This is a genomic window from Agrobacterium tumefaciens, assembly GCF_013337285.1.
GTDB lineage: Bacteria > Pseudomonadota > Alphaproteobacteria > Rhizobiales > Rhizobiaceae > Agrobacterium > Agrobacterium burrii.
The window spans coordinates 173,015-229,166 of record NZ_SUPW01000007.1; the positions used below are offsets into that span (position 1 = coordinate 173,015).

The 56,152-nt window shown below is 59.9% G+C and carries 55 protein-coding genes, 1 tRNA gene and 2 pseudogenes (1 of these 58 only partly in view); 39 read left to right on the forward strand and 19 right to left on the reverse strand.

Annotation, left to right across the window (positions count from 1 at the left end; all coding sequences use genetic code 11):
- Positions 1 to 98: 98 nt before the first annotated feature.
- The 6 genes from FCH38_RS18575 to recX all read left to right on the forward strand — a co-directional run bounded on the left by FCH38_RS18575 (position 99) and on the right by recX (position 6,169).
- Positions 99 to 1,112 carry a substrate-binding domain-containing protein gene (locus FCH38_RS18575; protein ID WP_174374689.1) on the forward strand — a complete coding sequence of 338 codons (1,014 nt, stop codon included), beginning with the start codon at positions 99 to 101 and terminating at the stop codon, positions 1,110 to 1,112.
- Positions 1,113 to 1,207: 95 nt separating this feature from the next.
- Positions 1,208 to 2,671: an ATP-binding cassette domain-containing protein gene (locus FCH38_RS18580; RefSeq protein ID WP_174374690.1), complete on the forward strand. Its 1,464-nt coding sequence runs from the start codon at positions 1,208 to 1,210 to the stop codon at positions 2,669 to 2,671.
- On the forward strand, positions 2,668 to 3,609 hold the full coding sequence (locus tag FCH38_RS18585; RefSeq protein ID WP_153515699.1) for an ABC transporter permease: 942 nt from the start codon (positions 2,668 to 2,670) through the stop codon (positions 3,607 to 3,609). Before FCH38_RS18580 ends, FCH38_RS18585 begins: the two co-directional genes overlap by 4 nt.
- The gene (locus tag FCH38_RS18590; protein ID WP_174374691.1) at positions 3,606 to 4,553 is read left to right on the forward strand and encodes an ABC transporter permease; all 948 of its coding nucleotides are present in this window, start codon (positions 3,606 to 3,608) and stop codon (positions 4,551 to 4,553) included. The genes FCH38_RS18585 and FCH38_RS18590 overlap by 4 nt, the downstream gene beginning before the upstream one ends.
- Positions 4,554 to 4,587: 34 nt before the next feature.
- Positions 4,588 to 5,508 carry an SMP-30/gluconolactonase/LRE family protein gene (locus FCH38_RS18595; protein ID WP_174374692.1) on the forward strand — a complete coding sequence of 307 codons (921 nt, stop codon included), beginning with the start codon at positions 4,588 to 4,590 and terminating at the stop codon, positions 5,506 to 5,508.
- Between the two features lie 70 nt (positions 5,509 to 5,578).
- Positions 5,579 to 6,169 carry a recombination regulator RecX gene (recX, locus tag FCH38_RS18600; RefSeq protein WP_174374693.1) on the forward strand — a complete coding sequence of 197 codons (591 nt, stop codon included), beginning with the start codon at positions 5,579 to 5,581 and terminating at the stop codon, positions 6,167 to 6,169.
- A 3-nt stretch (positions 6,170 to 6,172) separates the two neighbouring features.
- Here recX and FCH38_RS18605 read toward each other — a convergent pair whose 3' ends face one another.
- The 6 genes and pseudogenes from FCH38_RS18605 to FCH38_RS23605 form a co-directional block, all read right to left on the reverse strand.
- A complete protein-coding gene (locus tag FCH38_RS18605; RefSeq protein ID WP_161991799.1) occupies positions 6,173 to 6,568 on the reverse strand; it encodes a c-type cytochrome in 396 nt (131 codons plus the stop codon).
- Positions 6,569 to 6,665: 97 nt separating this feature from the next.
- Complete coding sequence (locus tag FCH38_RS18610) at positions 6,666 to 7,193, reverse strand: DUF992 domain-containing protein (RefSeq protein WP_149901263.1); 528 nt, start codon at positions 7,191 to 7,193, stop codon at positions 6,666 to 6,668.
- Positions 7,194 to 7,441: 248 nt separating this feature from the next.
- The gene (locus FCH38_RS18615; protein ID WP_174374694.1) at positions 7,442 to 8,251 is read right to left on the reverse strand and encodes an ATP-binding cassette domain-containing protein; all 810 of its coding nucleotides are present in this window, start codon (positions 8,249 to 8,251) and stop codon (positions 7,442 to 7,444) included.
- Between the two features lie 30 nt (positions 8,252 to 8,281).
- Entirely contained in the window at positions 8,282 to 10,249 is a 1,968-nt protein-coding gene (fhuB, locus tag FCH38_RS18620; protein WP_174374695.1) for a Fe(3+)-hydroxamate ABC transporter permease FhuB, read from the reverse strand.
- Positions 10,246 to 11,148 carry an iron-siderophore ABC transporter substrate-binding protein gene (locus FCH38_RS18625; RefSeq protein WP_174374696.1) on the reverse strand — a complete coding sequence of 301 codons (903 nt, stop codon included), beginning with the start codon at positions 11,146 to 11,148 and terminating at the stop codon, positions 10,246 to 10,248. Before FCH38_RS18625 ends, fhuB begins: the two co-directional genes overlap by 4 nt.
- Positions 11,149 to 11,175: 27 nt before the next feature.
- Positions 11,176 to 11,430 (reverse strand): annotated as a pseudogene (locus tag FCH38_RS23605) (TonB-dependent siderophore receptor); the annotation flags it as partial.
- 171 nt (positions 11,431 to 11,601) lie between these two features.
- Here FCH38_RS23605 and FCH38_RS18630 point away from each other — a divergent pair.
- From FCH38_RS18630 to FCH38_RS18670, 9 genes are all read left to right on the forward strand, one after another.
- The gene (locus tag FCH38_RS18630) at positions 11,602 to 11,841 is read left to right on the forward strand and encodes a spike base protein, RCAP_Rcc01079 family (protein ID WP_236776650.1); all 240 of its coding nucleotides are present in this window, start codon (positions 11,602 to 11,604) and stop codon (positions 11,839 to 11,841) included.
- Between the two features lie 219 nt (positions 11,842 to 12,060).
- Entirely contained in the window at positions 12,061 to 13,716 is a 1,656-nt protein-coding gene (locus tag FCH38_RS18635) for a phosphoethanolamine transferase (protein ID WP_174374697.1), read from the forward strand.
- 66 nt (positions 13,717 to 13,782) lie between these two features.
- On the forward strand, positions 13,783 to 14,436 hold the full coding sequence (locus FCH38_RS18640; protein ID WP_149901268.1) for a response regulator: 654 nt from the start codon (positions 13,783 to 13,785) through the stop codon (positions 14,434 to 14,436).
- A 53-nt stretch (positions 14,437 to 14,489) separates the two neighbouring features.
- Positions 14,490 to 15,827, forward strand: coding sequence for a sensor histidine kinase (locus FCH38_RS18645; protein WP_153515690.1), 1,338 nt, complete (start codon positions 14,490 to 14,492; stop codon positions 15,825 to 15,827).
- Positions 15,828 to 15,997: 170 nt separating this feature from the next.
- Positions 15,998 to 17,113: an RHE_PE00001 family protein gene (locus tag FCH38_RS18650; protein WP_174374698.1), complete on the forward strand. Its 1,116-nt coding sequence runs from the start codon at positions 15,998 to 16,000 to the stop codon at positions 17,111 to 17,113.
- Between the two features lie 257 nt (positions 17,114 to 17,370).
- Positions 17,371 to 17,601 carry a helix-turn-helix domain-containing protein gene (locus tag FCH38_RS18655; protein WP_174374699.1) on the forward strand — a complete coding sequence of 77 codons (231 nt, stop codon included), beginning with the start codon at positions 17,371 to 17,373 and terminating at the stop codon, positions 17,599 to 17,601.
- A 222-nt stretch (positions 17,602 to 17,823) separates the two neighbouring features.
- A complete protein-coding gene (locus FCH38_RS18660) occupies positions 17,824 to 19,074 on the forward strand; it encodes an adenylate/guanylate cyclase domain-containing protein (protein ID WP_174374700.1) in 1,251 nt (416 codons plus the stop codon).
- A 231-nt stretch (positions 19,075 to 19,305) separates the two neighbouring features.
- Positions 19,306 to 20,298: an inositol 2-dehydrogenase gene (gene iolG / locus FCH38_RS18665; RefSeq protein WP_174374701.1), complete on the forward strand. Its 993-nt coding sequence runs from the start codon at positions 19,306 to 19,308 to the stop codon at positions 20,296 to 20,298.
- A gap of 245 nt (positions 20,299 to 20,543) precedes the next feature.
- Complete coding sequence (locus FCH38_RS18670; protein WP_174374702.1) at positions 20,544 to 21,428, forward strand: DMT family transporter; 885 nt, start codon at positions 20,544 to 20,546, stop codon at positions 21,426 to 21,428.
- 27 nt (positions 21,429 to 21,455) lie between these two features.
- Here FCH38_RS18670 and FCH38_RS18675 read toward each other — a convergent pair whose 3' ends face one another.
- Positions 21,456 to 22,511: an ornithine cyclodeaminase gene (locus FCH38_RS18675; protein WP_174374703.1), complete on the reverse strand. Its 1,056-nt coding sequence runs from the start codon at positions 22,509 to 22,511 to the stop codon at positions 21,456 to 21,458.
- Between the two features lie 13 nt (positions 22,512 to 22,524).
- A complete protein-coding gene (rocF, locus tag FCH38_RS18680) occupies positions 22,525 to 23,445 on the reverse strand; it encodes an arginase (protein WP_174374704.1) in 921 nt (306 codons plus the stop codon).
- Between the two features lie 130 nt (positions 23,446 to 23,575).
- On the opposite strand from rocF, the gene FCH38_RS18685 reads away from it, so the two are divergent.
- Both FCH38_RS18685 and FCH38_RS18690 read left to right on the forward strand, forming a co-directional pair.
- Positions 23,576 to 24,013 (forward strand): Lrp/AsnC family transcriptional regulator, encoded by a 438-nt coding sequence (locus FCH38_RS18685; RefSeq protein ID WP_065116260.1) that lies wholly within the window; start codon positions 23,576 to 23,578, stop codon positions 24,011 to 24,013.
- 123 nt (positions 24,014 to 24,136) lie between these two features.
- Positions 24,137 to 24,210, forward strand: a tRNA-Gln gene (locus FCH38_RS18690).
- A gap of 71 nt (positions 24,211 to 24,281) precedes the next feature.
- On the opposite strand, the gene FCH38_RS18695 is transcribed toward FCH38_RS18690, so the two are convergent.
- Genes FCH38_RS18695 through bioB form a run of 5 tightly spaced genes read right to left on the reverse strand, consistent with a single transcriptional unit; the run spans position 24,282 to position 29,360 of the window.
- Complete coding sequence (locus tag FCH38_RS18695; RefSeq protein ID WP_174374705.1) at positions 24,282 to 25,268, reverse strand: beta-ketoacyl-ACP synthase III; 987 nt, start codon at positions 25,266 to 25,268, stop codon at positions 24,282 to 24,284.
- Positions 25,269 to 25,313: 45 nt separating this feature from the next.
- Positions 25,314 to 26,576 (reverse strand): adenosylmethionine--8-amino-7-oxononanoate transaminase, encoded by a 1,263-nt coding sequence (locus FCH38_RS18700; protein WP_174374706.1) that lies wholly within the window; start codon positions 26,574 to 26,576, stop codon positions 25,314 to 25,316.
- Positions 26,573 to 27,211 (reverse strand): dethiobiotin synthase, encoded by a 639-nt coding sequence (gene bioD, locus FCH38_RS18705; protein ID WP_174374707.1) that lies wholly within the window; start codon positions 27,209 to 27,211, stop codon positions 26,573 to 26,575. The genes FCH38_RS18700 and bioD overlap by 4 nt, the downstream gene beginning before the upstream one ends.
- On the reverse strand, positions 27,208 to 28,353 hold the full coding sequence (locus FCH38_RS18710) for an aminotransferase class I/II-fold pyridoxal phosphate-dependent enzyme (RefSeq protein WP_174374708.1): 1,146 nt from the start codon (positions 28,351 to 28,353) through the stop codon (positions 27,208 to 27,210). Before FCH38_RS18710 ends, bioD begins: the two co-directional genes overlap by 4 nt.
- Positions 28,350 to 29,360 (reverse strand): biotin synthase BioB, encoded by a 1,011-nt coding sequence (gene bioB / locus FCH38_RS18715; RefSeq protein WP_423753174.1) that lies wholly within the window; start codon positions 29,358 to 29,360, stop codon positions 28,350 to 28,352. Before bioB ends, FCH38_RS18710 begins: the two co-directional genes overlap by 4 nt.
- Before the next feature lie 242 nt (positions 29,361 to 29,602).
- On the opposite strand from bioB, the gene FCH38_RS18720 reads away from it, so the two are divergent.
- From FCH38_RS18720 to FCH38_RS18730, 3 genes are all read left to right on the forward strand, one after another.
- Positions 29,603 to 30,049, forward strand: a complete 447-nt coding sequence (locus tag FCH38_RS18720; RefSeq protein ID WP_174374710.1) for an acetyltransferase — start codon at positions 29,603 to 29,605, stop codon at positions 30,047 to 30,049.
- Positions 30,050 to 30,148: 99 nt separating this feature from the next.
- Positions 30,149 to 31,048 (forward strand): helix-turn-helix domain-containing protein, encoded by a 900-nt coding sequence (locus tag FCH38_RS18725; RefSeq protein ID WP_174374711.1) that lies wholly within the window; start codon positions 30,149 to 30,151, stop codon positions 31,046 to 31,048.
- A 117-nt stretch (positions 31,049 to 31,165) separates the two neighbouring features.
- Positions 31,166 to 32,098, forward strand: a complete 933-nt coding sequence (locus FCH38_RS18730; protein ID WP_174374712.1) for a hypothetical protein — start codon at positions 31,166 to 31,168, stop codon at positions 32,096 to 32,098.
- Positions 32,099 to 32,152: 54 nt separating this feature from the next.
- On the opposite strand, the gene FCH38_RS18735 is transcribed toward FCH38_RS18730, so the two are convergent.
- On the reverse strand, positions 32,153 to 32,956 hold the full coding sequence (locus tag FCH38_RS18735) for a phosphatase PAP2 family protein (RefSeq protein WP_174374713.1): 804 nt from the start codon (positions 32,954 to 32,956) through the stop codon (positions 32,153 to 32,155).
- 171 nt (positions 32,957 to 33,127) lie between these two features.
- On the opposite strand from FCH38_RS18735, the gene FCH38_RS18740 reads away from it, so the two are divergent.
- The 9 genes from FCH38_RS18740 to FCH38_RS18780 all read left to right on the forward strand — a co-directional run bounded on the left by FCH38_RS18740 (position 33,128) and on the right by FCH38_RS18780 (position 40,560).
- Positions 33,128 to 33,826 carry a response regulator gene (locus FCH38_RS18740; protein WP_153515675.1) on the forward strand — a complete coding sequence of 233 codons (699 nt, stop codon included), beginning with the start codon at positions 33,128 to 33,130 and terminating at the stop codon, positions 33,824 to 33,826.
- Positions 33,823 to 34,980, forward strand: a complete 1,158-nt coding sequence (locus FCH38_RS18745; protein WP_174374714.1) for an ATP-binding protein — start codon at positions 33,823 to 33,825, stop codon at positions 34,978 to 34,980. The genes FCH38_RS18740 and FCH38_RS18745 overlap by 4 nt, the downstream gene beginning before the upstream one ends.
- A gap of 295 nt (positions 34,981 to 35,275) precedes the next feature.
- Positions 35,276 to 36,130 carry a DUF535 family protein gene (locus FCH38_RS18750; protein WP_236776651.1) on the forward strand — a complete coding sequence of 285 codons (855 nt, stop codon included), beginning with the start codon at positions 35,276 to 35,278 and terminating at the stop codon, positions 36,128 to 36,130.
- A gap of 104 nt (positions 36,131 to 36,234) precedes the next feature.
- A complete protein-coding gene (locus tag FCH38_RS18755) occupies positions 36,235 to 36,597 on the forward strand; it encodes a hypothetical protein (RefSeq protein ID WP_236776652.1) in 363 nt (120 codons plus the stop codon).
- A gap of 86 nt (positions 36,598 to 36,683) precedes the next feature.
- Positions 36,684 to 36,908, forward strand: coding sequence for a hypothetical protein (locus FCH38_RS18760; RefSeq protein ID WP_149901289.1), 225 nt, complete (start codon positions 36,684 to 36,686; stop codon positions 36,906 to 36,908).
- Positions 36,908 to 38,368, forward strand: coding sequence for a TolC family protein (locus tag FCH38_RS18765; RefSeq protein ID WP_174374716.1), 1,461 nt, complete (start codon positions 36,908 to 36,910; stop codon positions 38,366 to 38,368). Before FCH38_RS18760 ends, FCH38_RS18765 begins: the two co-directional genes overlap by 1 nt.
- A gap of 14 nt (positions 38,369 to 38,382) precedes the next feature.
- The gene (locus FCH38_RS18770) at positions 38,383 to 39,741 is read left to right on the forward strand and encodes a multicopper oxidase family protein (protein ID WP_174374717.1); all 1,359 of its coding nucleotides are present in this window, start codon (positions 38,383 to 38,385) and stop codon (positions 39,739 to 39,741) included.
- 34 nt (positions 39,742 to 39,775) lie between these two features.
- Positions 39,776 to 40,255, forward strand: a complete 480-nt coding sequence (locus FCH38_RS18775) for a cupredoxin domain-containing protein (protein WP_153515669.1) — start codon at positions 39,776 to 39,778, stop codon at positions 40,253 to 40,255.
- A 20-nt stretch (positions 40,256 to 40,275) separates the two neighbouring features.
- Positions 40,276 to 40,560: a copper-binding protein gene (locus tag FCH38_RS18780; RefSeq protein ID WP_149901293.1), complete on the forward strand. Its 285-nt coding sequence runs from the start codon at positions 40,276 to 40,278 to the stop codon at positions 40,558 to 40,560.
- An 80-nt stretch (positions 40,561 to 40,640) separates the two neighbouring features.
- Here FCH38_RS18780 and FCH38_RS18785 read toward each other — a convergent pair whose 3' ends face one another.
- A complete protein-coding gene (locus FCH38_RS18785; RefSeq protein WP_174374718.1) occupies positions 40,641 to 42,161 on the reverse strand; it encodes an MFS transporter in 1,521 nt (506 codons plus the stop codon).
- 133 nt (positions 42,162 to 42,294) lie between these two features.
- On the opposite strand from FCH38_RS18785, the gene FCH38_RS18790 reads away from it, so the two are divergent.
- From FCH38_RS18790 to FCH38_RS18810, 5 genes are all read left to right on the forward strand, one after another.
- Positions 42,295 to 43,149 (forward strand): LysR family transcriptional regulator, encoded by an 855-nt coding sequence (locus FCH38_RS18790; RefSeq protein ID WP_174374719.1) that lies wholly within the window; start codon positions 42,295 to 42,297, stop codon positions 43,147 to 43,149.
- 253 nt (positions 43,150 to 43,402) lie between these two features.
- Positions 43,403 to 44,941: an FAD-dependent monooxygenase gene (locus FCH38_RS18795; RefSeq protein ID WP_174374720.1), complete on the forward strand. Its 1,539-nt coding sequence runs from the start codon at positions 43,403 to 43,405 to the stop codon at positions 44,939 to 44,941.
- 92 nt (positions 44,942 to 45,033) lie between these two features.
- Complete coding sequence (locus tag FCH38_RS18800) at positions 45,034 to 46,146, forward strand: PspA/IM30 family protein (protein ID WP_174374721.1); 1,113 nt, start codon at positions 45,034 to 45,036, stop codon at positions 46,144 to 46,146.
- On the forward strand, positions 46,146 to 46,805 hold the full coding sequence (locus FCH38_RS18805) for an OB-fold-containig protein (RefSeq protein WP_174374722.1): 660 nt from the start codon (positions 46,146 to 46,148) through the stop codon (positions 46,803 to 46,805). Before FCH38_RS18800 ends, FCH38_RS18805 begins: the two co-directional genes overlap by 1 nt.
- Positions 46,806 to 46,811: 6 nt before the next feature.
- Positions 46,812 to 48,503, forward strand: a complete 1,692-nt coding sequence (locus FCH38_RS18810; RefSeq protein WP_149901299.1) for a flotillin family protein — start codon at positions 46,812 to 46,814, stop codon at positions 48,501 to 48,503.
- A 257-nt stretch (positions 48,504 to 48,760) separates the two neighbouring features.
- Here FCH38_RS18810 and FCH38_RS18815 read toward each other — a convergent pair whose 3' ends face one another.
- On the reverse strand, positions 48,761 to 49,045 hold the full coding sequence (locus FCH38_RS18815; protein ID WP_149901300.1) for a K+/H+ antiporter subunit F: 285 nt from the start codon (positions 49,043 to 49,045) through the stop codon (positions 48,761 to 48,763).
- A gap of 317 nt (positions 49,046 to 49,362) precedes the next feature.
- Here FCH38_RS18815 and FCH38_RS18820 point away from each other — a divergent pair, with 317 nt between their 5' ends.
- The 5 genes and pseudogenes from FCH38_RS18820 to FCH38_RS18840 all read left to right on the forward strand — a co-directional run bounded on the left by FCH38_RS18820 (position 49,363) and on the right by FCH38_RS18840 (position 53,135).
- Positions 49,363 to 50,514, forward strand: coding sequence for a calcium:proton antiporter (locus FCH38_RS18820; protein WP_174374723.1), 1,152 nt, complete (start codon positions 49,363 to 49,365; stop codon positions 50,512 to 50,514).
- Positions 50,515 to 50,568: 54 nt separating this feature from the next.
- Positions 50,569 to 50,892, forward strand: a complete 324-nt coding sequence (locus tag FCH38_RS18825; RefSeq protein WP_174374724.1) for a hypothetical protein — start codon at positions 50,569 to 50,571, stop codon at positions 50,890 to 50,892.
- Between the two features lie 98 nt (positions 50,893 to 50,990).
- Complete coding sequence (locus tag FCH38_RS18830) at positions 50,991 to 51,737, forward strand: F0F1 ATP synthase subunit A (protein WP_149901302.1); 747 nt, start codon at positions 50,991 to 50,993, stop codon at positions 51,735 to 51,737.
- Positions 51,738 to 52,038: 301 nt separating this feature from the next.
- Positions 52,039 to 52,347, forward strand: a pseudogene (locus FCH38_RS18835) (FCD domain-containing protein); the annotation flags it as partial.
- 5 nt (positions 52,348 to 52,352) lie between these two features.
- Positions 52,353 to 53,135: a pyrroline-5-carboxylate reductase gene (locus tag FCH38_RS18840; RefSeq protein ID WP_174374726.1), complete on the forward strand. Its 783-nt coding sequence runs from the start codon at positions 52,353 to 52,355 to the stop codon at positions 53,133 to 53,135.
- A gap of 80 nt (positions 53,136 to 53,215) precedes the next feature.
- On the opposite strand, the gene FCH38_RS18845 is transcribed toward FCH38_RS18840, so the two are convergent.
- The 3 genes in view from FCH38_RS18845 to FCH38_RS18855 are tightly spaced (each overlapping or abutting the next) and all read right to left on the reverse strand, a layout consistent with a single transcriptional unit that may run on beyond the window.
- A complete protein-coding gene (locus tag FCH38_RS18845) occupies positions 53,216 to 54,721 on the reverse strand; it encodes an HAL/PAL/TAL family ammonia-lyase (RefSeq protein ID WP_174374727.1) in 1,506 nt (501 codons plus the stop codon).
- Positions 54,714 to 55,544, reverse strand: coding sequence for a quaternary amine ABC transporter ATP-binding protein (locus tag FCH38_RS18850; protein ID WP_174374728.1), 831 nt, complete (start codon positions 55,542 to 55,544; stop codon positions 54,714 to 54,716). Before FCH38_RS18850 ends, FCH38_RS18845 begins: the two co-directional genes overlap by 8 nt.
- Positions 55,537 to 56,152 carry the 3' portion of an ABC transporter permease gene (locus FCH38_RS18855; protein ID WP_174374729.1) on the reverse strand. 242 nt of this gene lie beyond the right edge of the window, so the window shows 616 of its 858 coding nt (coding positions 243-858); its start codon lies off the right edge, out of view — the gene reads right to left on this strand; it ends in the stop codon at positions 55,537 to 55,539. The genes FCH38_RS18850 and FCH38_RS18855 overlap by 8 nt, the downstream gene beginning before the upstream one ends.

The window sequence follows — 56,152 nt, forward strand, 5'->3', positions numbered from 1 at the left end:
GGAGCTCCAGTGCAACGGGATTTCGTCTGTCGCCGAGGAGATTTGCGGCGGATGAGGGTTCCGGCCCCGAAAGGGCAAGCCACCAGGGAGGAAAATCAATGGCTTTCAGGAAGATGCTTCTGGCGTCGGCTGCTGTCGCGTGCGCAGCCTTGCCGATCACCGCTCATGCCGATACGTCGGCGAAAAAAATCGCGCTCTCGAACAATTACGCCGGCAATTCCTGGCGTCAGGCGATGCTGACGAGCTGGGACAAGATCACCAAACAGGCCGTCGCCGACAAGCAGGTCGCGGCCGCTGACGCCTTCACGACCGCCGAAAACCAAGCGACCGAACAGGCGGCGCAAATCCAGAACCTCATTTTGCAGGGTTATGACGCCATCGTCATCAACGCCGCTTCACCGACTGCCCTCAACGGCGCAGTGAAGGAGGCCTGTGATGCCGGCATTATCGTGGTCTCGTTTGACGGCGTCGTCACCGAGCCCTGCGCATGGCGCATCGCCGTCGATTTCAAGGCGATGGGCGAAAGCCAGATCGACTATCTCGCCAAGGCTATGCCGAAGGGCGGCAACCTGCTCGAAATCCGTGGTCTCGCCGGCGTTTCGGTGGATGACGAAATCCACGCCGGCATCGCCGCCGGTGTAGCAAAGAACCTGCAGTTCAAGATCGTCGGTTCGGTCAATGGCGACTGGGCGCAGGATGTCGCGCAGCGCGCCGTTGCCGGTATCCTGCCAAGCCTTCCCGAAGTCGCCGCCGTGGTAACGCAGGGTGGTGACGGTTACGGCGCGGCACAGGCATTTGCCGCCGCCAAGCGCCCGACGCCGACCATCGTGATGGGCAACCGCGAAGACGAGCTGCAATGGTGGAAACAGCAGAAGGATGCGGGCGGTTACGAGACCATGTCGGTCTCTATCGCCCCCGGCGTTTCGACGCTGGCTTTCTGGGTGGCGCAGCAAATCCTCGACGGCAAGGATGTGAAGAAGGATCTGACCGTTCCATTCCTGCGCATCGATCAGGCCAATCTTGAGGAAAACCTCAAGACCACCCAGAAGGGCGGCGTGGCGAATGTGGAATATTCGCAGGCGGACGCACAGAAGGCCATCGCTGCCAAATAGGCCGGACGATTTTAAGACATGAAAAATTGCGGCGCCTTGCGAGAGGCGCCGCAACCATCACGATATTCCATTTCAGATCACTGGCGTAATTGTTCATGAATGACACCATTCAGGCGGAAGAAGTCGTCGCCGCGCGCGGCGTGAAGGTCGTGTTCGGCGCGGTCAAGGCGCTGGACGGCGCTGACCTCATCATCCGTGCCGGGGAATGCCTTGGGCTTGTCGGCCACAATGGCGCTGGAAAATCCACCATCGTCAACGTCATCAATGGCGGGCTGACGCCGCATGAGGGTTCCATTTCCTATCGCGGCGATGAGAGCCGGCATGGCATCGCCGCGGCACGCGCCAGCGGCGTGCGTTGCGTGTTCCAGGAGCTATCTCTCTGCCCGAACCTCACGATCAGCGAAAACGTCCGTATCATGCATGCCGCAATCGGCGGCCGGAACTGGCGCGGCCGGGCGCTGACGACGATCCGGCAGACATTGGACGAGATTTTCCCCGGCCACGGCATCGATTGCGAGCTGACGATTGCCGAACTGTCCATCGCCGAACGGCAGATGGTGGAAATCGCCATCAATTTCTGCCGCACCCCGGAAGCTCCCAGACTGGTGATCCTCGACGAGCCGACCTCTTCGCTTGATGCCGGCCTTGCCGAGCAGTTGATGGATTATGTCCGCCGGTTCGTGCGCGAGGGTGGCTCCGTCCTGCTGATCTCACATATTCTCGGAGAGATTCTTTCGACCGCCACCCGCATCGTCGTCATGAAGGATGGCCGGGTGGTGGCCGACCGGAAGGCTGCGGAATTCACCACCCGCTCGCTCGTCGAAGCCATGGGCAGCGTCGTCAAGGAGCAGGACAGGCGGCGGGGCGAAAGCCGCAAGGCAGGCGATAAGGTGCTCTCCATGCCGGCGCGGCGCGGTGAAGGCCTCGCCTTTGAGGCCTTTCGCGGCGAGATCATCGGCCTTGCCGGCCTCGGCGGCCACGGCCAGACCGAAGCATTGCTCGATCTTTATCTCGCGCAGAACAGCAGCTGGCTGCCGCCGCGAAAGACCGATATTGCCTTCGTGGCGGGCGATCGCAGCCTGAATGGCACTTTCCCGCTCTGGAGCATCCTGAAGAACCTTTCCATCGCCTCGCTGCGGGATATTTCTTCGGCAGGCATGGTGGACAGGGGTAAGGAAACCGAGCTTGGCGCGAAATGGAAACAGCGCATCGAAATCCGCACACCTGATATGGGCAACAAGATCCTCTCTCTGTCCGGCGGCAACCAGCAGAAGGTGCTTTTCGCCCGCGCGCTTGCCACCACCGCCAGCACCGTTTTGATGGATGACCCCATGCGCGGCGTCGATATCGGCACCAAACAGGAGGTCTACGATATCTTGAGAACCGAAGCTTCCCACGGTCGCACCTTCATCTGGTATTCGACCGAGATGGATGAAATCCGCCTGTGCGACCGGGTCTATGTGTTCCGTGACGGCACCATTCAGGCGGAATTGGTGGGTGAGGAAATCACTGAGCAGAATGTGCTTGCCGCCTCCTTTTCGGGAGAGGAGCACGCATGAAACTCTCGGCAAACGCCCTTCGCCTCATCATTCCCGCCGCCTCGCTCGCCTTTCTCCTTGCCGCCGTGTTTTACATGCAGCCGCGCGCCATGAGCTATAACGGCATGAACCTGCTGTTCAATCTGGCGGTGCCGATCGCACTTGCCACCATTGCGCAGATGCTGATCATGTCCGTCAACGATCTCGACCTGTCGATGGGCACTTTCGTCAGTTTCTGCGCCTGTGTCACCGCCACCTTCCTGCAGACGACGCCGCTTCTCGGCATTGCGATTTTCGCCGGTGCAATTGCGGTGTATGCCGCAATGGGAGCAATCATTCATATCCGCGCCCTGCCCTCCATCGTGGTCACGCTTGGCATGAGCTTCGTCTGGGGTGGCCTTGCCGTCCTCATCCTGCCCTCGCCGGGTGGTCAGGCTCCCGCCTTCATCCGGGCGCTGATGACGGCGAAACCGCCGCTGGTGCCGATCGCCATCGTCGCCAGCATCCTGATCGCGGTCGTTGCCCATTACATCGTCATGCGCTCCTCCTTCGGCGTTTTGATGCGCGGTGTCGGCGGCAACTTCCGCTCCGTCGAGCGCTCCGGTTGGTCGGTCATCGGCATTCGCGCCGCCACCTTTGCGCTTGCCGGTTTCTTCGCGGTGCTGTCCGGCATCGCCCTTGTCGGGCTGACGACCGCGGCCGACGCCAATATTGCGCTGCGCTACACGCTGCTGTCGATTGCGGGTGTCATCCTGGGCGGCGGTGAATTCGTCGGTGGAAGGGTTTCGCCCATCGGCGCTGTCATCGGCGCGCTGACGCTGACGCTTGCCGGCTCTTTCCTGTCCTTCATGCGCATTTCGCCGGACTGGCAGATCGGCGCGCAGGGCGCGATCCTCATCATTGTGCTTGCCTTGCGCATCCTGCTCAACCGTCTCGAAAAGCGGGAGAAAAACCAATGAACGGGCTGTCATCCCTCACGAAAAAACCGTGGATCTGGTCGTTTGCCGCAACGGCTGCGGTGTGGACCGTCACCGTGCTCTTCACCGGCGGCGCAAGCTCCTTCGGCCTGTCGCATGCGGCACTGACCTTCGCAGCCTTTTCCGTGATTGTCGGCATCGGCCAGATGTTCGTCATCACGCTCGGGCCGGGCAATATCGACCTCTGCGTTCCCGCAACGATGACACTATCTGGCACGCTGGCGTTGAAATTCATGGATGTGTCCGATGGTCTCATTCTGCCCGGACTGCTGATCGCCATCCTGATCGGCATCGCCATCGGCATCGGCAATTATGCGCTGATCAAGCTCTTACGCATCCCGCCGATCATCGCGACGCTGTCCATGAGCTTCATCGTGCAATCCATCGCCATCTGGTCGAACCGCGGCCTGCGCATCAAGCCGCCGGAAACATTGGCCACTTTCGCCATCTCCAGCTCTTTCGGCATTCCGAACGTCGCACTCGTGGCGCTTCTCCTCTCGGTCGTCGCCTGGCTGCTGCTCGACCGCACATTTTACGGCCGCTGGATTTCCGCCATCGGCCAGAGCACCTTTGCCGCCCGCATGACCGGCATTCCCGTGGATGGCGCCCGTTTCGTCACCTATGTGCTCTGCGCGGTGCTGGCGGCGATTGCCGGTTATCTGCTCGCCAGCTTCTCCGGCGGCGCAGCCCTCAACATGGGCTCGGAATATCTCCTGATGTCCATCGCCGTCGTCGTCATCGGCGGCACGGCGGTGGCGGGTGGGGATTCCAACGTTCCCGGCATCTGGGGCGCTTCGCTTTTCATGTTCCTGGTGGTCTCGATGCTGAATACCTATGGTTTCGGCGCCGGCATCCGCCTCATCCTCACCGGCCTTATCATCATCTCCGTCATTCTTCTGGCAAGCGGCCCCAAGGCCACGCGCTGACCCCAAACAACAAGCCCACAAGCGGACCACGCTCATGACCACAGACAAGACCTCCCCTTACGAAATCCACGATGACCGCTTCCGCCATCTGATCGTCGGAAATGCCGAGCTGGAAGAGCTTTATTCCGGCTGCCGCTGGGCCGAAGGGCCGGTGTGGTTTGCCGATTTGAACTGCCTGCTGTTCAGCGATATTCCCAATGAACGCATGTTGCGCTGGGTGCCGGATGGCGGCGTCTCCGTGTTCCGCCACCCCTCCAACTTCACCAATGGCAACACGCGCGACCGGCAGGGACGGCTGGTTTCCTGCGAACATGGCGGCCGCCGCGTTACCCGTACCGAGGTCGATGGTTCGATCACGGTTCTCGCCGACGGCTATGGCGGCAAGCGGCTCAATTCGCCCAACGATGTGGTGGTGAAGTCCGATGGCAGCATCTGGTTCACCGACCCCACCTACGGCATCCTCTCCGACTATGAGGGCTACAAGGCCGAGCCGGAGCAGAAGACGCGCAATGTCTACCGGCTCGATCCCGCAACCGGAAAGATCGACGTCGCCATTGACGACTTCGTACAGCCGAACGGCCTTGCCTTTTCGCCTGATGAAACAAAGCTCTATATCGCCGACAGTTCCTACAGCCACGATGTCTCCCGTCCGCGCCATATCCGCGTCTTCGACGTGGTGGACGGCGTGAAGCTCGCCAACGGCCGGGAATTCTGTAATCTCGACAACGGCTTGCCGGATGGTTTCCGTCTGGATACGGCCGGCAATCTCTGGACCAGCGCCGGTGATGGCGTTCACTGCTTTGCGCCCGATGGCACGCTCATCGGCAAGATCAAGGTGCCGCAGACGGTGGCGAACCTTACCTTCGGCGGTCCCAAAAAGAACCGCCTGTTCATCACCGCGACGAAATCGCTCTATTCGGTGTATGTGGCCGCAACCGGTGCGCAGATACCGTGAGGCGCTAAAAACCGTAAGACGTGGGGTGGAAGGAACTGGCAAGACGGCTTCACCGCGCTATAAAAGCGGTATGAACGACGATTCCGGTCCCTTTTTCACCGACGATATGGCACTGGATGGCGAAACCCCGGCCATCGAACCCAGCAGCCGGATGCTGTCATGGGCGCGCAATTCCGCTCTCTATCGGCTGGGGCAGCGCATGATGACGGAACAGCAGCTGCGCGACGCGATCACGCGCAAGGCGCGGGAAAAATTCGTTGATATCAACACCGCACAGGCAAAGGCACTCGGCGAATTCGCCGTGACCTTCGCCTATGGCATCAAGGCGCTTGATGATACCGCCTATGCGGAAATTGCCGTGCGGAGCGGCCAGCGCAGCGGCAAATCGAAACGCGGGCTGGCGCAGAAACTGCAGATCAAGGGCATCACCCGGGAAACGGCGACGGCCGCGTTGCAGGAGACCAACGATCTGGTCGCCGCCGTCATCTTTGCGCGCAAGCGCGCCTTCGGGCCGTTTCGCCGTGTCGAACTCGACGAGAAACGAAAGGGTAAGGAGTTTTCCGCCTTCGCCCGCAATGGCTTCGGCTTCGAGATCGGCGCGAAGGTTATGGCGATGACCTTCGAAGAGGCGGAAGAGATAATCGCGGAAGCACCGCTCTGACGATTACTGCGGCAGGGGATGCGTTTTCAGATAGGCGATCAGGTCCGTTATATCGGTTTCGCTCCACAGCCCGAAAAAGCGCATCGCATTTCCCGGGATCGCCTTCTTCGGGCTGGCGATGAATTTCTGCAGTTCGTCTTCCGTCCAGACCCGGCCAGCCGCGCCGGCATCCTTCAACGCCTGCGAATAATGGCCGTAATCGGCCACCGAAGCCATCGGCCTGCCGACCACACCCATCAGATGCGGACCCATGCGGGTGCGCGGCGTATCGGCACTGTGGCAGGTGGAACAGCGGCTGAAAACCTTTTCCCCATGCGCCGCATCGCCTTCGGCAAAGGCGCTCGCCGCAAGAAGGGAAAACACGGTCGCTGCCGCAATATATCTGGATACGGAAATCATGGCCCGGATAATACAACGCCCTCCCCGTCTGACAACGAAGAGGGCGTGTTTTGACATGCGACAGAATGCCCGGTCAAAGCACCGGGCGCTTTGCCAGTCAGTTCATGGCCGTCAGCGTAACCGAGGTGCCGGTGGCAGCAAGGTTGAGGCCGACCTGGCCCGTCACGCTGACCGTCTGCAGCTGGATGGAGCCGGAGGTGCCACCGACCAGGATGTTGGTACCGACACCGAGACCGACGGTCACTTCAGCCGTGGCGCCCTGATAAAGGCCGCCGAGCGAACCGCGGTGGTAACCAGCTGTCGGGGCAAACACGGCCCAGACGAGACGGCCCTGCGTGGTGAAACCAAGATCAACGCCCATCTTGCGGATCGCGCCGGTGTAATGGTCGGTGCGGCGTGCGCCCATGGTGGACTGGAAGGTGCAATCCAGTTCCTTGGCGGAGCCGATCACGTAACCGACGCCACCGCCGATATCGCAGCTCAGATAACCGATCTTGACGCCGTTGCGCTCGTCCTGCTCCTGCGGAGCGGGTTCATATCTCGCAAGGTCGGCAGCCAGTGCGGATGCAGCCCCACCGAGGCCCATCGTCATTGCGGCAAAAGTTACGGCAACAGCCTTTTTCATCTTATTTTCTCCTGTTTTAGTCCTACCCGCAGCAGCCCTTCTTGCCCTCTCCGGATATTGAATTCCGCACTGTTAACGTTTGTTCCCTGAAATCGATCCAAAACAACTTAATTGGATGCAAGGAAAGCAAAACAGTTAACAATGTCTAATCGCGGTAGGGTGCCATTAAGACATTGTTAGGGCGGAAAATGCGTTGAAAATTACTGTCAACAACAAGCGCTTCCGGGCGTTGTTTTGCTGCAACAAACTCAAAGCGGCAGGGCGACGGGAAAGCCGGTGGCGGCATGCGTCATGACATCCATGCGCACCCCATAGATGCGCTCCAGCGTCTCCGGCGTCATGATCTCCTGTGGGGTTCCCCTGGCAATCAGATTGCCGGAATGCAGGGCGACGATCTCGTCGCAGAAGCGGGCCGCCATGTTGACATCGTGCAGCACAACGATGACGCCGAGACCCTTCTCGCGCGACAGTCTCTGCACCAGCGACAACACTTCGATCTGATGTGCCAGATCGAGCGCCGATATCGGTTCGTCCAGCAGCAGGCTTTCGGCATTCTGGGCCACCAGCATGGCAAGCCATACGCGCTGGCGCTCGCCACCGGAAAGCGTGTCCACCAGCCGGTCGCGGAAGGCCACGGTGTCGGTCAGCTCGATAGCCTCGTCCACCTTCTCCTGATCCGCCTTGGTGAACTGGCCTAGCGCGCCATGCCAGGGATAACGGCCGAGCGCCACCAGTTCCTTGGCCAGCATGCCGGAGGCGGCCGGCGTATATTGCGGCAGATAGGCGAGTTTTCGCGCAAATTCCCGGTTGCCCCAGGCGCCCAGCGCCTTTCCTTCAAACGACACACTACCCGCCGTCGGCTCCTGAATCCGCGCCAGAATCTTGAGCAGCGTCGATTTTCCCGAACCATTATGACCGATCAGGCCGATGGTCTTGCCGGTCGCAAAACTTGCCGTCAGCGGCTGCAGCAATGTTCGGCCGGGCACCTCCATCGTCACCCCATCCAGTGAAAAAAGCGGGGTATCGTCGTAGTCGGCGGCAAATGCTGCCTCACCCATGGTTTTTATCTCCGTAAATGCCCAGACACATCATTGGCGCCTGCCTGAAAGCCAGATCAGGTAAGGCGCGCCGGCCAGAGCCGCAAAAAGCCCGAGCGGCAACTCATAGGGAAAGGTGACCGTTCGCGCCCCGAGATCGGAAAGCGCCATCAGCACCGCTCCGAAAAGGAAAGAAGCGAACAGATGATCGCGCGGCGTGGTGAAGCCGGCGCGAAGCGCGATATGCGGCGCCATCAGCCCGACGAAACTCAAGGGACCGACAAGCAACGAGGCTGCCCCGGTGGCGATGCCGGCCACCGCGATAACGGCAATGCGTGCGAGACTGAGCGGCAGCCCGAGGGAAAGCGGCACATCCCGGCCGAGCGGCAGGATTGTCAGCCAGCGTGTCACCGACAGCGCACCTGAAAGCAGAACGACGGAAAGCACGGCAAGAAAAATCGCCGAAGCGGGCGTCGCCGTCGAACCCGAACCGCTGAGCCAGGCGAGAATCTGCCATGCACGCTGGTCACCAATGGCAAGCAGGGCCGAAAGCACCGCCGAGCAAAGCGAACTGACGGCAATACCGGCAAGCAGTATTTTTTCCGGCGCCAGATATCGGCGCACCGCAAAGAACAGCACGAGGGTCATGACCGCCGCCGAGCCGATGCCGGCACCCGCGAACAATTCAAAGAGGCCTGCGGCCGGAAAAATCGTGATGGCGGCGGCAAAACCGAGGCCGGCGCCGCCGCTGACGCCGATTACCTCCGGGCTTGCCATGGGATTGCCGGTAAGCCGTTGAAGAAGTGCGCCGGCCATGGCCAGCAGACCGCCGGCAGCGCTGGCCGCCACCAGCCGCGGCCAGCGGAAAGGCAGAAGGCTTTGCAGGTCACCGGCACCCAGCACCGTCCAGCCATCCGGGCCTTTGCCAATGGCCAGCGCTGCAAAGATCAGCACAGCCATGATGACGAGCACCGGCAGCAGTGCGGCAAGCCGGCGTCTTGCCGCAACATCGCCGCCTTCGCTGCGGTGGACATCGGTCGGTCGGATTTTCGGCAACAGCCACAGAAGCAGCGGTCCGCCGATCAGCGCCGTTACCGCACCCGTGGGGAAAACTTCGGCCGTCGTGCTTGCCAGAAGCTGAACGAGACCATCACAGAACCAGAGCAGCAGCCCGCCCAGCAGTGGTGAAACCATGAGCACGGCGGATGACCGCCGCACGCCGAGTGCCCGGGTGAGCGCCGGTGCGGCAAGGCCGATGAAACTGACGAGGCCGACCGCGGCGGCAACGAAGGCGGCCAGCGCGACCGCAACGGCCGCGACCGCCAGCCTGATCGAAAACAGCGATACGCCGAGCGATCGAGCGCCGGCATCGCCAAGACCGAGAACCGTCAATGGCCTTATCAGCAAACCGGTCAGCACAAGGCCGGCGAGGAGCTGGAAGGCGAGAGAAAAGGCATTCGACCAGTCCTGCTGGCTGAGCGAGCCGCCGTTCCAGACGACAAGTGACATCAGATATTCGCCCTGCGCCAACGTCAGTGCGGCGGAGACGGAAGCAGCCGTGATGCCGACCAGAAGCCCTGATACCACCATGGTCACCGGCTCGAAGGACCGCCGCCAGCCGAGAAGGAAGACAATGCCGGCGGCAACGGCAGCGCCAGTGAGCGCCACCAATGCGCGGTTGCCATCCAGTACCGAGGGAAAGAACAGGGTTGCGATGACGATGGCCAGCTGCGCGCCGGCGGAAATGCCGAGGGTGGACGGATCGGCAATCGGATTGCGCAGCAATTGCTGGAAAAGCGCACCCGACAGGCCGAGCATCGCGCCCGCGAGAATGGCGACAGCTGCCCGCGGCATCAGGCTGAAGGCGAAAATCACCTGATCCATCGACAGCTTGGCAGCATCGAACGGCAGGCCGGGCCATGCGCTGAAAGGTAGCCGCTGCAAGCCGGCATGCAGGGAAAGCCCGCAGGCCACAACAAATAAAAGCCCGAAGAAAAGCTGGAGAGGCCGCGTCGTCACAGAACTTCTCCCTGCGCCGTCAAAGCCTCGGTCAGAAGCCGCGCAAAACGCATGCCGGCGGTGATGCCGCCATAGGGGCTGACATTGCCGAGCGTGACCACCCGGTTTTCCCGCACGGCCGGAAGGGCCTGCCAGATGGCGCTGTTGCGCAGGCTCTGACGAGCCTCCACCGGAATATCGGAGACAATGACGATACGCGCCTCCGGCGAAGTGGCAAGATTTTCAAGCGGCACCGGCGCCGCGAAGGTGAATTGCGACCGGTCCACCCAGGCATTGGCCAGCCCCAGCCGGCCAAGGACATCCCCGAACATGCTGTCCGCACCAAAAGCGCGAAAATGCCGGGCGTCACCGATGTTGATCACATAGGTCGGCCGCGCGGAAAAACCGGCAAGGCGGATCCGCATGGCGTGCAGCGCGGCGTCCGTCTCGCTCAGAACCCTGCGCGCCTCATCGACCCGGACGAGCTTCTCGCCAAGAGCCGAGACCGCTGCGAGCGCCTTTTCGAAAGGTGGCTCGCCCTGCACGTAAAAGGGCAGCGAGAAGACCGGCGCAATCGCTTCCAGCCTGCCGGTATAACGTGTGTAGAAAGGCGAAATCAGAATGAGATCCGGCCGGGTCAATTGCAGCAGCTCGAAATTCGGCGCGCCGCGCAGACCGAGATCAGCAACGCTTTCAGGGATTTCCGGCTCGACCGCACCGACCCTGAACTGGATGAGCTCGGTTGCCGCCACCGGCATGACGCCGAGCGCCACGGAGGTTTCGAGCATGGCCCAGTCGATAGCGGCGATGCGTGGTGTCACCGCCGCCCGCGCCTTGCCTGCAAGAGCCGAAGCGGCAAGTAACCCGAGAAATTCCCGCCGCCCCCAAAAGGGAGGCACCCATCGATCCTTGCGCGTCATGCCCCTGCTGCTTCACTTGATATGACATCACCAACGATAGGTCAGCTTGCCCACAACCGTTCTTCCGTCACCGTAATAGCATCCGAAAGTGGAGCAACTAGAAATATATTCTTTATCAGTCAAGTTTTACGCGAAGAGCGAAGCGCGGTAGTCGCTCTTCTCGTAGTGCATACCGAGATCGAGGAGGGAGAGGCCCTTCATCTCCGCGGCGTGGGCGGCATCGTGGTAACGCTTTCCGACATAACGGAGACCGCCGCCGATACCGAAGCCCTCCAGCGCCGAATAGCAATACGCACGGTAACGCCAACCACATGAGGCTACAGAAAAATACCGGTCTTTCGGAGAAGCCGGTTGCGGGAAGAAATGCCCGCCACAAATATATCGTCCCCGCTTGTCCCCGCTGCCCAGATTCGTCGCATACTCACGGCAGATTTCGATTTACGGGAGACAGCAATGGCTGAGACTTACGAACACTACGCCGCCGGCCTGGAATCGCCGGCATCCCACGGTTTCGACATCGTTCCTGACGATACGGTCCCGCTTCCTTCGCCCACGCGTGCCATTTATGTCGGCAATGGCGGCCAGCTTTGCCTCACCCTGCTTTCCGGAACGACGGTCACTTTCCAGAACCTTTCCGCAGCAGCCTGTTACCGGTCAGAGCAACACGTGTATTTGCAACCCGCACCACCGTGACGGGTATAATCGGATTGAGCTAGGTGATATATTGCCGCCGCTCAGCCATCGATCTGAAAGCACCACCGCCTTCATATGACAATTTCATGACAAAGCTTTCAGGTTGATGTCAGCTAAATAACGCATCCGCCATCAATAGGCCGATGCGGCAGCGTGAACAGGGCGTTTTGCTCGTTTTTCGCTGCCGCCGGCACATTTGAAATCTGGTGGGACCTGACATTGGCTCTTTTTACCGCGAAAGCGACAGGAATTGAATCGTATCGTCCGGAAATCGGCAGCGTGCCGCTCAGCCTGCTGACGGCGGCTTATCTGCTGTTTTTCATGAATCAGACATTCTGGTCAAAGGTCCACACCTATCTTTCCGCTTATCCGGTTGCCATCGTCGCGCTCTATGTCGCCATGGCGGCGCTTTTCGGCGCCCTCCTCACCATTTTTTCCGCCAAATATCTCATCAAGCCGTTTCTGGTCTTCGTCATATTCGCGGCGGCCGCCGCCTCCTGGTTCATGGACCGTTACGGCGTCGTCATCGACAGCGACATGATCCGCAACGCCATGGAAACCACGCAGGCAGAGGCGGGCAATCTGATTACCCCCGGTTTTATCTGGCATATGGCGATTTACGGACTGGTGCCCTCCATCGTCATCGCCGCCATCCGCATCCGGCATCGGCCAATCCTCGACAAGCTTCTGTGGAACACCGTCAGCATCCTGGTGTGCCTTGGCGTCGTCGGCATCATCAGCTTTGCGAATTCAAAGACATTCACGACTGCCATCCGCCAGCACAAGGATATCGTCAAAAGCGCCAACCCGTTGTCGCCGATGATGTCCGCCGTCCATTATTTCACGCAAGCCGGCCAGGAAGCCGAAATTCAGGTCAGCCCAATCGGCAAGGATGCGAAGGTTCTCCCCGCAGCTGGAGGTGTCCATAAGCCGCGCATTACCGTCATCGTTGCGGGCGAAACCGCTCGCGCCGCGAATTTTTCCCTGAACGGCTATGGGCGCGACACCAATCCGGAACTGGCCAAGCGCGACGTGATCTATTTCCCCAACACGACCAGCTGCGGCACCGCGACGGCCATGTCCATTCCCTGCATGTTCTCGAAATTCCCGCGTTCGCAATATAGCCATAGCAAGGCACTCGCGAATGAAAACGTCATGGACGTCCTCGTCCACGCCGGTGTCAGTGCGACATGGCTGGACAACAATACCGGCAGCAAGAACGTCGCCGACCGTATCCCCTATTTCGACCTGCCCTCCACCAATGACAGCCGCTTCTGCGCCGGCGGAGAATGCCGCGACGACATCTTCTTCGACAAGCTCGACGCCTGGCTCAACAACGTCACGAAGGATAGCGTCATCGTCCTGCACCAGATGGGCAGCCACGGGCCGACCTATTATCTGCGCTATACCGACGAATTCCGCAAATTCACCCCGGATTGCCGCACTGCCGAGCTTGGCAATTGCAGCGATGCCGAGATCGTCAATTCCTATGACAACACGCTTCTCTACACCGACCACTTCCTCTCGACCGTGATCGACAAGCTGAAGGCACGCTCCGACAAGCTGGCAACCGGCATGATCTATGCGTCCGACCACGGCGAATCGCTTGGCGAGAACGGTGTCTACCTGCATGGCGCACCCTATCTGCTTGCCCCTGACCAGCAGACCCATGTGCCGTTTCTCGTCTGGTTCGACGATGATTTCGCCAAATCCATGGGGCTCAACCGGGCCTGCCTTGCGAAAAGTGCCGCAGAGGGTGGACGCTCCCACGACAATTATTTCCACAGCATCCTTGGCATGATGAACGTCTCCACTTCCGTCTACGATCCTTCGCTGGACGTGTTCGGCGGCTGCACCCAGCGCCAGAACAGCTGAACAGACAGTGCTTGACGCTTATCCCGTGAAAGCGATACGCAGGACGACGCGATAAAGGGAGCTGTCTTGCGGGTTCTGCTTGTTGAAGACGATCATGTCCTTGGAGAGGCGTTGCGAGACCATGTCGCAGCGGCCGGCCATGCTGTTGACTGGTTCAAGACGCTGGGCGACGCCACAGTGGCAACGCTGACCATGGCCTATGGCCTGATCCTGCTGGACATGCGCCTGCCGGATGGCGAAGGCATCACCCTTCTGCAAACCCTGCGCAAGCGCGACGACGCGACGCCGGTGATCATCCTGACGGCACATGATCAGGTTTCCGACCGGATTGCCGGGCTGAATGCCGGCGCAGACGACTATCTGGTCAAGCCTTTCGACCTTGATGAGCTTTCGGCGCGCATGCTGGCGGTCTCGCGCCGTTACGAGGGCCGCTCGGCACCCGTCATCCGCCTGCCCGGCATCGAGATCAACCAGGTGGCGCGCAATATCACGGTCGATGGAACGGCGCAGACACTCAGCGCCCGCGAATGGGCCGTGTTGGAAAAACTAGTCGAACATCCCGGCGCGGTCGTCTCGAAAGCCCAGCTGCACGACACACTTTATGAATTCGGCGCGGAAATAGAAAGCAACACGGTCGAGGTCTATATCAGCCGGCTGCGCAAGAAAATCGGCCATGACCGCGTCGAGACCGTGCGCGGCGTCGGCTACACAATCAAGTAAGTCAGACGGCAGATAGGCCAGACGGCAAGCAAGCAAATAACAAGTAGGCAGAAATGGCCAGACCGACCAGCATGACCCGCAAGCTCGTGACGGCGCTGACCAGCGTCGTTGCCATATCCTGGCTCCTCGCCTGCGGGCTGGGCGTCATGGTGATGCAGGACGAATTTGCCGAGATTTTCGATGCCGGCGTGCAGGAGACGGCCGAAAGGCTGCTGCCGCTTCTGGCCGACGACCTCAGGGAAAACAACACCGCCCCCGCCTCGCGCAAGCTCAACCCTTCGGCGGAAGGCGCGGAATATCTGACCTATCAGGTGCGCGACCGGGAAGGACAGGTCGTGCTGCATTCGCATGACAGCTCGACGGAGCCTTTCGAAGTCTCACTCGATCCCGGTTTTTCCGAAACCGCGACACAGCGCATCTACACGGTTGCAACGCCGGACGGCAATTATTTCCTGCAGGTCGCCGATGCCTTCGCCAACCGGCGCGAGGCGATCGAGGAAGCGGGCAGCGCACTGCTCTTGCCCGTGCTCATCCTCATTCCCGCCAGCATCTTTGCCGTCATCGTGGTGGTGCGCAGAACCCTGCAACCGATACAGACCCTGCGCGACGAGATCGGCAAAAAGGATGGCGGCAATCTTGCGCCGCTCGAAACGCAGCCCTTTCCCGGCGAACTGCATCCTATCGCCCGCTCGGTCAATCTGCTGCTTGGACGGCTGCGATCTGCGATCGAGGCGGAGCGGGAATTCACTGCCAACAGCGCCCACGAATTGCGCACACCAATTGCCGGCGCGCTGGCGCAGGCGCAGCGGCTGCACGCCGACATTCCGCCGGAACTTGCGCCGCGCGTCGAGAATATCGAGAAATCCCTGCAACATCTTGGCCATCTCGCCGAAAAGCTGCTGCAGATGTCACGGGCCGAAGCAAGGATCGGCGTGACCGATACGGCGAATGATGTCATCCCCGTTCTCGAACTCGTCATCGATGACATGGTGAGAACGGCGATTGGCAAATCCCGTATCCGTTTCACCAATCACTGCGAGGACGGCCTGCCCTGCAGGATAGGCGCGGACGCCTTCGGCATCATCGTTCGCAATCTTCTCGAAAACGCCCTGATCCACAGCCCGGCGGGAAGCCCGGTACAGATTTTGGCCGAACAGGATGGCACGATCCGCATCATCAATTCCGGACCGGCAATCGACAGGGCGCTATTGCCCAAACTGACGACCCGTTTTGCCCGAGGCCCGACCAAGGCGGATGGCACCGGCCTTGGCCTTGCAATCGTCAAAAGCCTGGTGGAGCAGACCGGCGGCGAATTGCTGCTTTCTTCACCGGCACCCGGCCGGCAAGATGGCTTCGAAGCTCGCGTGGTTCTTCCCGTAGAAATCGCCTGAGGGCGCTGACACAAAAAGTGCGGCCGCCATGCTGCGGCGCATTATTTTATATCGCATTGCAGCATGACGATTGCGGTCTCGCTGGTTTTGGTGATGAGACCGAGGGCTTGCAACACCAGACCATTGTAATCCGTCTTGCTACCCGCCTGCGCTCAAACTAAAAAATATCAATGATTTATGATATATCGGACATCCAGATCGAAAAGCTTCTCATCGCCGCCGCACGGGCAGGCGAAGCGCTGGCGCGGCTGGACGAACGGATCAGCCGCTCGCCGATGAAACACGGCTTCATCGAAAGGCAGGATTTCACCGACGCGATTTCCTCCATGTGGGTCGATGGCGAACTCGTCCATATGGAAGATCTGGTCCTGCATGACGCCCATATGGATGTGCGTGCGCCGACCCACGAGATGACGGCCGCGCACCGGATTTTGCGGTCGCGGCGGCTGATCTTTTCCAATGCCGCCGGCTGGGCCTTCACCGCGCCCGGCCTTTCCAGACTGCGGGGCAGAGCCACACTTGCAGCCGACGAGGCAGCACGTCCCCGTGAAACCGGGGATCACGCCCGCAGCGACGAGAACGAGACGGATGGGGACGCGCTGCTGGATGGGGCTTTTTCCGAACTGGATGCGCTTCTGGCGCGAAGCTCCGCGGCACTTGAGGCGATTACCGCCGGCAACATGCCCGCGCCCATGAACCAGCGGCAGGAAGGCCACCCGGTCATCAACGAGCCTGACTGGGACGAAGAGGAACGGCTGAAAGAATGGCTGGAACTGCATGCACGGACGGCAGAACTGCCGGCCATCCTTCGCACCGCCATTCTGCTCGACGCGTGGAACATGATCGAGGTGCTGCAGCGCAGCCCCTGGCTCGGTCGGCTTCTGGCCGCCGCCTTTCTGCGTGAGGGGGCCGTGACGCCTGATCACCTGCCGGCGCTCAGCGCCGGTCTTCGCGCCGTTCCGCGCGAGCGCCGACACGCCAGAAGCCAGACACAGCGGCTTCAGGCGCTTCTGGACAGTTTTTACGAAGCGGCGCAGGCCAGTTTGAAAGAACACGACCGGCTGACCCACGCGCGGGATCGCATGATGCGCAAGCTCACCGGCCGGCGCTCATCCTCACGTTTGCCGGAACTGGTTGAACTGGTGGTTTCCCGGCCGGTGGTTTCGGCGGCAATGATTGTCAAGGAACTCGGCACCACCCCGCAGGGTGCAATCGGGCTCGCCAATCAGCTGGAATTGCGGGAGGTTACGGGTCGTGGCCGTTTCCGTGCCTGGGGCATGCTTTAAGCGTGGCATTCTGAAATACGGCCTGCACGAGACAGGAAAAGTCCATGTCGTCCAGCCGTTTTCACCACTGAAAATGCCGCAGGAATGCGGCGATCACGAATCTTAACAAAATTTAACTATTGCGTAGGTGGGCGAAGCGTCTATGTTCCTCGCTGCGTTGCAGCACGATTTCTTCTCCGGCAACGCGGTCGCATTCGGCCCCCGGCAACTTTTTTCTGCCGCCCGCATTTAAGTGTCCATCATCAGGGAGATGCATAATGACAATTTCAGTCTCAGAACTTAGTTCCGATCAAGAAACAGATGCTCCTTTCGCCAAAAAGGTCCTGACGGCGCGCACGCTCGCCGGCTATACCGTCGAACAGCTTGCCGTCACCTGCGGCCTCACCACCACCGAAATCCACGCACTGGAAGACGGCACCGACAGCGATCCATCGCGTATCAGACGCGTTGCCGCCGCCCTGCATATTCCTGTCGAAACAGTTATCTGATCGCCTCCAGCGATCACGAAAAATCTCAGCGCCGCCGGGGACGATGTTCAAAAGAACATCCGGGCGGCGCGCGTGGCCTGAGGCCGCCAATCTCTTCCGCAAGATTTTCCGAAGCCCTCTCTTAACATTTTCGTTATCCGGCACCACATGGGGTCCACGAGCGACCATGTTCGACATGTGCTTTGCCCGTGCGAGAGCAGCAACAACCTCCGGAATCCTGCCATGACACTCAGCCTTAACACCGAAGAACGGGTTTCTTCAGCATTGGATGAATTGTGGCCGGCGGAGAAGACCGAAACTCTCGACTGGCTCGTCACCGGCACCAAGGACGAGCGGTTTATCGACGAGATATTCGTGGAGCTTTGCGACAGGCTGCGGGCAAGCGGAATCTCCATCGCCAGGGGCGTGCTCGCTTTCCGCATCCGCCACCCGCAATGGCTTGGCGCGCGGATATTGTGGAAAGCCGGCCTGCCCACTGCCGAAATCGTCACCTATGGTTACGGCTCGGAAAGTACGCCCGAATATCTCAACAGCCCCATCAACGACATCCATCAGGGTGCGACGGAAGTCCGCCACCGGCTGAACGGCGATGACATCGATGAACCCGGTTATACGATCTATGACGAGCTGCGGGCCGAAGGGCTGACGGATTATTGCGCCTGGCCGATCGAACACACTTTCGGCAAGCGCCATGTCGCGACTTTCTCCAGTGACCAGCCGGGCGGTTTTTCCGACAGCGACATCGCCGCCCTGAAAAACCTGCTGCCGGCTTTGGCGCTGGTCAGTGAAATACGCCTCAAAAACCGCATGACGCGCACCCTTTTGGAAACCTATGTGGGTCCGCATGCGGGCGAGAAAATTCTCAACGGCGCCACAACACGCGGTAGCGGCATAACGGTGGGCGCGGCAATCCTGATCTGCGACCTGCGCAATTTCACCCATATTTCCGACCTTTGGCCGCGCGATGACGTGATCGAGCTTCTGAACGGCTATTTCGACGCCATGTGCGATCCCATTGAGGAGTTCGGCGGTGAAATTCTGAAATTCATGGGGGACGGGCTGCTGGCGATTTTTCCGCTGAGCGATCCGCAGGCCTGCGAAAACCTGCTGAAAGCCATCGCCAGCGCGCAAAAGGGTCTCGTCGCCCTCAACGACATCAATTGCGAAAAGGGCCACGACCCCTTGGGTTACGGTATCGGCGTGCATGTCGGTGATGTCATGTATGGCAATATTGGCTCAAAAACCCGGCTCGATTTCACCGTCATCGGCCCCGCCGTCAACATCGCCTCGCGACTTGAAACGCTGACCAAGGAAACCGGCCGCAACGTGCTGTTTTCCGAGGAATTCGTCCGTATGGCGGGGAATGGGGACAGGCTGGAAAATCTGGGTCCATGGCTGCTGCGCGGCCTTGAAACGCCAGTCGAGGTCTACGCGCTTCCCCAAAATGCCGTGCAGATACCTTCCACCAACTGACCCCCGGCAGCGTTTGGGCTTCGGCTCAACCTGCCTTTCAGCATGATCAGCAACCACATCGCTTGACCTCTAAGAGCGAGTGATTTCGGCCTCCCTCCCGCTGTCAAAACGCTTGACACGCCTCCGATGTCGATCTAGCAAAATGGAACATATATTCCATATCGAAACATTGTTTGCATTCATATTCTGTCTCTCCGGGAGTGAGGGCGGGTGTGAGGAACCGGAGGAAAGATGGTTACGAAATTGGCACTGCTCGGCGCTGGACGGATCGGCAAGGTCCACGCCAAGGCGATCACCACCGACAGCCGTGCGAAGCTGGTGGCCGTTGTCGACGCCATGGCCGGCGCTGCCGAAGCAATTGCCCGCGAGGCGCAATGCAAGGTCAGCACGATCGACGAGGTTCTGGCCGACAAGACAATCGACGCCGTCATCATCTGCACGCCAACCAACACCCATGCCGACCTGATCGAGCGTTTCGCTCGTGCCGGCAAGGCCATCTTCTGCGAAAAGCCCGTTGATCTCGATGTCGCCCGCGCGGAAGCCTGCGCCAGGGTGGTTGAAGAAACCGGCGCGAAGGTGATGCTCGGTTTCAACCGCCGTTTCGACCCGCATTTTCAGGCCGTGCATAAGGCAATCGAAGATGGCCGCATCGGCAAGGTGGAAATGGTCACCATCACCAGCCGCGACCCCGGCCCGCCGCCGGCCGAATATATCAAGGTGTCCGGTGGCATCTTCCGCGACATGACCATTCATGATTTCGACATGGCCCGCTTCCTGCTCGGCGAAGAAGTGGACAGCGTGTTCGCCACCGGTTCGGTTCTCGTCAATCCGGAGATCGGCGCGCTTGGTGATTTCGACAGCGCCAGCATCATTCTGACGACGAAAAGCGGCAGGCAGGCGGTGATTTCAAATTCGCGCCGCGCGACCTATGGTTACGACCAGCGTATCGAAGTGCATGGTTCGCTGGGTTCGGCAGCGGCCGAAAACCAGCGCCCGGTCTCCATCGAAATCGCCAATGCGGAAGGTTACACTCGTCCGCCGCTGCATGATTTCTTCATGACGCGTTATACGGCGGCCTATGCGGCAGAAATTGCCACCTTCATCGACAGCATCGAAAACAACGTCGCACCGTCGCCCTCCATCAAGGACGGGCTGATTGCGCTGAAGCTGGCCGACGCCGCGCTGAAATCCGCAACATCGAAGACGGCCGTTACCATCGGCTGAAGCCGGTCTCACCGTCACCCTCGGGTTCGGCCCGGGGGTGAATTTTCCGGTTTTTTTGAGAAAAGCCGATTATTCCCCGCGCTTCCGGAAACAGGTTGCCTACCAGAAAGGCAGCTTCGGACTTGCATAGCTGCTATTCGGAAAATAAGGTTGTCTGACAAGGTGCGGCCGTAACATATGGCTGTTACCCACCTCTTTCACGCCGAATCCTCTTTTGCCGGCACGCAGCCGACAGCGGTTTTTTCATGCCATCACCCAAGACCGGTTTTCTTTATGCGCTTGTCGCCTTCACGATCTTTGCGGCGCAGGATGGCATCTCGAAACATCTGGGCAGCGCCTATCCGCCCGTCTTCATCGCCATGCTGCGATATTGGGCCTTCGCCGTGTTCGTTCTGTTGATGGCCGCAAGGTCGGCGGGCGGCATCCGGGGCGCCGTCATGGCCAACCGCCCCTGGCTGCAGATCGGCCGCGGTGTTCTGCTGGCGGTACAGATCGTGTTTTCGATCTTCTCCTTCGCCGTTGTCGGGCTGGCGCACAGCCACTCCATCATCGCTTCCGCGCCGCTCATCGTTGCGGCACTTTCCGTACCCTTGCTTGGGGAAAAGGTCGGCTGGCGGCGCTGGTGCGCCATCTTTGTCGGTTTCATCGGTGTTCTCGTCATCCTGAAGCCCGATGGCGAGGGTTTCGACAATAGCCTGATCATCACCTTTATCGCCGCCTTCATGCTGGCGCTCTACGGCGTGCTCACCCGCCTCGGCAGCCGAAGCGATACGGCGATGACGAGCTTTTTTTATACCGGCGTGGCCGGTGCAGCGGCGTTAACGCTGGTCGGGCCGTTTTATTGGGTCAGCCTTGCACCCTATGACTGGGGATGGATGCTGGCGCTCTGCATTACGGGGATTACCGGCCATTATTGCCTGATAAAGGCATTTGAATTGACCGACGCGGCTTCCGTGCAGCCTTTCTCCTATTACCAACTCGTGCTCGTCTCCATCATCGGCGTCACCGTCTATGGCGAGGTCGTCACATCCAATATGGTCATGGGTGCCGCCATCGTCATTGCCGCCGGTCTTTTCACCGTCTGGCGGGAACATGTGGTCGGCCGGAAGAAAAGCGGGGGATCCGGCTGAGAGCCCTCCCACCATAAATCCGTCGTCTCAGGCGAGAGCCGCCTCACAACGCAGCAACATGCCGAAGAGGTCGCGTGGCTCATCCGGATCGGCCAGAAGATCCAGCTCCGCATAAAGACCGGTGCCCGGCAATTTCGAGCGCACGTAACGCAGCGCAGAGAAATCTTCCGTCGCAAAGCCGACGCTGTCGAACAGGGTGATCTGCCTCTCATCCGTCCGGCCCTGTTTTTCGCCGGCAATGACCTGCCATAACTCGGTCACCGCATAATCCGCCGGCAATTGCTGAATTTCACCTTCGATGCGCGTCTGCGGCGGATATTCGACAAAAATATCGGAGCGAAGCAGAATATCCCGGTGCAATTCCGTCTTGCCGGGACAATCACCACCCACAGCATTGATATGAATGCCGGGGCCGACCATGTTGTCGGTCAGGATCGTCGCATATTGCTTGTCAGCGGTGACGGTGGTGATGATATCCGCCCCTTCGACCGCCTCCTCTGCGCTGCCGCAGATCTTGATCGCAAGGCCCTGTCCGGCCAGATTGCGGGCGCATTTTTCGCTCGCCGACCGGTCGATATCAAAAAGCCGCAGCGTATCAATGCCGAGAATGGCCTTGAAAGCCCGCGCCTGAAATTCGCTCTGAGCACCATTACCGATGATCGCCATGGAGCGCGAATTCGGGCGGGCAAGGTGCTTGGCGGCAACGGCCGATGTAGCGGCAGTGCGCAGCGCCGTCAGGATCGTCATTTCGGTGAGAAGCAGCGGATAACCATTGCCCACATCAGAAAGCACGCCGAAGGCCGTCACCGTCTGGCGGCCTTCCTTCATGTTCTTTGGATGACCGTTGACATATTTGAAGCCATACAGCGTGCCATCGCTGGTCGGCATCAGCTCGATGACGCCTTCCTTCGAATGTGAGGCGATTCGCGGCGTCTTGTCGAAGCTCTCCCAGCGACGGAAATCCTCCTCCACCACATCGGCAAGCTCACGCAGGAAGGTGTCGATTCCCACCCGCAGCACGAGCTTCATCATATGGTCGACGCTGACGAAGGGAACGATATTGAGGTTCGGTATCACGGTCATCGCATCATCCCTTTCAGCCAGCCCGCGTCGGGCGATCCATGACCCGCTTGCCCATCAGGCTTGCGGCGAGATCCACCATCAGCGTCGCCGTCCTGCCGCGCTCGTCGAGAAACGGGTTGAGTTCCACGAGATCGAGACTGCAGACCAGCCCGCTATCATGCAACATTTCCATCACCAGATGCGCTTCCCGGAACGTTGCGCCGCCCGGAACGGTGGTGCCAACCGCAGGCGCAATCGACGGCTCGAGAAAATCGACATCGAGACTGACATGCAGCAGGCCGTTCGCCGCCTGAACTCGCGCCAGAAATTCGCGCAGCAGAACCGCAACGCCGTGCTCGTCTATCGAGCGCATGTCGTGAACGGTGATGCCGCTCTCTTCCAGCGCCGCCCTTTCGGCGGGGTCGACACTGCGGATACCGATCATGCCGATATTTTCTTCCGGCACGGCGTGGGAGAGCGGCGGGAAATAACCGGCAAACCCGTCACGACCGCTGAAATAGGCGACGGGCGTGCCATGCAGATTGCCGCTGCGTGTCGTCTCCAGCGTGTGATAATCGGTATGGGCATCGAGCCAGAGTACGAAAAACGGCCGACCCGTCTCGGCAACCCTGCGCGCCATGCCGGCCACGGTTCCTGCCGAAATCGCATGGTCGCCGCCAAGAAAGATCGGCACGGCATCCGCACTTTCGCGATAGGCCGCCTCCGTCAACGCCTCGGTCCAGGCCACGGTTTCCTCCAGATGATGCACGGCCGGATTGGGGTGGCGAAATTCCCTGAGCGGCGCCGGCGTCACATTGCCGGTATCGACCACCCGGTGCCCCAGATCCTCCAGCGCCCGCACGAGACCGGCGATGCGATAGGCGCTCGGCCCCATTTCGCATCCCAATTGCCCCGCTCCGATCTGCAGAGGTGCACCAACAAGCCTGATATCCATTCCCGTCCTCGCTTTCCCGACCAACAACATCACTAAACCATAGAGACATGGCGGATTGAACATCAAATATTGGCAAGATTATCGAAATGAATTATCAATCTGACAAAATCACTTTATCAAACTGGTAATCATGGATAATCTCGACGAACGGCTCGTGACCCTTTTGCGGCATAATGGCAGACGCAGCATTTCCGATCTGGCAGTGGAGACGGAAACCTCGCGCGCGACGGTTCGCTCACGCATCGAAAGAATGGAAAACGACGGCACCATCATCGGTTACACCGTCATCCTGCGCGCCGATGCTGTGGAGGCGGCAATCCGCGGTATCATGATGATCGAGATTGAAGGTCATGTGACGGACCGCGTCATCCGCACCCTCGGCGGCTTCCCGGAAATATCCGAAATCCACACCACCAACGGCCGCTGGGACCTGATCGTGGAACTCAACGCCGCCACGCTCAGCGATTTCGACGCCGTGCTGCGCCGCATCCGCCTGGTGCCCGGCATCACCGGCAGCGAAACCAGCCTGCTGCTCTCCACCCCGCGCTCCACACGCGCACGGCTCTAGCCAAGAGACAAAACGCAAAAGAGCCATGAAAACGCATTTTTCGATTTTTTCGACTTGCGCCCCAGCATAAATCATCTATATGACGACCCACCGAAGCGAACGCGGCAACGCGCTTCAGGCTTTTGGGGAATAGTTCAATGGTAGAACGACGGACTCTGACTCCGTTAATCTTGGTTCGAGTCCAGGTTCCCCAGCCAATTTCTTCAAATAAAATCAAACATCTATCATTCGTCGTGTTTGGCTTTTCGTTCTGCGCACTGTCACCGGGCTAGTCCCGATAGACAATTGCCCCCCCGGTCAAACCGGCTCCTGCGGCGGTGAGCAATAACGTCTCGCCCTTTGCGATGCGCCTTTCAGCGTTGGCAACGGAGAGCGACAGCGGAATGGTCGCTGCGGAGGAATTGCCGAAGCTCTCCACCGTGCGGACGGTTTTTTGCCGGTCGATGCCGAGATTGCCGCAGACTGCATCGAACATGCGGGCATTGGCCTGATGGGGCACGAAACGGTCGATATTGGTGGCCGACAGCTTCGCCTGTTGCATCACCCGCTGTGAGGTCCGGGTCATCAGCGCCACGGCGCGGGAGAAGACCTCGCGGCCGTCGCGCATCGTCATCAGCGTATCCTCGGTGGGCGTATCAGCGGCAAACGGCTGGCTGCTGCCGCCTGCGGCTATACGGATCAGATCGTAACCGCTGCCATCAGAACGCAGGTCGGCCGACAGCAGACCACGCTGCGCCTCCCGACACGGCTTGAGTATAACCGCCCCGGCAGCGTCGGCAAAAAGGACAGCGCTTGCCCTTTCCTGAAGATTGATGCGGCGGCTCAGAATATTGGCCGCAACGATTAGCACGGCGCGACCATTGGTGCGGACAAAACCATCGGCAAGGGTGAGCGCGTAAAGAAAGCCGGAACAGGCGCCGGCGAGATCGATACCGCCCGATTGCGTCAGGCCCAGCCGATGGGCCAGCAACGGTGCCGAAGGCGGCAGAAGGTGATCCGGCGTGGAGGTCGCCAGCAACGTCAGCGCGATGTCGTCAGGGGCGATTTCCGCGTCTTCCAGCGCCATGCGGCCAGCTTCGGCGGCAAGACCGCTCAGCGTGTCACCCTCTTGCGCCCAATAGCGCTTGAGAATGCCGGTTCGCCGCTCGATCCAGCCGGTCTCCAGCCCAAGGCGCACCTCTATCTCGTCATTGCCGACGCATCGCCCCGGAACGGCATGTCCAAAGCCGGCCATGCGCGAAGAAAGTATCTGCATTGTCTGGTCTTTCGAAAGTATCTTTGAGGGTGCGGATATCCGGTCTCACGCTTCGGTCACGATCGACGCCACTTCATCGATGGCATCGAAGGCACGGCTCAGATCGTCTGATGTCGAACAATAGGGGGGCAGCAGATAAAGCACGTTGCCGAGGGGCCGGATGACAAACCCGCGCTCGCGGAACAGAAGCCGCATGCGTGGCCCGACTTCGGCCAGATAACCGCCGGAAGGCACCACGAGATCGAGTGCTGCTATGGTGCCCGCCTGCCGGATATTGGCAAAACGTCCATCATCCGCAAAGCGCCGCAGATGGTCCCCCAGCACGTGTTCCAGTTGCCCGATACGCTGCGCCACCGGCTCATCCCGCCAGACTTGAAGATTGGCGACGGCGGCGGCGCAGGCAATCGGATTGGCGGTGTAGGAACTCGAATGGAAAAAGGTCTTGCGGCGGTCAGTCGAAAAATGCGCATCGAAGATATCGCCGCTGCACAGCGTGACCGCCAGCGGCAGGGAACCGCCGGTCAGGCCCTTGGAAGTGCACAGGATATCCGGAGAAATTCCGGCTTGCTCGCATGCGAAAAGGCGTCCCGTCCGGCCCCAGCCGGTCATTACCTCATCGGCAATGAACAGGCAGCCATGGCGTTCGGCAATCTGTCTCAGCCCGGCCAGAACATCTGCGCCATACATCTTCATGCCGCCGGCGCCGAGCACCAACGGCTCGATCAACAGAGCGGCGACACGGCCTGAACGGCAGAAATGTTCAAACATGTCGAGGGTGGCTTGCGCGCTGCCCTGTTCCGGAAAAGCCAGACGGTCGACACCGAAGAGCAGCGGCTCGTAAGCGGCGTTGAACACACCGCGTTCGCCGGTGGACATGGTGCCGATCGTATCGCCATGATAGCCATGCTCCATCACCACGATGCGATCACGTCTTTCTCCGCGGTTATGGAAATAGCCGAGTGCCATTTTCAGCGCCACTTCCACCGCGGTCGAGCCGCTATCGGAATAAAACACGTGTTCCAGCCCGGCGGGGGCAATGTCGATCAGCCCTCTTGCCAGCTCTTCGGCAGGCTCGTGGGAAAATTCCGCAAAAATGACCTGATCGAGGGCCTCCGTCGCGGCACGGATGGCGGCCATGATCGCGGGGTGCCGATGACCGTGGGTAATGACCCACCAAGATGAAATCGCATCGAATAGCCGAGTGCCATCCTCATCAACGAGATAGGCACCTTGCGTGGACACGATACGTTTCATCGGCGGCTCCAGCGCGTGCTGGGTAAAGGGATGCCAGATGGGCGAACGGCTCATGCCGTAACCTCCAGAAAATCGACAAGATTAAATTGTTGGGCGAAAGCCTGATGCAGCGCCCCGGCGGTCATCTGGGACAGACGCGGCAGACGGCCGAGTGCACGAACCCCGCCGATATCGGTGATGATGCGCTCATTTTCCGCGTGCTCGTCGCCGATGAAAACCAGACCATGCACCGGAATGGCCCGCAACCGCAGCGCCTCAAGCGACAGCAGCGTGTGGTTGATGGTGCCGAGCGCAGTTCTGGCGCACAGGATCAGCGGAATTTGCCAGCGGGCGAAGATATCTGCGAACAGCAATCTGTCGGTCAGCGGCACCAGAAGCCCGCCCGCCCCTTCAATTACCAGCGGCCCCTTCGTTTCCGGCGGCTGCAGGAGAGTGGGATCGATCGTCACACTGTCGAGACGGGCTGAAAGATGCGGCGAGGCCGGCATTTTCAGGCGATATGCTTCCGGCAGGATCCGGGTGCGCGGCGCACCACCCAGCCGCTCCACCGTCTCGCTGTCGGTCTCTTCTTCCAGCCCGGATTGGACCGGCTTCCAGTAGGAGGCCTGCAGGGCGTGGGTGAGCGCTGCGGCAAAAACCGTCTTGCCGATGCCCGTATCGGTTCCGGAAATGACGAAACGAAGGCTCATGCCCGCTCCTCCTTCAGCGTCAGGGCCAGCCGCCCAACCATATCGGCAATCTGGCTCTCATCCACATTCAGCGTGATGGAAAGACGCAGGCGCGCCGTTCCTTCCGGCACCGTCGGCGGGCGGATCGCCCGCACGTCAAAACCGCCTTCGCGCAGGCGCGCGGCTATGCCGAGCGAACGGGCATTGTCGCCGATCATCACCGGCATGATCTGCGAACCGCTTGACGTCACCCCGAGCCGGGAGCGTAGTTCTTCACCGGCAAAATTTATCAGCACCGCCAGCCGCGACCGCCGCCAACTTTCGTCAGCGACGATCCGCAAGGCTTCCCGCATCGCGGCCGCCATCAGCGGCGAAGGCGCGGTGGAATAGATGAAACCCCGGGCGCGGTTGATGAGGTAGTCGGCGAGAACCGCAGGCAAGCTCAGAAGTGCGCCGGAAAGCCCAAGCGCCTTGCCGCAGGTGTGCAATGCCACCACATTGCCCCGCCCTTCCAGCTCTGCCGCAAGACCACGACCGCCCGGTCCGAAAACGCCGGTGGCATGCGCTTCATCGACCACAAGAAAACCGCCATGCCGTTCGGCAAGATCGGCAAGCGCCGCAAGCGGCGCCCGGTCGCCATCCATGGAATAAAGGCTCTCAACCGCAATCCACGGCCGTCCACGACCGCCAGCCTGTCGCCAGCGGTTTATTTCCCGTTCGAACGCTTCGACCTCGTTATGTGGCACGGCGAGCGCCTGCGCCTTGCCGGCCGCGATACCATCATGCACGCTCGCATGGATCAACGCATCGTAAAGGACGAGATCATCGCGCAGCGGCAACGTCGAAAAAAGCGCGACATTGGCGGCGAAACCGCTGCCAAAATAGATCGTTTTTTCCGCCCCGAAAAACGCCGCCGCCTCCACTTCCAGCGCCTCATGTTCCGGGTGGTTGCCGCGAAGCAACCGTGAGCCGCCCGCGCCGACCGGCACGCCCCTTTCGATTGCTTCGGTAATCGCCGCCTTCAGCCGGGGCGCATCGGCGAGCCCGATATAGTCGTTGGAGGTGAAATCGATCCCCTGCTGGGGAACGAGCGCCCGTAGCCGCGATTTGCGGTGCAGGCCGGCAAGTTTCACCTCGTAAGCGGAGAGCGCCGATGCGTTCACCGGCCCTCTCCTGATGGTGCAGGCTGCAACTCCATTGGCTTAAGACCCAGACGCCGAAACAGTGCCGTATCGTGATCCTCACCTGGATTATCCGCTGTCAGCAGCGTTTCACCGACGAAAATGGAATTGGCCCCGGCCAGAAAACAGAGCGCCTGCGTCTCGTCGCTCATCTCGGTGCGTCCGGCGGAAAGCCGCACATGCGAACGCGGCATCAGGATTCGTGCCAGTGCGATGGTGCGGACGAAATCGATCGGGTCGACAGGATCCGCGTCGGCAAGCTTCGAACCGGGGATCGGGATCAGCATGTTGATCGGCACGCTCTCCGGCGGAACCGGCAGATTGGCGAGTGTCACCAGCATCGAAATGCGATCCTCGACCGCTTCCCCCATGCCGAGAATGCCGCCGGCACAGACCTTGATACCCGCATCGCGGACATTGGCGAGCGTTTCCAGCCGATCTTCAAAAGTGCGGGTGGTGATGATCTGCGAATAAAAGCGCTCGGATGTATCGACATTATGATTGTAATAGTCGAGCCCGGCATCGGCAAGCCGTTCGGATTGCTCCGGCGTCAGCATGCCGAGTGTCATGCAGGTCTCCATACCGAGAGCCTTGACGCCCTCGACCATCGCCACCACGGCCTCCATGTCGCGTTCCTTGGGGTTGCGCCAGGCCGCACCCATGCAATAACGCGTCGCCCCACCTTCCTTCGCCTTGCGCGCCTCCGCCAGCACCCGCTCCACTTCCATGAGCTTGGAGGCCTTCAGACCCGTCGGGTTGCGGGCGGATTGGCTGCAGTAACTGCAATCTTCAGGGCATCCACCCGTTTTAATGGACAAAAGCCTGCTCATCTGGATGGCATTGGCATCGAAATGACGGCGATGCACCTGTTGGGCTTGGAAAAGCAGGTCGTTAAACGGTAAATTATAGATAATTTTTGCTTCTTCTAGTGCCGAGCTTGCCTCAATTGCTGGAACCGCAACCTGATTTTGGGCCATTTGCGCAATCATCTGATCCATTTGACAGCCTCTCCTTCAAAATAAATAGATAGAACTCCTTTTTATCTATTTTTTTTATCTCTGTTTTTGCAAGCGCTTTTTTCGCGAAAATTCTCTGCGCCGTGAATCCGGCTGGACAGCGGAGCTAAAATCGACGGCTTCCGCCCCGGAAATTCATCGACCCCAAAGGTACTCGCGAAAAAGATGAAGGCGGCCCCATGGCGTGAAAAGATCGCAATTGCTAAGGGTGGGACATGATCACACTTCGCCCCTCCACCACCCGCGACGCACCCCGCATCCTCGACATATGGGGCCGGGCCGTCGACGCCACCCACGGCTTCCTTCTTCCGGCGGATCGCGCCGCGATCGGAGAGGAAGTCAAAGCCTTTCTCCCGCAAGTGCCCCTGACACTTGCGGTGGATGCTTCGGATGACCCGCTCGGCTTCATGTTTCTGCATGAAGGGCACATGGAGGCGCTTTTCATCGATCCGGATCATCACGGCAAAGGCATCGGCAAGGCGCTGGTGCAGGCGGCCATCGCCGCGCATCCGGAGCTGACCACGGATGTCAACGAACAGAACATCGAGGCCATGGGCTTTTACCGCAAGCTGGGGTTCGAACCGACAGGCCGCTCCGATCTTGACGGACAGGGGCGGCCCTACCCGCTCGTTCATCTTCGATTTCGCGCAACAGAAAAATAGGCCGCCGGGATCGTCGGGGAGGGCCAGGCCACGAATACCAACATCCGTTTCGCAACCGACGATTTCCTGCCCGAGCACCGCTTCGACCAATGGCGAGAGGTGCGCGGCAAAAGCCTGTTTGGCGTAACGATCGAGCTTGCGCGGGATCGCCGCCACAGCTTTCAGGGGTCATTTCAGGCACGAGCCATCGCCAACGCCGTCGTGAGCGAGATGCGCGCCTCCTCCTACCGGGTCGATCGCACGGAAGCCGACATTGCCCGCATTGCCGGTGACAGCCTCTGCATCGGCCTGCAGATCAGAGGTTCCGGGTTGCTCTATACGGGCAGGGACCGGGTTCATGCCGTTGGCGGCGGCGATATCACCATCAACCATTCGGATTTGCCCTATGCCGGAATACCGGGCGACGAAGACCATTTTCATTTCAGGATGCTCAAAATCCCCGTCGACTACGAGGCTATGCTTGGCCAGACGGCCTATGACCTGTTTGCGGCCCGTTATGCGGACAATGCCGCCTTCTCCGCGCCGTTCCGGGCGCTCTTCAACGCACTGAATGCCGATCATGGCCGGCTCATCGATCCCGCCCGCGATGTGACCCACATGACCCGGCTTGCGATGACGGCGCGCGGGCGGCTTTCTCCCGCCATGCCGGAGGTGCGCGCCGCCCTTCGCACCGGTCTTTGTTACGCAGCCCAGGACATCATGATGCGGAAAAAATCCCGGCAAAACCTGACGCCCGCCGCAGTGGCAAAAGAACTGGGAATTTCGCTGCGGCAATTGCACGTCGTGTTCGAGGGTGCTGAACTGTCATTTTCCCGCACCCTGTCCTCCATGCGGGTCGAGGAGGCAAAACGGCTGCTGCTGGAGGTTCCCGTTTTGCCGATCACGCAGATCGCATATGGCTGCGGTTTCGACAGCCTCGCCACCTTCTACCGGGTGTTTGCAGCCGCCTATGGCATGGCGCCGGGCGATGCCCGCCTCACGGGCCTGCCCGCGGTTTAAATTTTGCCTCTGCGCGCAATGAGAAGACGCCTCATCACCGCCCCTGTAAGGCCATGGATCGTCCAATCCAATCACCTCCAAAGAGAGGTGATGCCGGCAATTCGAGGAGCGCGCGCCATGACCAATTTTTTCGATTTTGCGATTTCCGGGCTGCCGGATACCGCCACGAGGGCCGGCAGGCCACCACTGAGCGAAATCGACGCGATGGTTCAAACCGCTTCTTTTACGGCCGCACTGCGCCTGTTGGCCGGGAGCTTCATAACCCTTTATGAAGGTTCACCCGAGATGATCGCGCTTTTCGCGACACGCCAGAGCCGGCTTCTGTGCCACGCGCTGGTGGCGCTTTATTTTAAGAAGCGCAGCATCTGCGAGACTGAAAGGGGCCAACCTTTCCTGACCCGCGAGGATTTCGCTCAACTGGCGCTGAAGAACGGCCTCGCCAGCCACGATGTCGCCTATATTTTCTTCAAGCAGGCGCTGAAACGCGGGCTGACGAGACCGGTGCCCCAATCCGACAGCGACAGGGTCGATGGCGTGGCGCCTTCACCATTGACGCTGGCGATGCTCGCCCATTGGTATGACGTCCATTTTCAGGCGTTGGACCTTATCGACGAAGGATTAAGGGCCTCACGCTTCATCGAGCGGTCCGAAACCATGCTCGCACACATCCATCCTCGCGTGGCACAGGCGCTGCTGTCCAATCCGGAAGTGCGCTGCCCCGGCCCGCTTTCCATCATCTTCAACTGGTTCGATGCTGGCGGCTTGCTGATGGACCGGCTGATTGCCGGTATCGACTGGGAAGGCCCTCTTGAACATGGCAGGCACCTGACGGATGTGAAGACCGCCTCACAACTGGCGCAATCGCTTTCACTGTCGCGAACCCACGTCAGCCGTAAACTTGCAGCGGCCGAAATGATCGGCGGCATCGGCTGGAGCGGGCGGCGGGGCCGTTCCGCCCTCTGGATCTCACAGGGTTTTTACGAGGAATATGCCCGCACACAGGCGCGCAAGCTGCTCATTCTCGATGATGCCTTCATGGAGATTTTCTAGGAATGGATAAGATCGCTGCCGTGATCGCGAAGATCGTGGATCCGGGCATGGTCATTATCCTGCAGCCTGCCGCGTCCCGCTGACCCTGCGTAAAAAAACGGCATCAATCGCATGCCGATGTTTTGAAAACAGCCGGTGCAGTGAAAGAAACACCGCAAGCATCAATGGCCATGCGATCAGGACATCGGACAGAAAATGTGCTCCCATCGCAACCCTGTTCAGCGAGAAAATCACGATAAACGGCATCAATGTCGCTGCGCTGATAAGCTGGAGTTTTTTGGGCAGGAGAATGGTGAAGGCCAGCAAAGCGATTGCGGTGGAGCTTTCACCAGACGGGAAAGAACAACTGCGCGCGCAGGCTCCATCAAACGAAAGAACCGGCGTGAAAAACAGGTTTCCTCCAAAGTCGCCGAGTTCCTGCGGCCTTGCGCGGGCAAACAGGCTCTTCAGGAGGTGGACAGTCGCCCCCGGCCCCAAGGCGTAAAAAGTAAGGATCAACAGCAATTTGTGAGGGCGAAAAACCCGCCTGAAGCCGGCAGAAAAGGGCACGGCAAAAAGCACGCATACAAGTCCAGGCAACAGAACAGACGGCAGAACACGGTTCAGATCGCGGACGGAAACTAAAAACCTGTCCTCCCCGAGGCGAAAGCCGTCGCTCCAGAATGCGAGGCTGACATCGAGATCGATATTCGGCCACTTGGAGAAGAACAGCATCATCGCGAATGCGACCGACAGAGCGAGCAGGGAGGGGTCGCGGAAAGCCCGACTTACGGTGCGACCGGCGCTGGCGCGAAATTTTGGCCTTGCGGGTCGTTTCAGCTTTTCGCATTCGGTTTTACTGAGGAGATACTGGCGCATGGCCGGTTCTTTTCCGCAGAAATGTCAAGCCTTTGCGGAGAAATACCCAAGAGCGTGAGGAAAACAGCTATCACGGCCGATATCTCACACGCGAACTCTTGCCCGATGCTTCGCACCGGCTTAGCGTCGCAGTATTAACGCGGCTTATATACGTAAAATTGCAGGTACAGCATGGACAGAGGGCTCATTCTCATCGTCGAAGACGACCCCGATATCATGCAGATTCTGGACGCCTATCTCATTCGCGATGGATACAGAACCGTCAGGGCGGGTGATGGAGAAACGGCGATCACGCATTTCTCCATGCTGAGACCGGATCTCATTCTTCTCGACATTGGCTTGCCAAAGCTCGACGGCATCGACGTATTGACGCGCATCCGGCGTGAGCGGGATACGCCGGTCATCATGGTGACAGCACTTGCGGAAGATATCGACAAGCTGACCGGCCTGCGCCTCGGCGCCGACGACTACATCATCAAGCCTTTCAATCCGCAGGAAATAATCGCGCGGGTGAATGCCGTCCTGAAGCGCACGCGACAGCCGGCCGGTGCTGGTATCCTGCGTTTCGGCGCCATCGAAATCGATACGGAATCCTATATAGCGGCGGTTTACGGTGAGGCGGGCAGAACCATTCTCCCCCTGACGCTCAGCGAATTCCGGATACTTGCCCATATGGCGCGCCGCCCCACCCATGCGTTTCAGCGCGCAGATATTCTCGACGCCTGTTTGCCGGAGAGCGACGCGCTGGCGCGCACGATCGACACGCACATTGCCAATCTGCGCAAGAAGCTGACGGATCATGGCGCTTGCGGCTATCTGGTCTCGGTGCGCAGCATTGGCTATCGGCTTGCCGGAGAGCAGAAACCATGAGGTTCCGGCGCCTGAGCCTCAGCACGATGACGGCGATCACGATCACCACGATGCTCATCTTTGCCGTTGCAATGGTCTATTACGGCGTGTCCTGGTATGCGGACAACATTCAGGAACGCGCGATTGCCGGGCTGTCGCCGGACGCCGCCAAAGCCTTCTCGGACATAGATCGCGGCGTGATGCCGGACCAGCAGCAGCTCCAGGCGCTCCTCGACGTTTTGCCCGTTGTGCAGAGTGCGGGCGATGACGAGCTCGTCGCATCGGTGTTCGTCTTCGGACTGGCCGGTGTGCTGCTGTGCAGTCTGCTCGGCTATATCATCTCCCGGCGCATTGCCGCCCCCTTGCGGGAGCTGACCATGGCCGCCCAGCGCATGGCCGCCGGCGACTTCAGCAGCGGCGAAAAGGTCAAGGCAAACCGTATCGTCGAAATCGTCTTTCTGGTCGACAGTTTCGACAGCCTGAAACAGGAGCTTCAGATGATGGAGCGCCGCCTGAAATTTAATACGATGGCAGTTGCCCATGAGCTGCGCACCCCACTGACCATCCTGCAAGGCCGTTTGCATGGCATTGCGGATGATATCTTTCCCCTCGACAAGCAGGCCATTCGCCATCTCATTGTCCAGGTGGAAGGGCTGGCACGGCTGGTGGATGATCTGCGGACACTTTCTCTGGCGGAAACCAACAGCCTCGTGAAAGACATTGAGCCGCTTGATCTCGCAACCGAATGCGCGGCGGTGGTGGAAGCGGCAAGGCCTCTTCTCGACGAGGCCGGTATCTGTCTCGACCTGTCGCTGGACCCGGCTCCCGCTCATGGCGATCGTCAACGTCTTCGGCAGCTGCTCCTTATCCTGATCGACAATGTACGCCGTTATGCGGCAAGCGGGAAAAGCCTGCGCTGTTCAACCGGCATTCGGGAGGGGCGTCCCTTTGTCGCCATCGAAGACAGGGGGCCGGGCTTTCCACCCGGCGTCGAGGCGCACGGCATCGAACTCTTCTGGCGCACGGAACCGTCACGTGCCCGCACCACCGGGGGTACGGGGCTCGGCTTATCGATCGCCCGAGCCATTGCACAGGCACACAATAGCGACATGCAGATCGCGGCCGGACAGGATGGCGGAACGATCGTGACAGTCCTCTTCAAGGCAACCGCCTGAAAAACTGACACTTATCGTCTTTTTTCCCTGCACAGGGGGCGATCCGGGCTCAGCGCAGGCTCCACCATTTCTCGACACAATCTTCACAAATCCGGCGCATGCACGGCTGCAACACCCATGCTCGCCGGAAGCCAAACCTATGCCGCACACCAACGATGCCGCCATTCAGACAGAAAAATTTCCGGCAAAGGATGATCTGGCGCAGAAGGCATCGGACGCAGCCGAATTCACCTTGTTTTGGACAATCGTGACCTTCGTCCGGCGCGCGCACTGGAAGCGGGCAGTCCTTTTCTGGATGCGCTTTGCCGCCAATCCCGTCGTTACCTTTCGGTGGTGGCAGTTTCTGGCCGCTTTTTCGGCAAAGCGGAAATTGCCGCCGCCCCATGATGAACTGCTGCAGAAACCGCTGTCGAAGTTTCTTGTCGGCGAAATTTCTCAGCAGAGGCGACTGCTTTTTCTCGTGGAGAATTTCATAGTTGCGGACCGTCATTTCACGAAGACCGTCATGAGCGGGCTCTGGGCAGGAAAGACACTGGAGATGGGCATCGTTCATGGCCGAAAGGATGAGTACCGGTGCACCCTTGCTCTCGCGGATTGTTGCGGGGGCCGCCACGAGGGGGCTTTTGCTGTCCGGTTGATGCGTAACCGCGACGAGGCCGTTCTGTGGACCGCAAAGTTCATTTTTCTGGGGCGATACGAGCGCGACCACCATACGATTGTCGTGGGCGGTATGCAGGGGCCGCGCGCCGCAAAAGATGAAATGGTGTCAGTCACGCGCGATCTTTGCGGACTTCGCCCCAAGGAGGCGGTCCTAATGGTTCTGCAGGGACTGATGCCCCGAAGCGCAAGTGCCTATTTCGCCGTCGCCCGCGCCAGACACCCGATCCACTATCGCCGCGCCCGGCGGCAAAAAATGATGATTGCGGATGTCGACGCGTTCTGGCGCGAACGCTCTGCGGAGCCGGACGAAACATTCGGTTTCAAAGTACCGGTCTCCAGTCTTGAGGGTGCGGACAAACGCAGCCGGATGAAGCTGTCTTTCTTTGAAATCGGCAGGCGCTTTCTGGAAGGCGAACCCGGCAAAGGCGATCAGGATATTCCAACCCGAGCGGCAATGCGGTCGACAATCTCAAATGTGCTGGGTCAGTAGAGCCCAATGCATTTGTTGATGGTTATGGGCGATACCCATTGACAAACCTCAGGACTACGGCTCTTCTACGGCGCATGAATGGGATGTTGCGAGCATCGAAATTGATGGCCCTGTTGTTCAGGCTGGTGATGGTACTGTCACTGGCGGGTTACAGCGTTTCCACCGTCAATGCCGCAATGCATGCCGAAAATGACGTTCCGATCTCTCAGATCGAGAACGACCATTCGTCAGGCCGGGGTCACCACGACGCCGCCGTTCAGGATCACGGCGACCACGCCGATCAACACGACCACGCCAGCAAGGAAAAATCGAAGAATTCCTGCTGCCAGGATTATTGTGGTGTTGCGGCCATTCCGTGTCCCTCCTCATCCCTGAGCCATCCGACCGTCATTTCCCTTCGCGCGTTCATCGACGATACGAACGCTGCCGGTCTGGCACCGAAGCTTCAACGCCCCCCTAATATCTGAATATCCGGAACCGCTTTGCGGGCTTTCCTGCGCCTGCACGCGTGAGCGTGCTGGAGCAATCATGATCTTATTCCCGGATTTTCACCATGAAACGTTTGTTCCTGGTGGTTGCCCTGCCGCTTTTTGCGGGCGGATGCGCAGCCACCTTACCTGAAGTCGTCATATCGACCGACAGCCCCGACACTCTCTCCAGCGTCAGGCCCATTCCGTATCAAAATCCGATCGGAGCTTACACGCACCGCGTTCCCGTCGATCCGAAACCCTGGCGTGGCCTGAACGATGCACAGGCGCCAGCGAAGGGAGGCGCGTGATGATCCCACGTCCTGTCAGACTGATATCCTCCCTCCTGTTTCCGCTCATCGCGGCAGGCTGCGTTACGACTGATTATGCCGCCAAGGATGCGGGATTTGCCGATGCAACGCTGAAAACCGCCGAAGCAACCGGCAAACAGACTATCTGGGTGCAGAACCAGCAGCAGGCGCAGGTGGTGCGCGACCGTGTCAAAATGCTGATGGCCAAAAAGACCATCGATGTCGAAACCGCCGTTCAGGTCGCATTGCTGAACAATAAGGGGCTGCAGGCATCCTATGCGGATCTTGGAGACAGCGCTGCCGACGCCTGGCAGACGCAACTTTCCGTCTTTCCCACCTTTTCCGTCAGCCTGAACGGCATCGGAACGCCCGGGCTCGCCATGTATCGCGTCCTCGAAGGGGCCGTCACCGCCAATATTCTCGCTTTGGCGACCTATGACAAGAATATCAGACTGGCGGATACGCGCTTCCACCAGGCTCAGGTCAATGCGGCCATCGCCACCGTATCGCTTGCCGCGGAAACCCGTCGGGCATGGATCAACGCCGTGGCCGCCTGGGAAAACGTCGCCTATCTCAATCAGGCAAAGGTCGCGGCCGACGCCTCTTCGGAACTTGCGAAAAAGATCGGTGAAGCGGGATCGATGCCCAAGGCCAATCAGGCCCGTGAGCATGTTTTCTATGCCGAGCTGACGGGAGAAACGGCAAAGGCGCGACTGGCAGCAAAACTCGCCAAGGAAGAGCTGATCCGGTTGATGGGACTTTCCGGCATGGACGCCGAGTTCCAGATCCCGAACCGGCTTCCTTCCCTGCCCAAAACCCTGATAGCGCGCAACGATATCGAGGCGGAAGCAATTCACAAACGCATGGATTTGCAGGTCGCCCGCCTCGAATTGCAGGCAACCGCGCAATCCTATCGCCTGGAAGACGCCACCCGCATCGTCACCGATATCGAGTTGGCCGGAAACTGGGAGAAGGAACGCGAACGCGAGGACGGTGCCACCCGTTCGGACATTGCAAGAACCGGTTCGCTGTCCTTCACGATCCCGATTTTCGATTCCGGGCAGGCGCGTCTGCGCAAAGGCGAACTCGCCTATATGCGCGCGGCCAACCAGCTGGCCGGGCTGGCCGTCGACATCCGTTCGCAGGCCCGTTCCGCCCATCTGGCCTACAGGTCGAATTACGACATTGCGCGCCACTACCGCAACAATGTCCTGCCCCTGCGCAGCGCGATCGAGGAGCAATCGCTGCTGTCCTATAACGGCATGATTACCAGCACCTTCGAGCTGATCGCCGATACCCGCGAAAAAATCGAATCCACCATCCTCGCAGTCAACGCCAAGCGCGACTTCTGGTTGGCCGAAGCCAACCTTGCCCCCGTCATCTATGGCGGAAGCACGGGCAGTGCTGCGGCCGAAACTGAAGTCGCGTCGGCTGAAGCGCCGGCAGGCGGCGGTCATTGAGAAAGGAAACGGGAATGTTCAGCAGAAGACAATTGCTTGGAGCAGGTGCGGCCGGTGCCGCGCTCGTATCCTCCAAAACCTGGGCGCAGACGTCCAATATGGGCCTGCCGGAGGCGGCCAGCGTGGAAGGTGCTGCGACCCAGACACCCACCCGCCCCTCAACAGGCCCGGACTACAACCCGGTCGTCACCCTCAACGGATGGACCCTGCCCTTCCGGATGAATAACGGCGTCAAGGAATTCCATCTCGTCGCCGAACCGGTGGAACGCGAGATGGCCGAAGGCATGACCGCCTATCTGTGGGGTTACAACGGCCAGTCTCCCGGCCCAACCATCGAGGCCGTGGAAGGTGACCGGGTGCGTATCTTCGTCACCAACAAATTGCCCGAACATACGACGGTTCACTGGCACGGCATGATCCTGCCTTCGGGCATGGACGGTGTCGGCGGCCTGTCGCAGCCGCATATCCCTGTCGGCAAAACCTTCGTTTACGAGTTCGATCTCGTGAAATCCGGCACCTTCATGTACCACCCGCATTCCGACGAGATGGTGCAGATGGCCATGGGAATGATGGGCTTTTTCGTCGTACATCCCAAGGACCCGGCGTTCATGCCGGTGGACCGGGACTTCGTGTTCCTGCTCAGCGCCTTCGACATCGACCCGGGAACTTACGTGCCCCGTGTCATGGAGATGACCGATTTCAATCTCTGGACCTGGAACAGCCGGATCTTTCCCGGCATCGATCCGCTGGTCGTGTCGAAAAATGACAGGGTGCGGGTGCGTGTCGGGAACCTCACCATGACCAACCACCCGATCCACATGCATGGTTACGACTTCGAGGTTACCTGCACTGACGGTGGCTGGGTTCGGCCGGAAGCGCGGTGGCCGGAAGTCAGCATCGACATTCCCGTCGGTGCAATGCGCGCTTACGAGTTCGACGCCAAATATGAGGGCGACTGGGCGATCCATTGCCACAAGTCGCACCACACCATGAACGCCATGGGTCACGAAATCCCGACATTCATCGGTGTCGATAAAAAGGAAGTCGCCAAGAAAATCCGGCAGATCCGCCCCGAATACATGCCGATGGGCACCGCCGGCATGGCTGACATGGCGGAAATGTCGATGGAGATACCCGAAAACACCGTGCCCATGATGACCGGCTGGGGTCCCCACGGCCCCATCGAAATGGGTGGCATGTTCTCGGTGGTGAAAGTCCGCGAAGGTATCTCCGCGGGCGATTACGCCGATCCGGGCTGGTATGAAAACCCGCCCGGCACACAGGCCTTTGAGTGGACGGGCAATCTCCCCGACGCACCCAAAGCCAAAGATGCAAGCACGCAGCCCCCATCGGCCCATTCGAACCATGGCTGATCATCAACATTCCCAAACAAAAAAGGAAAGCATCATGAACACTGCAATTCTTGGCCTTGTGCTGGCAGCACTTGCGACCCCCGCTCTGGCGGCCGGCAGCCACGCCGGCGGACACAGTGAAACCATGGCCGTCGGTGAGCCCGGCGACGCCACGAAAGTCACCCAGACCATCCGCGTCAGCATGAAAGAAACGCCGGATGGCAAGATGATCTTCACGCCCAACAACTTCAAGGTCCGCAAGGACCAGACCATCCGCTTCACCGTCAAGAACGAAGGCGAGCTCGATCATGAATTCGTTCTCGATGAAGAAGCAAAGGTCATGGAACACAAGGGGCTGATGGAAAAATTCCCCGAGATGGAACATGCCGATCCGAACGCCATCCGCCTGGCGCCTGGCAAGACGGGGGAAATCGTCTGGAGGTTCACCAATGACGGCGTCTTCAAGGTCGCCTGCCTTGTGCCCGGACATTACGACGCCGGCATGCACGGCGATGTCACCGTTGCCAAAAAGTAAGCAAACAAGGAAACCGACCCATGAAAACAATCATCAACACCACCCTCGCCACAGCCCTCTTTCTCGCCTCTGCCGCCGGCGCCTTCGCGCAGGAATTCACCTCCGGCACGGTGAAGAAACTCGATACCAAGGCCAAAAAGGTCACGCTTATCCATGAGGAGCTGAAAAACCTGGAGATGCCGGCAATGACCATGGTCTTCGAGGTCAAGGACGAAGCCATGCTGGCGAAATTGCAGGAAGGCGCCAAGGTGCAATTCGTCGCCGAACGGGTGAACGGCAAGCTGACCGTGACGCAGCTGAAATAACAGCAGCGGAACCTGCAAGGACCAGCGCGCACCCCTATCGGCAAAACCGGTGGGGGTGCGCCTCATTCGCCTGCGACGCGCTAGTCGCAGGCGGGTTTTCGCACCGGGCCGAAGACCACGAAGCTGATGGCGGCAAGCAGCCAGACGCTGATGCCAGCATACAGCATGACCAGACCGAAGCCATCCGCCAGCGCCTGATGGACGAGCACCTCCGATACGCCCTGCGCCGACGATCCGGCAGTTCCCGCAGCAACCTTTTCAGCGAGCAACTGCAACGTGTTCATATTCGTGCCGGACGGCAGGTTCGCCTGAAGCGAAGAGCGGACGCCCTCAACCAGAATGAAGCCCATGATCGGAATGTTGATGGCGAGCGAGATCATGCGCGCACTCATGTCTATGCCCGATGCCATGCCGGAACGCGCCGGCGGCACCGCACCCGTGGTCGTGTTGGTAACCGGCGTATTGGTCAAGCCGAGCCCGATGCCGGAAAGAATGCAGCCGGGCAGCATGGTAAGCCAGTTCGCATTTTCGATGCCGCTGCCCAATTTCATCAGCATGAAACCGAGACCGATGGTGAAAAGCCCGGCCGGTATGACAAGGCGTGGCTGATAACGCAGGGACAGACGCTCTGCCAGCGGCGGCATCACCAGCGCCGGCAGCGTGTAGGCAAGCAGGCCAAGACCGGCGGTGACGCTGTCATAACCGAGACCCGCCTGAAACCAGATCGGCAGATAGATCATGAAGGGCCAGAAGCTGATATTCATTGCCGCCGAGCCGATGATGGCCCCGGAAAACGGCCGGATGCGGAACACGGAAAAATCGAACATCGGCCTTGGCGTGAGCTTTTCCACGATGAGAAACGCGATGAAGCTCGCGACGGACCCAGAAAGGATCAATAGCGCCGCCTGACTGGCAAAGCCGAGTTCAGGGCCTTGGGTGATAAAAAAGGCAAGGAGGAACACGGCCAGCGACAGCGTGGCGATACCGGCAAGATCAAGACGGGTCGCTTCCGGATCAAGCGATTCCCGCACGCCGCCCACCGCGAGCAGCAAGGTGCCCACGCTGAGCGCCACATGAACGAGGAACACCCATTCCCAGCTCCACAGCGCGACGATGGCCCCGCCGATGATCGGGCCAAAGCCCAGCCCTACGCCGGAGACGATGCCCCACCAGCCGAATGCCATGCCGCGCTCGCCGGCCGTTCGGAACTGGTGCGACAGGATGGCGATCTGGCACACCAGCATCGCACCGCCGCTCAGTCCCTGAAGGAAACGTGCCGCGATCAGCACCACCACATTTTCCGTCATTCCACAGGCGAGAGATGAAAGCGCAAAAGCGGCAATGCTGGCAATGAAGACACGCTTGCGGCCGAAGCGGTCGGCCAGCGCACCTGTCGCCATCAACACCACCGTCACGCCGATCGTATAGGCATTCATGATCCACTGAAGCTGCCGGAAATCCGCATGCAGCACCTGTTCGAGTGTCGGCAGGATTGCCGGAACGCTGGAGATCTCCAGTCCGAACATCAGGGCGGAAAGACAGACGGCAGCCAGCGCCATGGCGCTTCTGCTGCCTGCTTGTTCGATAACGGCAAGGGTCATTCTTCAGCCTTTCAAGGGTCGGATCGCCAAAGCGAAATCCGGTCTGCGAGATTAGGCGCAACCTAGCCAAAGCTTGACCATAACTGAATTGGATGATTGGCTATTTCAGAGACAACAAATTGGAATTACCGATATGCGCACGCTGGATGTGGATGCCGTCGAGGCTTTTGTCACCATCGCCGATATGCAGAGCTTTACCCACGCTGCCGAAGCGCTGGGAACCACACAAGGCGCCATCAGCGTCAAGCTCAAACGGCTGGAAGACCGGCTCGGCCAACGGCTGCTCGAACGCACGCCTCGTTCGGTGCGGCTGTCGGCGCAAGGTGCGGTATTTCTCGCCCCCGCCCGCGAATTCCTCGCCGCGCATGATCGTGCCCTCGCCGGCCTTTCATCTCCGCGTCGCCGCTTCGGCCTTGGCATTGCCGCCCATGTTGCCGGGCCAGAGGTGCCGACCCTTCTGGCGCGGCTCAATGCCCATGATCCCGGACTGACGATTGAAGTGCGCATGGACAATTCCCGTGTGCTGCTGGACGCCTTCGACCGTGGCGAAATCGACGCCGCGATCATCCGGCGTGAAGACGACCGGCGCGACGGCGAGGTACTGGGACCGGAGCATTTCGGCTGGTACGCCGCTCCGCAATTCGAACACCGTCAGGGTGAACCCCTGCGACTGGCAGCACTTTCACCCGCCTGCGGCGTGCGCGACATCGCCGCCCGCGCGCTGGATTCGGCCGCCATCGCCTGGACGGAGGTGTTTCTTGGCGGCACCTCGTCGATGGTTACGGCCGCGGTCTCGGCCGGTCTTGCCATTTCCGCCTTTTCCTGCCGTCTTGCACCGCCCGGCACGATCGAGGTCAGCCAGCGCTTCGGCCTGCCGTCTCTGCCCTCCACCGAGGTCGTGATGTTCTCCACCCTCACCGACAGCAGATCCCGCGAGGCGCTGCGCACGCTTGCCGCCGCATTCCGGGAGCATCGGCCGGGGTCGTAAGGAATGAGAATTGCCGGACAGACGGGACGCTGGATTTGCCTTGCCGACCCACCGTTCCGGCGTTATAGAAGAAATGTCGAAAAAGGCACGACTTGGTGTGGTCTAGCCCAAGTCCTTTCGGAAACGAAAGCTCTGTCCATGCCCCGCGCATGAGTCCCACGACGAACAACGACGCTTTCAAGGCGTCCAATTGTTCGTCCGTGTGGTTGTCAAAACGACGAGCCGCTCCGGTCGAACGACCAAGGAGCATATCATGTCAAATACCCCTCATATTTACGATGTCGTGATTGCCGGCGCCGGTCCCGTTGGGCTGTTTCTGGCCTGTGAGTTGCGGCTGGCAAAGCTCTCGGTGCTGGTCCTTGAGCAGGCCAGCGACCCTTCCTCGCCGCTCAAAAAACTTCCCTTCGGCATGCGCGGTCTTTCCGCACCCACCGTCGAAAGTTTCCATCGCCGGGGCCTGCTGGAGGACATAGCCGAAAATCAGCCGAAGAAAGAACAGCCAGACGGCAGCCATGGACTGACCGCGCACTGGATGCACCAGCAGCGCCGGCCAGGCGGCCATTTCGCCGGTATCCAGTTCTTCCACGACAATATCGATGCGTCGAAGTGGACCTATCGCCTGCCGGATTCGACGCCGGTTACCTTGGCCTCCAGCATGGAAGAGATCGAAGCCGTTCTGGAGAAACGCGCAACCGCCATGGGGGCCGAAATCAGGCGGGGCGCCGGCGTTGATGGTTTCGAACAGTCGGATGAGGCCGTGACCATTCGCGCCGGTGGCCAGATATTTCACGCACGGTGGCTCGTTGGCTGCGATGGCGGCCGCAGCACGGTGCGCAAGGCGGCCGGTTTCGATTTCGTCGGCACCGATCCCGAATTTACCGGCTATTCCGTTGAGATCGAAATGGCGGACCCTGAAAAACTCGCTCCGGGCCGCCACTACACGTCGACCGGCATGTATACCTATCAAAAGCCCGGAACGATCGCGATGGTCGATTTCGACGGCGGCCGGTTTCACCGAACCCAGCCGATGACAACGGAGCATGTGCAGACTGTCCTGCGGCATGTCTCCGGTACCGACGTCACGGTTACTGGCCTCAGACTTGCAACGACATGGACGGATCGCGCCTATCAGGCCACGACCTATCGCAACGGCCGGATATTGCTGGCAGGCGATGCCGCGCATATCCACTCCCCGCTTGGCGGACAGGGACTTAATCTCGGGCTTGGCGATGCGATCAATCTTGGCTGGAAACTTGCAGCGACGATCCGTGGCGATGCGCCGGACGGATTGCTGGACACCTATACCAGCGAGCGGCACCCGGTGGGTGCACAGGTCCTCGACTGGTCGCGCGCCCAGGTCGCTCTCATGCGCCCAAGCCGGAGCACGAGGGCGCTGGAGGCCATCATCCGCGACCTCATCGAGACCCGCGATGGTGCGACATATTTCGCCGAGCGCGTATGGGGTGTTTCCCTTCGTTATGAGCTTGGCGACCAACACCCACTTTTCGGCCGCAGCGTTCCGGATTTCGTACTGACCGATGGAAGGAAGACCGGCGAACTTCTGAGAGAGGGAAAAGCTCTGCTGTTGGACTTTGGCGCGAATGCATCGCTCGAAGCGTTGACTGGCCGCTGGAACGGGCGGGTTTCCTATGTCGCAGGCAACGCCATGGATGAGCTCGGATTGAGCGCCTTGCTGATACGTCCCGATGGCATCGTCGCCTGGGCCACGGAGTCCCTTCCTGACAGGGAGAAACTTATAGAAGCCGCTGACAGATGGTTCGGCGCGGCTTAAAGTACAGCTGAAGCGGGAAATCAGCTTATGTCAGGTTGAAAAATTCGCACTACCTCCTTGAAAGCACCAATGAAGTGCTTTATCTATTTCGCATGAGCACGAAACTTTTGTCCAACGTCGTTCTGGCACTCAATCTTTCGAAGGAAGACCGGTCTTCCCTCGAAGAAACGCTGCTTGCCTATCGGCGTGCGATGGCGATCCTCGATCAGACCGAAGGCGCCAACCTCGTAGCGCTGCATGCGGCCGCCTACGAGGAAATCAGGGTCAAGACAGGTCTTCCCTCCCGCATGGTGACGCTGGCTTTACGCGACCACAGCCAGCGTGATCCGCAGGAACCGGTGCGCGACATCCCGCTCGACAGCAAGCTGTTTTCGGTGAAGGGGCCGGACAGCCTCAGCATCGCCACCCTCTCGGGCCGCATCGTCGTGCCCTATACCGTTCGTGGCTATCACGACGGCTGGAATGACTTTTCAGAAGCGCGTCTCGTTTTTGAAGGCGAAACCATCAGCATCCATGCCGGCATAAAAACCGGCTTCCAACCGAACAGGGAGGCTTCGATGAACAATGAAGGTATTCTCGGGCGGCTCGGGCGTGTCATCGCCGGTGTCATGAACAACGCCGTCGATGCGGCGGAGGCATCCAATCCGGTTGCCGTCGCGCAGCAGGCGGTGCGGGAAATTGCAAAGATCGCCGAGGAAGCCCGCTCCGCCCTCGGCGTGGCGGTTGCCGCAGGCCATCGTCTGAAGGCCAAAGCCGCCGATCTCGATGAGGAAATTCAGGACCTCGACGACAAGATCAGGATCGGGCTGGAGAACGGTCGCGAGGATCTGGCCCGAGCCGCAACCGGGTTGCAGATCGATCTGGAAGCGCAGCGTGAAGCGCTGAACAAGGCGATCCTTGAGAATGCCGCCGAAATTGCCGAAGCGGAAACAACCTTGCGCAGCATCGCTTCCGCAAAAGCGGATGCGCAAAAGCGGCTCGAAGACGCCAAGCGCGCCGAACGCGCCACACCGGCGGCGGTCGATGCAACCCCGTCGCAGCGCAATGATCGGCGCCTGGCCGAAGCGCTCGAAGCCATCGAAAGGGTGACCGGCACCCCCGCCAAGCCAAATACCGGAGCAGCGGAGGTGGAAGAACTTGGTCGCATGCAGCGCCAGAGCGCCATCGAAGCACGGCTCAAGGCTTTCCGTGAGGGACAACGCTGATGGAGGGCATTGTCCAGCCAGGCACAGCGCCCTTCTGGATCGCCCTCTTGACGGTCGCCGGCCTTGGCATCGTTGAACTCGTCTCGGTCCTGCTCGGCGTGTCGGCCTCGGGACTGCTGGACGACAGTTTCAGCCACCATGCGCCGGGCGATACCGAAGCTGGATTACTTGGCAGCTGGATGTCCTGGCTCAATGCCGGCGGCGTGCCGCTTCTGGTTCTCGCGGTCATTCTGCTTTCGGCCTTTTCCGTCACCGGTTTCTTCATTCAGGGGCTGGCTTCCGCAACACTTCTCGGGCCATTGCCGCTTTCCGTGGCCGTGACCGGCGCCATTGCCGCCGCCATTCCGGCCACGCGGTCGCTTAGCCGTGCGGTTGCGAAGATCATTCCGCGCGATGAAACCAACGCGCTCGAGCAGGCCGACTTTCTGGGGCTTGTCGGCACGGTCACCATCGGGCCTCTCGATCAGGGCAAGCCCGGCACCGTGCGGGTCAAGGACCGGCATGACAATATTCACTTCCTGCGCGCACAGGCCGCATCCGGTCACACGATCGATACGGGTGCGCAGGTACTGATCGTCGATGGGGCGGATGGCCTTTTCCAGGCCATCCCCGCACCGCCGGATCTGGAAATTAATAATAGCGGGCACAACAGGGGTTAACTCACCATGGACTTCTTTTCTTTGAGCCTGATTGCCGGGGTCATCGTCACAGCAATCGTCGTCATCGGCATCATCATGGCATCGCTTTATACGCGTTCGACGCGCGATAAAGCCTATGTCAGAACCGGCCTTGGCGGCAAAAAAGTCGTTCTCGACGGCGGCGCGATCATTCTGCCGATCTTCCATTCCTATTCCTGGGTCTCGCTCAGCACATTGCGGCTGGAGGTGAAGAGGTCCGAATTTGAATCGTTGATCACCAAGGATCGCATGCGCGCCGATATCACCGCCGAATTTTACGTGCGCGTGAAGCCGGACGCCGAAAATATCGCACTCGCTGCCCAGACACTCGGCGACCGGACAAATGATGCCGATGCGCTGAAATCCCTAGTCGAAGCGAAATTTGTCGACGGTTTGCGCTCGGTTGCCGCAACCATGTCGCTGCGCGACCTGCAGGAACAGCGCGCCGAATTCGTCAAATCCGTGCAGGCGGCCGTCGCGCATGACCTGCAATCCAACGGTCTGGAACTGGAATCGGTGTCGCTGACGCGGCTCGACCAGACCGACATCAAGCATTTCAACCCCAACAACACCTTCGATGCCGAAGGCCTGACGGCACTGACGCGGATCACCGAGGAGCGCAAACGCGAACGCAACCAGATCGTCCGCGACAACGAAGTCGAGATCGCCACCAAGGACCGCGAAGCCGTTCTGCGTCGCCTGACCATCGAGCGCGAACAGCGCGATGCGGAACTGACGCAGGAACGCGATATCGCCAACAAAACTGCGGAAACCCGGGCAGAGGCAGCACGCGCCGAACAGGCGGCACGCCTGAACGAGGAAACCGCCAAGCTCGATACCGAACGCGGCATTGCCGAGCGGGATGCGGAAGCCCGTCAAGCGCGCGAGACCGCCCGCATCGAGGCCGAGCGCGGCATTGCCGAGCGCGAAGCTGAAGCCCGCAAGATCACCGAAACCGCCCGGATCGAAGCGGCAATCGCCGTTGCCCAGAAGGTGGAGCAGGAACAGGCTGCACGTGCCAAGGCGGATGAAGCCAAGGCAGCGGCCATTACCGCCGAAGAGCAGGTGGCAACCGCCCGCGAAGTGGAAATCGCCGAACGCGCCAAACGCATCGCCGTGATCGACGCCCGCAAGGCTGCCGAACAGGAAGCGACGGCGATCACCGTGAAGGCGGAAGCCGAGCGCGAAGCTGCGGAGAACCTCGCCGCCGCCGCAAAGATCGGTGCCGACGCCGAGGCACAGGCCGCAAAAATCCGCGCCGAAGGCATCATCGCGCTTGGCGATGCGGAAGCGCAGGCGGAGCGGGCGAAGAACGATGCACGCAACGCACTTTCCGGCGACATCATCGAATTCGAACTTGCCCGCGCAAGGATCGCCATCATCCCCGAGGCGCTGGCCGAGGCGATGAAACCCATCGAGAAGATTTCCGACATCCGCATCTTCAGCGCCGGCAATCTGGCCGGTGCGCTCGGCGGCGGCAGCGACGGCCAAAGCGGCAATGGCCTGGGCGATCTTTCAAGCCAGCTGCTGAGCTTTACTGCGCAGAAGCCGGTTCTAGACGAAATCCTTGCACAGGCAGGCTTCAAGGGGGCGGACCCGACACAGGCCCTTCTCGCAGCTTCGATCACGAATGGCACGGGCCGGCCAACGTCGGAAAAACAGCCACGTAAGGAGACGTAAGGAGGCCCCGGCACTCCTTCCGGCCGGCACTCCCGGCAACGACATCAAGCGCGGTCAATCTGACGATGGCCGCGCTTTTTCTGTTCTAGAGACACTCTCCGCGAGCCTGCCATGCGCATCGAAAGGGATGCGCATTAATCTTCCGGTGTTCGCTATTAATTAGCCGGCATTCAATTCACCCCGAGCAGTTTTCCGTGCCTGCAGTCCGACGATGAGTGCAGTACTCAATCCCACCAGCGGCGCAGTCACCTGCCACATCACTCAATCACCTCACCTCGCATCAGAAACTTCGCAAGCGCGACGGTCGAAACGAAGCCGAGAATTGCGAGTATCAGAATGAAAGGAAGATAAAGGGCGTTTCCGGTTTTGATCGCCAGCACCAGCGCCTGCAATATTCCAATATTGTAGATCGTATCGATCGCCATGACACGATCCTGTGCCCTCGGCCCCTTGATCAGGCGATATGCGGCGAATGCCATGGCAAGCAGAAGCATCCCCTGGGCAAGGGTGGTGGACCAGTAAATAATATCTGCGATCAACATCAACGGCACCGTTCAACAGGGTCGCGCCGAAGAAAAAATACCGGTCTGTTCAGGGCAATTATGAGAGATCATGGCCTTGCTCCACGTGTTCTTTAGACACGGGGCCGTCCCCATTTGATCCAGATGGCGCAGGTCGTCCTGCACGACTGCGTGCTATCACCAATGGCGCTTATCATCAAGGCGGCGGCCCGACTGCGCCATTGCTTTCAGGAGCCCTGCCATGCTATCGCTGACATCAACAGCTTGACAGAGCTTCGTTCGGGACGACCCGAATGCGACAGATTGCCGGGGACGACCCCAGATAGAGGTCGCCTGCAATGTCTGACAAATCTCCATCCTTTCTCCGCACTCCCTGGCCGAAACTCGTCGTGGCCTGGCTGGTCGTCGCCGTTTTCCAGCTGTCCGGCCAGTCATGGCTTTCGCCTGATATGACGCCAGCCATTGCCATCTCGTGCTTTCTCGTGCTCTTCGCCACAATCCTGATGGCGGCTTTCGGGGTCGTGAAAGAGGCCGATGAACTGGCCCATCAACTGGGTGAACCCTACGGAACACTCATTCTCACGCTGTCGATCGTTGCAATCGAAGTGATACTGATTGCGGCGGTGATGCTGGGGCCGAATGAGGCCCCGACGATCGGAAGAGATTCCATATTCGCGGTGATGATGATCATCCTCAACCTCGTGACAGGTATCTGCCTTCTGGCAGGCGCAATGCGTTATGGCGAGCAGGAATATAATGCGCCCGGCGCCGTTTCTTTCATTGCGATGACGGTCGTTCTGGCCGGCGTCGCGCTTCTGGTGCCGAACACGCTCCCCGCAGGCAATGGCACGTTTACCGCTCTCCAGGCCATCGTCATCTCCCTCGTGACCGTGATTGTCTACGGCAGTTTCCTCGCCCTCCAGATGGGGCGTTACCGCAGCCACTTCATGCAGCCCGCACCGGGCCGGATGTCGATCAGGCTGACAGAACCCCTCACGCGTCAGGCTCCAGATCATCCGACGGACGGTCATGCCAGCAAAAAGAACATCGTTCATTCGATGTTTCTGATCGGATTGCTGCTGCCGATCGTGCTGCTCGCACACGACCTCGCTATCGTCATTGATTACGGCGTTGCGCAGGCTGGCGCTCCGGTGGCCGTTGGCGGCGTTCTTATTGCGATCATCGTCTTTACGCCCGAATCGATCACGGCCGTAAAGGCCGCGTTGCACAACGAGACACAACGGGCAATCAATCTGTGCCTCGGCGCATTTGTTTCAACTGTCGGGCTCACGGTCCCGGCGGTCCTGACGGTCGGCCTCGTCACCGGCAAAACGGTGATCTTCGGAATTTCGCCCACCGAAACCATCCTGTTTGCCCTGACGGTTGCACTGACAACCCTGACCTATCTGGGGAGGCGAACCTCCGCGGCGCAAGGATTGTTGCATCTGATGCTGTTCGTCATCTTTGGTCTCCTGTTGTTTACGGCCTGAGACCACGGCATCGCGGGACGGCCCGCGCGCTTCAAACCAAACGGGGACGGCCCCATGATCGCGAGATTCATGATGTGGAACGCGCCGCGGATGCTCTATCGGGACATTTCTGAAACGGTCGCACAAAGTGCAAATCAACGCTCGCCAAGCTGGGTGACGCGGATTTCAGCGGCCTTGATCTTCGTTCTCGTCGCCAACCATCTGGTCCGGTTTTCCCGCGCCGATGCGTTTACCCGAAAACGATTGCCACCTGCCACCGATTTGGCTAGAAAGCCCTCGCACGGGACGACCCGTGCCTCGAAACGTTCCGGGGACGGCCCTGACTCTCAATCTTGGGATCAGAATGGCCGATATACCGAACACCCTCCCTATTTCTGACTTTCCATCACACGCACGGTCTTCCTGCGTCCGGCACAGCCGTGACTTCGAACACCGGCGCATCCCCGTCATTGTCGCAATTTACTGAAGGACCTGTCATGGCCGGCCCCATCGATCAATTCGAAGTCAAACCTCTCGTTGAAATTACAGTCGGGGATATCGACCTCAGCTTCACCAATGCTTCGGCATACATGTTTCTCACCGTCACACTGGCGAGTTCATTCCTGCTTCTGGCAACCGGCAAAGCCCGTCTCGTGCCCGGCCGCTGGCAATCGAGCGCGGAGATGCTTTACCAGTTCGTTGCCAAGACCCTGCGTGACAATGCCGGAGAGCAAGGCATGCGGTTCTTCCCCTTCGTGTTCTCGCTTTTCATGTTCATCCTGTTCGCGAACATGATCGGCATGTTTCCTTATGCCTTTACAGTAACGAGCCAGATCATCGTCACCTTCGGCCTCGCCATGATGGTGTTCGGCACCGTCACGCTCTATGGCCTGTTCAAACACGGCATTGGTTTTTTCGGGCTTTTCAAACCCGCAGGAATCCCGGCAATCCTGGCTCCCATCATCGTGCCGATTGAAATCATCTCCTATATTTCGCGCCCGGTCAGCCATTCCGTCCGCCTGTTTGCGGTCATGCTTGCGGGCCATATCACCCTGAAGGTCTTTGCAGGGTTTGTCGTCTCCCTCGCCAGCGTCAATGCGCTGGGGGTAATCGGCGCCATCGCGCCGCTCTTCATGACGGTCGCGATCACGGCTCTCGAATTCCTGATGGCCGGCATTCAGGCCTATGTATTCACCATGCTCACCTGCATGTATCTTAACGACGCACTGCATCCGGGACACTAAAGCATCAACCGCGTGCCGAGCGTTCTTGTCCGCAAGGCCCGCAAAAGGGACGTCAGGCGCGCTGACGTTCCCCGGAAGGCCGGTGTCTGCGTTCAAGGATCAAACGCAGAAGCCCGCCGGCACGCAAAATGGCGATTTCCCCACTTCTGCCGGAAGATCGATGATGCCGTAGCTGATGCCATTTACCTCACCGATCCAGGAGCGCCTCGACGGCAGGAATGTCGCACCGATACTCAGTACGGCGGCTGATCCGGACGGAGCAAACACCGTGCCGGCCGAGCAAGCCTCGTCACCCCAACATGCGGCGGCCCAATTTCATATGGCTGTCGCCTATGCCCCCAAGAATGCCCATCGCGCCTCCTACGAGCGGCTTCTCAATCAGGGCCAGCATATGCTACGTCTCCAGTTCGAATATCTGGAACGAACCGGCGACGGCAATCTTTTGACGGACGAGCATGAACCGATGCTGAAAGCAATCCGGGCGAAGAATGTCGAGCTGGCCGATGAACTGGTCCATGCCCGCACCCGGCAGTTTCAGGACAATTTCATCGCCTTCCTGCGTGAAAACTACACGACCGACATATCCTTCGGTCCGTCTGCAGCCGCGGAGTCATCATGTCCCTTTCACAGAAAATTGGTTTTATCGGAACCGGAGCGATCACCGACGCGATGGTGCGGGGCTTGCTCCTGAAGCCTGCGGCCGTGCCGCATGTCATGGTGTCAGCGCGCAACGCGGACATCTCGACCGGGCTCGCTGCCGATTTTCGGCAGGTGATTGTTTCTGACGATAATCAGGCTATCGTCGACGGTTGCAATACCGTCGTGCTGGCAATTCGGCCGCAGATCGCCGAAGACGTCATCCGCCCGCTGCGATTCCGGAATGGGCAGAAGGTCATCAGCGTCGTTGCCGCAACCAGCCGCGAAGTGCTTTTCGACTGGATCGGCGCGGATGTCAGCCTAACGCAGGCGATTCCCCTGCCTTTCGTCGCACGGCGCAGGGGCGTCACGGCCATCTATCCACCGGATGCCAATACGTCGGAAATTTTTAACAGTCTTGGCAATGCGGTCGAATGCGAGACAAAGGCGGAATACGATCTTCTCGCCGCCGCTAGTGCCCTGATGGCCACCTATTTCGGCATCATGCAGCATACGACCGAATGGCTGGCCGAAAACGGCCTGCCGAACGAAAAGGGCCGCGCCTATCTCGCCCCGCTCTTCGCCGGTCTTTCCGAAGTGGCACAGCTTGCCGACAAGGACACCAGCTTCCTTGATCTCAGCGGTGAATTTGCCACCAAAGGCGGCTTAAACGAGCAGGTTTTGCAGGATTTTGACCGTAATGGCGGCTCCAGCGCGCTGAAGGGAGCGTTGAGCCGTGTCTTTGAGCGGATCATAAAATAGCCCGCGGCGGTGCATGACAAGGCCCGCGATAAACAGACCAACTGCCCGCCCAGATGGCGATGCTGGATTAGTGCCGATACTTACGGCAGATGCCCGATCCCGACGCTCGTCTTACGCAGCAACTTCTCCACCATCGCAAGCAGGGAATTGAGTGGCCGGTCGTCACGGTAAAAGGGAACGTCTGCGCGAACACGCCGGTAGAGGGCGTGGGTGCCGGGCGCCATAACGGCTTCTCCCGGCTGCATGTCATAGGCCTGCGTCGCACATATGATCTCAATCGAAAGAATGGTTTCCAGATTGGCGATGATGGAAAGCGCCTTGTCGGCCGCCGGCGTGGCGTGGGTGAGAATATCCTCCTGCAAGGCGGAGGTAATGCCGCCATCCAGACTGGCGGGCGCAGCCAGCCGCCGGTTTTCCGCCACCAGCGCCGCCGCCGTATACTGAATGATCATGAAACCGGAACAGACACCGCTGCCTTCCGCCAGAAAAGCCGGCAGGCCGCTGACCAGCGGATTGACGAGACGGTCGATCCGGCGCTCCGCAATGCTTGCCAGTTCTGCAGCTGCTACGGCCAGACTATCCATGGCAAGCCCCAATGCCGCGCCAACCGCATGGGCCTGCGAATGCACCTGCGGCATATCAGGCGAACCGGTAACCACCGGATTGTCCGTAACACTTGCCAGTTCGCGATTCACCACTTCGCCGATCTGAGCGACGCTGTCGCGAATGGCGCCGTGGATTTGCGGCACGGCACGAAGACTGAGCGGATCCTGCGTGCGCGACCCAGCCGAGCGAGCCAAGAGGGGACTATCCGCCAGCAGATGGCGGAGATTGTTTCCAACGGTCTGAAGCCCCGGGGATGTGCGCAGAGCAAGCGGCACCGCCGAGAAAGGATCGGGCTGCGCGCCCAGATTTTCATAACTCATTGCTGCGGCCGCATCCGCCCAATCCAGCAGATTTTCCATTTTCGATAGCGCCAGACAGGCAAGGCCGGTGGCGCATGGCGTTCCGTTGACGAGGCTCAGCCCCTCCTTGGCCAGAGGCACAAGCGGAGAGAGACCGACCGCTGCCAGCGCCTGCCCGCCGGAAAGCTTTTCACCATCACGCACCGCCTCGCCTTCGCCGATCAATACCAACCCGATCGCCGCGGCATGGGTGAGATACCCGACCGAACCGCGCGAGGGAATGACGGGCAAAACATCCGCATTCAAAAGGGCCAGCAGCGCCTCGACGGTTTCCACGCGGATGCCGGAAAAACCATGGGCGAAATTGACGATCTGCGCGGCCATGATGGCACGTGTCTGCTCCCGCCCCAGCGGCTCTCCGACCCCGCAGGAATGGCTGAGCAGGATGTTTCGCGACAGGGCCTGTTGCCGATCCCTGTCCACGATCACATCGCACAGGGCACCGACACCGGTATTGATGCCGTAGCCGCGCACGCCTTTCGACACCAGCGCCTCGACAATGTCACGCGCCGCAGCGATACGCTTCCACGCGGCATCGGCAAGCTGCAGTCGTGCACCTTTTGCCACCATGGCGACATCCCGCCACGAGATGCCCTGATCGATGATAACGCTCTCAATCATGGTGGGCGACCGCCGCGCCCATGCGGCGCTGCACGAAGCGGGCGACGTAATCATTAGCGGGGCGATTGAGAATATCGTCCGGCGTTCCGACCTGCACCAGTTTCCCGTCCTTCAGAATCGCGATCTGCGCACCGATCCGCAGCGCCTCATCAAGATCATGCGTGATGAAGACGATGGTTTTCGAGAGATTCTTCTCCAGCTGCAGAAGCTGATCCTGCATATCGGCGCGGATCAGCGGATCGAGAGCGGAAAATGCCTCATCCATCAGAATAACGTCGGTATCGGCAGCGAGAGCCCGCGCAAGGCCGACACGCTGCTTCATGCCGCCGGACAGTTGATGGGGCATCTTGTTTTCATAGCCGGCAAGCCCGACGGTCTCGATCCATTGCATGCCGATCGGGTTTGCTTCCGCCTTTGAGAGGCCGCGTACACGCTGGCCATAAACGACATTCTGCATAACTGTGCGGTGTGGCATGAGGCCGAAATTCTGGAACACCATGCTGACACGGCGATTGCGGAAGTCGCGCAGGTCCTTGGCGTTCAGATCAAGCACATTGCTGCCGCCAACCAGGATTTCACCGCTCGTCGGTTCGATCAGACGGTTGATATGGCGCACAAGCGTCGATTTTCCGGAACCCGACAGTCCCATGATGACGAAGATGCGGCTGCCGGCGATATCGAGGCTGACATCGTCGAGACCGACGCTGCAACCGGTCTTGGCCAATATTTCAGCCTTGTCGGCACCGTCCTTCGTCATGGCGAGCGCGGCTTTCCAGTTACCGCCGAAAATCTTGGAAACGTTACGGATTGCGATATCAGTCATCGCCGCGCTCCTTCCGGCTGGATTGGCCGAAGCCCTGCGTAATACGGTCGAGGACGATGGCAAGAATGACGATGCCGAGACCCGCCTCGAGGCCCTTTCCGACATCCAGTGTCTGAATCCCGTTCAGGACCTGTTCGCCCAGACCACGCGCGCCGATCATCGAGGCTACGACCACCATGGAAAGAGCCATCATGATCGTCTGGTTCAGACCGGCCATGATCGTGGGTGTGGCCAGCGGCAGCTCCACCCCGAACAGGATCTGCGACGGGCTGCTGCCGAAAGCGGTTGCCGCCTCCACCACTTCGCGATCCACCTGGCGGATGCCGAGATCGGTCAGGCGGATCAGCGGTGGTACGGCATAGATGATGGTCGCGAGCACTGCCGGGACCTTGCCAAGACCGAAAAGCATGATTGCCGGGATCAGATAAACGAAACTCGGCATCGTCTGCATGACGTCAAGGACAGGCAGCGTGATACGCCGCATGATCTGGCTCTTTGCGAGCCAGATGCCGACCGGGACACCGATGATAATAGAAATCAGGCTGGCGATGAGCATCAGCGCCAGCGTCTGCATCGTCAGGTCCCAAAGGCCGAGGGCGCCGACGACC

Bases quoted from the DNA above. Each gene is read 5' to 3' on its own strand.
- FCH38_RS18820 (WP_174374723.1), top strand. From the start codon at position 49,363: ATGTCTGACAAATCTCCATCCTTTCTCCGCACTCCCTGGCCGAAACTC.
- rocF (WP_174374704.1), bottom strand. From the start codon at position 23,445: ATGGATATCAGGCTTGTTGGTGCACCTCTGCAGATCGGAGCGGGGCAA.
- FCH38_RS18670 (WP_174374702.1), top strand. From the start codon at position 20,544: ATGCCATCACCCAAGACCGGTTTTCTTTATGCGCTTGTCGCCTTCACG.
- FCH38_RS18805 (WP_174374722.1), top strand. From the start codon at position 46,146: ATGGAGGGCATTGTCCAGCCAGGCACAGCGCCCTTCTGGATCGCCCTC.
- FCH38_RS18700 (WP_174374706.1), bottom strand. From the start codon at position 26,576: ATGAGCCGTTCGCCCATCTGGCATCCCTTTACCCAGCACGCGCTGGAG.
- FCH38_RS18615 (WP_174374694.1), bottom strand. From the start codon at position 8,251: ATGGGTGAGGCAGCATTTGCCGCCGACTACGACGATACCCCGCTTTTT.
- FCH38_RS18760 (WP_149901289.1), top strand. From the start codon at position 36,684: ATGAAACGTTTGTTCCTGGTGGTTGCCCTGCCGCTTTTTGCGGGCGGA.
- FCH38_RS18800 (WP_174374721.1), top strand. From the start codon at position 45,034: ATGAGCACGAAACTTTTGTCCAACGTCGTTCTGGCACTCAATCTTTCG.
- FCH38_RS18575 (WP_174374689.1), top strand. From the start codon at position 99: ATGGCTTTCAGGAAGATGCTTCTGGCGTCGGCTGCTGTCGCGTGCGCA.
- FCH38_RS18645 (WP_153515690.1), top strand. From the start codon at position 14,490: ATGGCCAGACCGACCAGCATGACCCGCAAGCTCGTGACGGCGCTGACC.
- FCH38_RS18585 (WP_153515699.1), top strand. From the start codon at position 2,668: ATGAAACTCTCGGCAAACGCCCTTCGCCTCATCATTCCCGCCGCCTCG.
- FCH38_RS18650 (WP_174374698.1), top strand. From the start codon at position 15,998: ATGATTTATGATATATCGGACATCCAGATCGAAAAGCTTCTCATCGCC.
- FCH38_RS18825 (WP_174374724.1), top strand. From the start codon at position 50,569: ATGATCGCGAGATTCATGATGTGGAACGCGCCGCGGATGCTCTATCGG.
- FCH38_RS18695 (WP_174374705.1), bottom strand. From the start codon at position 25,268: ATGCAGATACTTTCTTCGCGCATGGCCGGCTTTGGACATGCCGTTCCG.
- FCH38_RS18630 (WP_236776650.1), top strand. From the start codon at position 11,602: ATGGCTGAGACTTACGAACACTACGCCGCCGGCCTGGAATCGCCGGCA.
- FCH38_RS18830 (WP_149901302.1), top strand. From the start codon at position 50,991: ATGGCCGGCCCCATCGATCAATTCGAAGTCAAACCTCTCGTTGAAATT.
- FCH38_RS18720 (WP_174374710.1), top strand. From the start codon at position 29,603: ATGATCACACTTCGCCCCTCCACCACCCGCGACGCACCCCGCATCCTC.
- FCH38_RS18795 (WP_174374720.1), top strand. From the start codon at position 43,403: ATGTCAAATACCCCTCATATTTACGATGTCGTGATTGCCGGCGCCGGT.
- FCH38_RS18750 (WP_236776651.1), top strand. From the start codon at position 35,276: ATGCGCTTTGCCGCCAATCCCGTCGTTACCTTTCGGTGGTGGCAGTTT.
- FCH38_RS18595 (WP_174374692.1), top strand. From the start codon at position 4,588: ATGACCACAGACAAGACCTCCCCTTACGAAATCCACGATGACCGCTTC.
- FCH38_RS18810 (WP_149901299.1), top strand. From the start codon at position 46,812: ATGGACTTCTTTTCTTTGAGCCTGATTGCCGGGGTCATCGTCACAGCA.
- iolG (WP_174374701.1), top strand. From the start codon at position 19,306: ATGGTTACGAAATTGGCACTGCTCGGCGCTGGACGGATCGGCAAGGTC.
- FCH38_RS18590 (WP_174374691.1), top strand. From the start codon at position 3,606: ATGAACGGGCTGTCATCCCTCACGAAAAAACCGTGGATCTGGTCGTTT.
- FCH38_RS18845 (WP_174374727.1), bottom strand. From the start codon at position 54,721: ATGATTGAGAGCGTTATCATCGATCAGGGCATCTCGTGGCGGGATGTC.
- FCH38_RS18660 (WP_174374700.1), top strand. From the start codon at position 17,824: ATGACACTCAGCCTTAACACCGAAGAACGGGTTTCTTCAGCATTGGAT.
- FCH38_RS18685 (WP_065116260.1), top strand. From the start codon at position 23,576: ATGGATAATCTCGACGAACGGCTCGTGACCCTTTTGCGGCATAATGGC.
- FCH38_RS18770 (WP_174374717.1), top strand. From the start codon at position 38,383: ATGTTCAGCAGAAGACAATTGCTTGGAGCAGGTGCGGCCGGTGCCGCG.
- FCH38_RS18610 (WP_149901263.1), bottom strand. From the start codon at position 7,193: ATGAAAAAGGCTGTTGCCGTAACTTTTGCCGCAATGACGATGGGCCTC.
- FCH38_RS18840 (WP_174374726.1), top strand. From the start codon at position 52,353: ATGTCCCTTTCACAGAAAATTGGTTTTATCGGAACCGGAGCGATCACC.
- FCH38_RS18775 (WP_153515669.1), top strand. From the start codon at position 39,776: ATGAACACTGCAATTCTTGGCCTTGTGCTGGCAGCACTTGCGACCCCC.
- FCH38_RS18790 (WP_174374719.1), top strand. From the start codon at position 42,295: ATGCGCACGCTGGATGTGGATGCCGTCGAGGCTTTTGTCACCATCGCC.
- bioB (WP_423753174.1), bottom strand. From the start codon at position 29,360: ATGATTGCGCAAATGGCCCAAAATCAGGTTGCGGTTCCAGCAATTGAG.
- FCH38_RS18785 (WP_174374718.1), bottom strand. From the start codon at position 42,161: ATGACCCTTGCCGTTATCGAACAAGCAGGCAGCAGAAGCGCCATGGCG.
- FCH38_RS18730 (WP_174374712.1), top strand. From the start codon at position 31,166: ATGACCAATTTTTTCGATTTTGCGATTTCCGGGCTGCCGGATACCGCC.
- FCH38_RS18625 (WP_174374696.1), bottom strand. From the start codon at position 11,148: ATGACGCGCAAGGATCGATGGGTGCCTCCCTTTTGGGGGCGGCGGGAA.
- FCH38_RS18580 (WP_174374690.1), top strand. From the start codon at position 1,208: ATGAATGACACCATTCAGGCGGAAGAAGTCGTCGCCGCGCGCGGCGTG.
- FCH38_RS18765 (WP_174374716.1), top strand. From the start codon at position 36,908: ATGATCCCACGTCCTGTCAGACTGATATCCTCCCTCCTGTTTCCGCTC.
- FCH38_RS18605 (WP_161991799.1), bottom strand. From the start codon at position 6,568: ATGATTTCCGTATCCAGATATATTGCGGCAGCGACCGTGTTTTCCCTT.
- FCH38_RS18755 (WP_236776652.1), top strand. From the start codon at position 36,235: ATGGCCCTGTTGTTCAGGCTGGTGATGGTACTGTCACTGGCGGGTTAC.
- FCH38_RS18745 (WP_174374714.1), top strand. From the start codon at position 33,823: ATGAGGTTCCGGCGCCTGAGCCTCAGCACGATGACGGCGATCACGATC.
- FCH38_RS18850 (WP_174374728.1), bottom strand. From the start codon at position 55,544: ATGACTGATATCGCAATCCGTAACGTTTCCAAGATTTTCGGCGGTAAC.
- FCH38_RS18780 (WP_149901293.1), top strand. From the start codon at position 40,276: ATGAAAACAATCATCAACACCACCCTCGCCACAGCCCTCTTTCTCGCC.
- recX (WP_174374693.1), top strand. From the start codon at position 5,579: ATGAACGACGATTCCGGTCCCTTTTTCACCGACGATATGGCACTGGAT.
- FCH38_RS18675 (WP_174374703.1), bottom strand. From the start codon at position 22,511: ATGACCGTGATACCGAACCTCAATATCGTTCCCTTCGTCAGCGTCGAC.
- FCH38_RS18655 (WP_174374699.1), top strand. From the start codon at position 17,371: ATGACAATTTCAGTCTCAGAACTTAGTTCCGATCAAGAAACAGATGCT.
- FCH38_RS18740 (WP_153515675.1), top strand. From the start codon at position 33,128: ATGGACAGAGGGCTCATTCTCATCGTCGAAGACGACCCCGATATCATG.
- FCH38_RS18735 (WP_174374713.1), bottom strand. From the start codon at position 32,956: ATGCGCCAGTATCTCCTCAGTAAAACCGAATGCGAAAAGCTGAAACGA.
- FCH38_RS18815 (WP_149901300.1), bottom strand. From the start codon at position 49,045: ATGTTGATCGCAGATATTATTTACTGGTCCACCACCCTTGCCCAGGGG.
- bioD (WP_174374707.1), bottom strand. From the start codon at position 27,211: ATGAGCCTTCGTTTCGTCATTTCCGGAACCGATACGGGCATCGGCAAG.